65 protein-coding genes, 2 tRNA genes and 1 pseudogene (1 of these 68 cut by a window edge) are annotated in these 52396 nt (G+C 62.3%); 29 read left to right on the top strand and 39 right to left on the bottom strand.

Annotated features, from left to right (window positions below):
* The 4 genes from ACR3FF_RS13175 to ACR3FF_RS13160 all read right to left on the bottom strand — a co-directional run.
* A protein-coding gene (locus tag ACR3FF_RS13175; protein ID WP_458188534.1) for a DUF309 domain-containing protein crosses the window boundary here: on the bottom strand, window positions 1–171 show its beginning. The gene continues 318 nt to the left of window position 1, outside the view; only the first 171 of its 489 coding nucleotides appear in the window; it begins with the start codon at window positions 169–171; the stop codon falls past the left edge of the window.
* Window positions 172–391: 220 nt separating this feature from the next.
* Complete coding sequence (locus ACR3FF_RS13170; RefSeq protein ID WP_458188533.1) at window positions 392–709, bottom strand: DUF7116 family protein; 318 nt, start codon at window positions 707–709, stop codon at window positions 392–394.
* Window positions 710–799: 90 nt separating this feature from the next.
* Window positions 800–1336, bottom strand: a complete 537-nt coding sequence (locus tag ACR3FF_RS13165) for a hypothetical protein (RefSeq protein ID WP_458188532.1) — start codon at window positions 1334–1336, stop codon at window positions 800–802.
* A 42-nt stretch (window positions 1337–1378) separates the two neighbouring features.
* The gene (locus tag ACR3FF_RS13160) at window positions 1379–1618 is read right to left on the bottom strand and encodes a DUF5816 domain-containing protein (protein WP_458188530.1); all 240 of its coding nucleotides are present in this window, start codon (window positions 1616–1618) and stop codon (window positions 1379–1381) included.
* A 130-nt stretch (window positions 1619–1748) separates the two neighbouring features.
* Here ACR3FF_RS13160 and ACR3FF_RS13155 point away from each other — a divergent pair, with 130 nt between their 5' ends.
* On the top strand, window positions 1749–2147 hold the full coding sequence (locus ACR3FF_RS13155) for a universal stress protein (RefSeq protein WP_458188529.1): 399 nt from the start codon (window positions 1749–1751) through the stop codon (window positions 2145–2147).
* Window positions 2148–2186: 39 nt separating this feature from the next.
* Here ACR3FF_RS13155 and ACR3FF_RS13150 read toward each other — a convergent pair whose 3' ends face one another.
* A complete protein-coding gene (locus tag ACR3FF_RS13150; protein WP_458188528.1) occupies window positions 2187–3158 on the bottom strand; it encodes a mechanosensitive ion channel family protein in 972 nt (323 codons plus the stop codon).
* A 150-nt stretch (window positions 3159–3308) separates the two neighbouring features.
* Between ACR3FF_RS13150 and ACR3FF_RS13145 the strand changes: the two genes are divergently transcribed.
* Window positions 3309–4055 (top strand): proteasome assembly chaperone family protein, encoded by a 747-nt coding sequence (locus tag ACR3FF_RS13145; protein WP_458188526.1) that lies wholly within the window; start codon window positions 3309–3311, stop codon window positions 4053–4055.
* 98 nt (window positions 4056–4153) lie between these two features.
* Here the strand turns inward: ACR3FF_RS13145 and ACR3FF_RS13140 are convergent, their stop codons facing one another.
* Both ACR3FF_RS13140 and ACR3FF_RS13135 read right to left on the bottom strand, forming a co-directional pair.
* Window positions 4154–6415 carry a CDC48 family AAA ATPase gene (locus ACR3FF_RS13140; protein ID WP_458188525.1) on the bottom strand — a complete coding sequence of 754 codons (2262 nt, stop codon included), beginning with the start codon at window positions 6413–6415 and terminating at the stop codon, window positions 4154–4156.
* A complete protein-coding gene (locus ACR3FF_RS13135; RefSeq protein ID WP_458188524.1) occupies window positions 6412–6654 on the bottom strand; it encodes a DUF7127 family protein in 243 nt (80 codons plus the stop codon). Before ACR3FF_RS13135 ends, ACR3FF_RS13140 begins: the two co-directional genes overlap by 4 nt.
* Window positions 6655–6804: 150 nt before the next feature.
* Here ACR3FF_RS13135 and ACR3FF_RS13130 point away from each other — a divergent pair, with 150 nt between their 5' ends.
* The gene (locus ACR3FF_RS13130; RefSeq protein ID WP_458188523.1) at window positions 6805–7581 is read left to right on the top strand and encodes an alpha/beta fold hydrolase; all 777 of its coding nucleotides are present in this window, start codon (window positions 6805–6807) and stop codon (window positions 7579–7581) included.
* Window positions 7582–7649: 68 nt separating this feature from the next.
* Here ACR3FF_RS13130 and panB read toward each other — a convergent pair whose 3' ends face one another.
* Window positions 7650–8459, bottom strand: a complete 810-nt coding sequence (panB, locus tag ACR3FF_RS13125) for a 3-methyl-2-oxobutanoate hydroxymethyltransferase (RefSeq protein WP_458188522.1) — start codon at window positions 8457–8459, stop codon at window positions 7650–7652.
* A gap of 103 nt (window positions 8460–8562) precedes the next feature.
* On the opposite strand from panB, the gene ACR3FF_RS13120 reads away from it, so the two are divergent.
* Both ACR3FF_RS13120 and ACR3FF_RS13115 read left to right on the top strand, forming a co-directional pair.
* Window positions 8563–8799 carry a DUF5822 domain-containing protein gene (locus tag ACR3FF_RS13120; RefSeq protein ID WP_458188521.1) on the top strand — a complete coding sequence of 79 codons (237 nt, stop codon included), beginning with the start codon at window positions 8563–8565 and terminating at the stop codon, window positions 8797–8799.
* A 74-nt stretch (window positions 8800–8873) separates the two neighbouring features.
* Window positions 8874–10220 carry a hypothetical protein gene (locus tag ACR3FF_RS13115; RefSeq protein ID WP_458188520.1) on the top strand — a complete coding sequence of 449 codons (1347 nt, stop codon included), beginning with the start codon at window positions 8874–8876 and terminating at the stop codon, window positions 10218–10220.
* Between the two features lie 19 nt (window positions 10221–10239).
* Here the strand turns inward: ACR3FF_RS13115 and ACR3FF_RS13110 are convergent, their stop codons facing one another.
* The 6 genes from ACR3FF_RS13110 to ACR3FF_RS13085 all read right to left on the bottom strand — a co-directional run bounded on the left by ACR3FF_RS13110 (window position 10240) and on the right by ACR3FF_RS13085 (window position 14939).
* The gene (locus ACR3FF_RS13110) at window positions 10240–10755 is read right to left on the bottom strand and encodes an HAD family hydrolase (RefSeq protein ID WP_458188519.1); all 516 of its coding nucleotides are present in this window, start codon (window positions 10753–10755) and stop codon (window positions 10240–10242) included.
* A 42-nt stretch (window positions 10756–10797) separates the two neighbouring features.
* Window positions 10798–11205: a DUF7522 family protein gene (locus tag ACR3FF_RS13105; protein WP_458188518.1), complete on the bottom strand. Its 408-nt coding sequence runs from the start codon at window positions 11203–11205 to the stop codon at window positions 10798–10800.
* Window positions 11206–11246: 41 nt separating this feature from the next.
* Window positions 11247–12371 carry an acyl-CoA dehydrogenase family protein gene (locus tag ACR3FF_RS13100; RefSeq protein ID WP_458188517.1) on the bottom strand — a complete coding sequence of 375 codons (1125 nt, stop codon included), beginning with the start codon at window positions 12369–12371 and terminating at the stop codon, window positions 11247–11249.
* Window positions 12372–12483: 112 nt separating this feature from the next.
* Window positions 12484–12876, bottom strand: a complete 393-nt coding sequence (locus tag ACR3FF_RS13095) for a DUF6790 family protein (protein ID WP_458188516.1) — start codon at window positions 12874–12876, stop codon at window positions 12484–12486.
* 325 nt (window positions 12877–13201) lie between these two features.
* The gene (locus ACR3FF_RS13090; RefSeq protein ID WP_458188515.1) at window positions 13202–14398 is read right to left on the bottom strand and encodes an alanyl-tRNA editing protein; all 1197 of its coding nucleotides are present in this window, start codon (window positions 14396–14398) and stop codon (window positions 13202–13204) included.
* A 31-nt stretch (window positions 14399–14429) separates the two neighbouring features.
* On the bottom strand, window positions 14430–14939 hold the full coding sequence (locus tag ACR3FF_RS13085; protein ID WP_458188514.1) for a helix-turn-helix domain-containing protein: 510 nt from the start codon (window positions 14937–14939) through the stop codon (window positions 14430–14432).
* Window positions 14940–15045: 106 nt separating this feature from the next.
* Here ACR3FF_RS13085 and ACR3FF_RS13080 point away from each other — a divergent pair, with 106 nt between their 5' ends.
* Window positions 15046–15249 (top strand): TOBE domain-containing protein, encoded by a 204-nt coding sequence (locus ACR3FF_RS13080; protein WP_458188513.1) that lies wholly within the window; start codon window positions 15046–15048, stop codon window positions 15247–15249.
* Between the two features lie 40 nt (window positions 15250–15289).
* A complete protein-coding gene (locus ACR3FF_RS13075) occupies window positions 15290–15640 on the top strand; it encodes a VOC family protein (RefSeq protein WP_458188512.1) in 351 nt (116 codons plus the stop codon).
* A gap of 3 nt (window positions 15641–15643) precedes the next feature.
* Here ACR3FF_RS13075 and ACR3FF_RS13070 read toward each other — a convergent pair whose 3' ends face one another.
* Entirely contained in the window at window positions 15644–16069 is a 426-nt protein-coding gene (locus ACR3FF_RS13070) for an FkbM family methyltransferase (RefSeq protein WP_458188511.1), read from the bottom strand.
* The gene (locus ACR3FF_RS13065) at window positions 16066–16275 is read right to left on the bottom strand and encodes a hypothetical protein (protein ID WP_458188510.1); all 210 of its coding nucleotides are present in this window, start codon (window positions 16273–16275) and stop codon (window positions 16066–16068) included. The genes ACR3FF_RS13070 and ACR3FF_RS13065 overlap by 4 nt, the downstream gene beginning before the upstream one ends.
* 159 nt (window positions 16276–16434) lie before the next feature.
* Here ACR3FF_RS13065 and ACR3FF_RS13060 point away from each other — a divergent pair, with 159 nt between their 5' ends.
* Window positions 16435–16836: an acyl-CoA thioesterase gene (locus ACR3FF_RS13060; protein ID WP_458188509.1), complete on the top strand. Its 402-nt coding sequence runs from the start codon at window positions 16435–16437 to the stop codon at window positions 16834–16836.
* Window positions 16837–16855: 19 nt separating this feature from the next.
* On the top strand, window positions 16856–17191 hold the full coding sequence (locus tag ACR3FF_RS13055; protein ID WP_458188508.1) for a DsrE family protein: 336 nt from the start codon (window positions 16856–16858) through the stop codon (window positions 17189–17191).
* A 174-nt stretch (window positions 17192–17365) separates the two neighbouring features.
* Here ACR3FF_RS13055 and ACR3FF_RS13050 read toward each other — a convergent pair.
* Window positions 17366–17450 (bottom strand) — tRNA-Leu (locus ACR3FF_RS13050).
* A gap of 56 nt (window positions 17451–17506) precedes the next feature.
* On the opposite strand from ACR3FF_RS13050, the gene ACR3FF_RS13045 reads away from it, so the two are divergent.
* Both ACR3FF_RS13045 and ACR3FF_RS13040 read left to right on the top strand, forming a co-directional pair.
* Complete coding sequence (locus ACR3FF_RS13045; protein ID WP_458188507.1) at window positions 17507–17731, top strand: hypothetical protein; 225 nt, start codon at window positions 17507–17509, stop codon at window positions 17729–17731.
* 32 nt (window positions 17732–17763) lie between these two features.
* Window positions 17764–18324 (top strand): DUF420 domain-containing protein, encoded by a 561-nt coding sequence (locus ACR3FF_RS13040; protein WP_458188505.1) that lies wholly within the window; start codon window positions 17764–17766, stop codon window positions 18322–18324.
* 79 nt (window positions 18325–18403) lie between these two features.
* Here the strand turns inward: ACR3FF_RS13040 and purF are convergent, their stop codons facing one another.
* The 4 genes from purF to ACR3FF_RS13020 form a co-directional block, all read right to left on the bottom strand.
* Window positions 18404–19867, bottom strand: a complete 1464-nt coding sequence (gene purF, locus ACR3FF_RS13035) for an amidophosphoribosyltransferase (RefSeq protein ID WP_458188504.1) — start codon at window positions 19865–19867, stop codon at window positions 18404–18406.
* 162 nt (window positions 19868–20029) lie between these two features.
* The gene (locus ACR3FF_RS13030) at window positions 20030–20206 is read right to left on the bottom strand and encodes a 50S ribosomal protein L37e (RefSeq protein ID WP_458188502.1); all 177 of its coding nucleotides are present in this window, start codon (window positions 20204–20206) and stop codon (window positions 20030–20032) included.
* Entirely contained in the window at window positions 20203–20385 is a 183-nt protein-coding gene (locus ACR3FF_RS13025; RefSeq protein ID WP_049970133.1) for an LSM domain-containing protein, read from the bottom strand. The genes ACR3FF_RS13030 and ACR3FF_RS13025 overlap by 4 nt, the downstream gene beginning before the upstream one ends.
* Window positions 20386–20454: 69 nt before the next feature.
* Window positions 20455–21522: a M20/M25/M40 family metallo-hydrolase gene (locus ACR3FF_RS13020; protein ID WP_458188501.1), complete on the bottom strand. Its 1068-nt coding sequence runs from the start codon at window positions 21520–21522 to the stop codon at window positions 20455–20457.
* Window positions 21523–21633: 111 nt separating this feature from the next.
* Between ACR3FF_RS13020 and ACR3FF_RS13015 the strand changes: the two genes are divergently transcribed.
* Window positions 21634–21840 (top strand): hypothetical protein, encoded by a 207-nt coding sequence (locus ACR3FF_RS13015; protein WP_458188500.1) that lies wholly within the window; start codon window positions 21634–21636, stop codon window positions 21838–21840.
* Window positions 21841–21882: 42 nt separating this feature from the next.
* Window positions 21883–22836 carry a zinc-dependent metalloprotease gene (locus ACR3FF_RS13010; RefSeq protein WP_458188499.1) on the top strand — a complete coding sequence of 318 codons (954 nt, stop codon included), beginning with the start codon at window positions 21883–21885 and terminating at the stop codon, window positions 22834–22836.
* A 42-nt stretch (window positions 22837–22878) separates the two neighbouring features.
* On the opposite strand, the gene ACR3FF_RS13005 is transcribed toward ACR3FF_RS13010, so the two are convergent.
* Genes ACR3FF_RS13005 through ACR3FF_RS12995 form a run of 3 tightly spaced genes read right to left on the bottom strand, consistent with a single transcriptional unit; the run spans window position 22879 to window position 24073 of the window.
* Complete coding sequence (locus ACR3FF_RS13005) at window positions 22879–23079, bottom strand: hypothetical protein (protein WP_458188498.1); 201 nt, start codon at window positions 23077–23079, stop codon at window positions 22879–22881.
* A complete protein-coding gene (locus ACR3FF_RS13000) occupies window positions 23079–23453 on the bottom strand; it encodes a nuclear transport factor 2 family protein (RefSeq protein WP_458188497.1) in 375 nt (124 codons plus the stop codon). Before ACR3FF_RS13000 ends, ACR3FF_RS13005 begins: the two co-directional genes overlap by 1 nt.
* Window positions 23454–23509: 56 nt before the next feature.
* Window positions 23510–24073 carry a hypothetical protein gene (locus tag ACR3FF_RS12995; RefSeq protein ID WP_458188496.1) on the bottom strand — a complete coding sequence of 188 codons (564 nt, stop codon included), beginning with the start codon at window positions 24071–24073 and terminating at the stop codon, window positions 23510–23512.
* A 77-nt stretch (window positions 24074–24150) separates the two neighbouring features.
* Between ACR3FF_RS12995 and ACR3FF_RS12990 the strand changes: the two genes are divergently transcribed.
* Window positions 24151–25086, top strand: a complete 936-nt coding sequence (locus tag ACR3FF_RS12990) for a DUF8054 domain-containing protein (protein WP_458188495.1) — start codon at window positions 24151–24153, stop codon at window positions 25084–25086.
* 15 nt (window positions 25087–25101) lie between these two features.
* Here ACR3FF_RS12990 and trmB read toward each other — a convergent pair whose 3' ends face one another.
* Window positions 25102–26163 carry an HTH-type sugar sensing transcriptional regulator TrmB gene (gene trmB / locus ACR3FF_RS12985; RefSeq protein WP_458188494.1) on the bottom strand — a complete coding sequence of 354 codons (1062 nt, stop codon included), beginning with the start codon at window positions 26161–26163 and terminating at the stop codon, window positions 25102–25104.
* 311 nt (window positions 26164–26474) lie between these two features.
* Between trmB and ACR3FF_RS12980 the strand changes: the two genes are divergently transcribed.
* Window positions 26475–26816, top strand: a complete 342-nt coding sequence (locus tag ACR3FF_RS12980; protein WP_458188493.1) for a putative quinol monooxygenase — start codon at window positions 26475–26477, stop codon at window positions 26814–26816.
* A gap of 39 nt (window positions 26817–26855) precedes the next feature.
* Here ACR3FF_RS12980 and ACR3FF_RS12975 read toward each other — a convergent pair whose 3' ends face one another.
* The 4 genes from ACR3FF_RS12975 to ACR3FF_RS12960 all read right to left on the bottom strand — a co-directional run bounded on the left by ACR3FF_RS12975 (window position 26856) and on the right by ACR3FF_RS12960 (window position 30506).
* Entirely contained in the window at window positions 26856–27872 is a 1017-nt protein-coding gene (locus tag ACR3FF_RS12975; protein ID WP_458188492.1) for a sodium:calcium antiporter, read from the bottom strand.
* A gap of 69 nt (window positions 27873–27941) precedes the next feature.
* The gene (locus ACR3FF_RS12970) at window positions 27942–28754 is read right to left on the bottom strand and encodes a DNA replication complex subunit Gins51 (protein WP_458188491.1); all 813 of its coding nucleotides are present in this window, start codon (window positions 28752–28754) and stop codon (window positions 27942–27944) included.
* Window positions 28751–29923: a DNA primase small subunit PriS gene (gene priS, locus ACR3FF_RS12965; protein WP_458188490.1), complete on the bottom strand. Its 1173-nt coding sequence runs from the start codon at window positions 29921–29923 to the stop codon at window positions 28751–28753. Before priS ends, ACR3FF_RS12970 begins: the two co-directional genes overlap by 4 nt.
* A 94-nt stretch (window positions 29924–30017) precedes the next feature.
* A complete protein-coding gene (locus ACR3FF_RS12960) occupies window positions 30018–30506 on the bottom strand; it encodes a GNAT family N-acetyltransferase (protein WP_458188489.1) in 489 nt (162 codons plus the stop codon).
* A 104-nt stretch (window positions 30507–30610) separates the two neighbouring features.
* On the opposite strand from ACR3FF_RS12960, the gene ACR3FF_RS12955 reads away from it, so the two are divergent.
* From ACR3FF_RS12955 to ACR3FF_RS12945, 3 genes are all read left to right on the top strand, one after another.
* On the top strand, window positions 30611–31036 hold the full coding sequence (locus ACR3FF_RS12955) for an archease (protein ID WP_458188488.1): 426 nt from the start codon (window positions 30611–30613) through the stop codon (window positions 31034–31036).
* 70 nt (window positions 31037–31106) lie between these two features.
* A complete protein-coding gene (locus tag ACR3FF_RS12950; protein WP_458188487.1) occupies window positions 31107–32564 on the top strand; it encodes an RtcB family protein in 1458 nt (485 codons plus the stop codon).
* Window positions 32565–32693: 129 nt separating this feature from the next.
* Window positions 32694–33167: a hypothetical protein gene (locus tag ACR3FF_RS12945; RefSeq protein WP_458188486.1), complete on the top strand. Its 474-nt coding sequence runs from the start codon at window positions 32694–32696 to the stop codon at window positions 33165–33167.
* A gap of 36 nt (window positions 33168–33203) precedes the next feature.
* Here ACR3FF_RS12945 and ACR3FF_RS12940 read toward each other — a convergent pair whose 3' ends face one another.
* Window positions 33204–33509, bottom strand: a complete 306-nt coding sequence (locus ACR3FF_RS12940) for a DUF7969 family protein (protein ID WP_458188485.1) — start codon at window positions 33507–33509, stop codon at window positions 33204–33206.
* Window positions 33510–33685: 176 nt separating this feature from the next.
* Here ACR3FF_RS12940 and ACR3FF_RS12935 point away from each other — a divergent pair, with 176 nt between their 5' ends.
* Window positions 33686–34537 (top strand): eIF2B alpha/beta/delta subunit family protein, encoded by an 852-nt coding sequence (locus ACR3FF_RS12935; RefSeq protein WP_458188484.1) that lies wholly within the window; start codon window positions 33686–33688, stop codon window positions 34535–34537.
* A 45-nt stretch (window positions 34538–34582) separates the two neighbouring features.
* Here ACR3FF_RS12935 and ACR3FF_RS12930 read toward each other — a convergent pair whose 3' ends face one another.
* Entirely contained in the window at window positions 34583–35731 is a 1149-nt protein-coding gene (locus tag ACR3FF_RS12930) for a Gfo/Idh/MocA family protein (RefSeq protein ID WP_458188483.1), read from the bottom strand.
* Window positions 35732–35895: 164 nt separating this feature from the next.
* Between ACR3FF_RS12930 and ACR3FF_RS12925 the strand changes: the two genes are divergently transcribed.
* Window positions 35896–36327, top strand: a complete 432-nt coding sequence (locus ACR3FF_RS12925; protein ID WP_458188482.1) for an NUDIX hydrolase — start codon at window positions 35896–35898, stop codon at window positions 36325–36327.
* A gap of 10 nt (window positions 36328–36337) precedes the next feature.
* On the opposite strand, the gene ACR3FF_RS12920 is transcribed toward ACR3FF_RS12925, so the two are convergent.
* Window positions 36338–37309 (bottom strand): sugar phosphate isomerase/epimerase family protein, encoded by a 972-nt coding sequence (locus tag ACR3FF_RS12920; RefSeq protein ID WP_458188481.1) that lies wholly within the window; start codon window positions 37307–37309, stop codon window positions 36338–36340.
* Window positions 37310–37416: 107 nt separating this feature from the next.
* Here ACR3FF_RS12920 and ACR3FF_RS12915 point away from each other — a divergent pair.
* A pseudogene (locus ACR3FF_RS12915) lies at window positions 37417–38426 on the top strand (DUF2332 domain-containing protein).
* Here the strand turns inward: ACR3FF_RS12915 and ACR3FF_RS12910 are convergent.
* From ACR3FF_RS12910 to ACR3FF_RS12880, 7 genes are all read right to left on the bottom strand, one after another.
* A complete protein-coding gene (locus ACR3FF_RS12910; RefSeq protein ID WP_458188480.1) occupies window positions 38418–39485 on the bottom strand; it encodes a Gfo/Idh/MocA family protein in 1068 nt (355 codons plus the stop codon). The pseudogene ACR3FF_RS12915 and the gene ACR3FF_RS12910 sit on opposite strands and share 9 nt — an antisense overlap.
* Before the next feature lie 128 nt (window positions 39486–39613).
* Window positions 39614–39817: a DUF8005 family protein gene (locus ACR3FF_RS12905; RefSeq protein ID WP_458188479.1), complete on the bottom strand. Its 204-nt coding sequence runs from the start codon at window positions 39815–39817 to the stop codon at window positions 39614–39616.
* Between the two features lies 1 nt (window position 39818).
* On the bottom strand, window positions 39819–41006 hold the full coding sequence (locus tag ACR3FF_RS12900; RefSeq protein WP_458188478.1) for an ABC transporter ATP-binding protein: 1188 nt from the start codon (window positions 41004–41006) through the stop codon (window positions 39819–39821).
* Window positions 41007–41012: 6 nt separating this feature from the next.
* Window positions 41013–41945 carry a carbohydrate ABC transporter permease gene (locus tag ACR3FF_RS12895; protein WP_458188477.1) on the bottom strand — a complete coding sequence of 311 codons (933 nt, stop codon included), beginning with the start codon at window positions 41943–41945 and terminating at the stop codon, window positions 41013–41015.
* Window positions 41946–42926 (bottom strand): carbohydrate ABC transporter permease, encoded by a 981-nt coding sequence (locus tag ACR3FF_RS12890; RefSeq protein ID WP_458188476.1) that lies wholly within the window; start codon window positions 42924–42926, stop codon window positions 41946–41948.
* A 12-nt stretch (window positions 42927–42938) separates the two neighbouring features.
* Complete coding sequence (locus ACR3FF_RS12885; RefSeq protein ID WP_458188475.1) at window positions 42939–44396, bottom strand: extracellular solute-binding protein; 1458 nt, start codon at window positions 44394–44396, stop codon at window positions 42939–42941.
* 256 nt (window positions 44397–44652) lie between these two features.
* Window positions 44653–45639: an aldo/keto reductase gene (locus tag ACR3FF_RS12880; RefSeq protein ID WP_458188474.1), complete on the bottom strand. Its 987-nt coding sequence runs from the start codon at window positions 45637–45639 to the stop codon at window positions 44653–44655.
* Window positions 45640–46037: 398 nt separating this feature from the next.
* On the opposite strand from ACR3FF_RS12880, the gene ACR3FF_RS12875 reads away from it, so the two are divergent.
* The 8 genes from ACR3FF_RS12875 to ACR3FF_RS12840 all read left to right on the top strand — a co-directional run bounded on the left by ACR3FF_RS12875 (window position 46038) and on the right by ACR3FF_RS12840 (window position 52295).
* A complete protein-coding gene (locus tag ACR3FF_RS12875; RefSeq protein ID WP_458188473.1) occupies window positions 46038–46949 on the top strand; it encodes a DUF106 domain-containing protein in 912 nt (303 codons plus the stop codon).
* A gap of 36 nt (window positions 46950–46985) precedes the next feature.
* On the top strand, window positions 46986–47564 hold the full coding sequence (gene cmk / locus ACR3FF_RS12870) for a (d)CMP kinase (protein ID WP_458188472.1): 579 nt from the start codon (window positions 46986–46988) through the stop codon (window positions 47562–47564).
* A complete protein-coding gene (locus tag ACR3FF_RS12865) occupies window positions 47564–48436 on the top strand; it encodes an RNA-guided pseudouridylation complex pseudouridine synthase subunit Cbf5 (protein ID WP_458188471.1) in 873 nt (290 codons plus the stop codon). Before cmk ends, ACR3FF_RS12865 begins: the two co-directional genes overlap by 1 nt.
* 82 nt (window positions 48437–48518) lie before the next feature.
* Entirely contained in the window at window positions 48519–49577 is a 1059-nt protein-coding gene (locus ACR3FF_RS12860; RefSeq protein WP_458188470.1) for a succinylglutamate desuccinylase/aspartoacylase family protein, read from the top strand.
* 44 nt (window positions 49578–49621) lie between these two features.
* A tRNA-Pro gene (locus ACR3FF_RS12855) sits at window positions 49622–49692 on the top strand.
* Between the two features lie 293 nt (window positions 49693–49985).
* Window positions 49986–50942 carry a glycosyltransferase gene (locus ACR3FF_RS12850; RefSeq protein ID WP_458188469.1) on the top strand — a complete coding sequence of 319 codons (957 nt, stop codon included), beginning with the start codon at window positions 49986–49988 and terminating at the stop codon, window positions 50940–50942.
* A 46-nt stretch (window positions 50943–50988) separates the two neighbouring features.
* A complete protein-coding gene (locus ACR3FF_RS12845) occupies window positions 50989–51966 on the top strand; it encodes a beta-ribofuranosylaminobenzene 5'-phosphate synthase family protein (RefSeq protein WP_458188468.1) in 978 nt (325 codons plus the stop codon).
* Between the two features lie 11 nt (window positions 51967–51977).
* Window positions 51978–52295 carry an RAD55 family ATPase gene (locus tag ACR3FF_RS12840; RefSeq protein WP_458188467.1) on the top strand — a complete coding sequence of 106 codons (318 nt, stop codon included), beginning with the start codon at window positions 51978–51980 and terminating at the stop codon, window positions 52293–52295.
* Window positions 52296–52396 lie beyond the last annotated feature (101 nt).

The following is a 52396-nucleotide window of genomic DNA, read 5'->3' as shown; positions in this document are numbered from 1 at the left end:
GAAACAGTCGTGGCTCTCGTGGAACTCCCCGGAGTTGTAGAGGCGGACGCCGTGAATCGTCGCCCGGCGCAGGGTGCCGTGTTCCCAGAGTTCTTCTTGGGGAAGCCACCCCGCAGGGGTCTGGCCGCTGCGAGGCGGGTCGGCAGTCGGGTCGCGCGTGTGCTCGTCCATCGTGACGAGTGGTGGTTCGTGCTCTCGTGGTTTGTGTCTTCGTGCTCGGACGGAGATCAGACTTCGCGGCCAGTGTCGCGACGACGATGAGACAGACGGAAGAGACCGACGAATCCCCCACCGGAATTTCGTCGAGAGTCGCTTCGAACCCGAGACAGCGACCACGGAACACCGCATCGAAAGAAAGACGATTCGCTTCAGAGGGCCGTACCGGCCGTGTTCATACCGCGACTGTGCAGGGAGGTGCGCGCGCGACCTCGTAGTCTCCGCCTTCTCGAACGGCGATGACCGCCCACTCGTACTCCGGGTTCGACTCTCGTAACCGCCGACTGAGCTGTGCCGCGTTTTCTTCCCAGGTGACGAAACATCGAAGTTCGCCGCGTTTCGGCGCGTCGGCAGAGTCCGTGAGGGCCGTGACGCGTACTTCACGCCACTTCCGTCTGGCCCGGAACTCGTCGCCGTCGTCCAGCACTTCGTAGCCGAGACTGTTGAAAATCGATCTGGCCTCCTTGGCCGGTGGTGTGCTAACAGGGGCCATCCGCTTATCAGTACCACACACCGCATAATAAGTGTTCTTGCAAATATAGGTGGCTGGAGTTTGAGATACTCATTATAGAAATAAATCGAATCAAGAGAGTTTGACCCACGGGTTCGCGTGTTGAGAGGGGAAAGCTTTCACCTCGCCTTCGTGCCGGAGTTCCCTGAGTTGGTCTCGGGCGTGGTCTGAGTCGACGCCGCCGATGGCCGCCGCCGCGTCCAGCAGCATCGTCTCCATCACGCCATCCTCCGTGACCGTCTCGCGGTTCCCGCCCTCGGTCGTCGCCGCATCTGCACCGATGACGCGGAGGTACTCGCGGAGGTCGGTCGTGTCACCGAGTTCGTGGTGCCAGTGTCGCGGGTAGAAACTCACCCGCCCGCCGTCGAGTTCGTAGACGTGGCCGCTCTCCTGCCACGAATCGGCGTCGGTTCGCACCTCCTCGAACGAGGAGCGAAAGGCGTCCATTCCGAACCCGATCGCCTCGAAGTACGATTCCAGTACGTCGCGTTCTACACCCGGTCCGTCGCCGGGATGTCGAGTCTCGACCAGACGCACCGCGTCGTCCAGCGTGAGCGTCCGGATTCTACTCTCCAGGTCTGCCACGAGTTGCTGTTCGATCGAATCCACACTCGCTCTCGGGGGAGCCTACGGGTAAGAATCGTGCCCAACCTATTCGTGGGCCGCGTCCCACTCCGTCGCCTTCCGGAGGTTTCCACACTGGTTACACTCGATACGACCCATCGAATCCATCGCGTTGTCGAGCGTCTCGCAGTTCCCACAGAAGTAGCCGTACCGACGTTCTCTCGCTGGCGTCCGGTAGACGACGAAAAACGGCCCGTTCGACCCGCGTGTTCCTTCGTCCCTGCTGATGTAGACAGTCTCGCCGTCGTCTGTCGTCGTTTCGTCCATCGGCGTTTTCTTGTCACTCCAGCGATTTAGGGATACTGAACGCATCGAAGGAGGAAACCGACCCGGAAATCGAAGCGCGAATCGCGCGTCGATAGTAAGGTTCTCACCCGTGGGGTGCATCCGCCCTCACATGACTCGCGTCCTCGTACCGGTTCGGTACCCGCTATCGAGCCACTCCCGCCGGACGCTCTCCGAAGCCATCGACGTCGCCGAAGAGCGTGACGGTGACCTCACGGTTTTGCACGTTAACCTCTATCATCGCGGGAACGGAACGACACGAACCGACCTGAAGCGTGCCGTCGAGTCGGCGTTCGGCCGTCTGACGATCGCACGATACGTCGTCCGAGACGGCTTTCTCGTCGAAGAGACGATTCTCGAAGAGATAGCAGCGACGAACGCCGACGTGGTCGTCATCGGGCGCAAACAGATGGGCCGGTGGCGGCGTGCGATTCGGCGACTGGTCGACGACCCCGACATCGAGAACTTCCTCCGCGAGAAGGTCGACTGCGAACTCATCTCGGTCGGGTAATCGCAGTCGAACACGAGCAGAGGGGCGGAGAGCGGCTAGTCAGCGGTCGTCGAACTCGACCGGTTGCGGGGTTCGCTCGCCGTCGACGGACACTCGCGCGACGCCGCTGTTGTCGTCGAAGACGAGATGGGAGTGTGGGTAGGCGATTTCGACGTCGGCGTCCTCCAGTTCCGTCCAGATGTGCTCCAGAATCCGCGACCGGACACGCCGTATGTAGTAGGGGTCTTTCACCCAGAACCGAAGGACGAGCAAGACGCCGTGGTCGGCGTAATCTTTGATGTGTGCGACGGGGTCGCTCGGATAGCGCGCGCTCCCAATGCGGATGTCCGGGCCAGTCGAGACGACCTCTGGCGTCTGGCGGGCGGCCCGTTCCATGATGGCCCGTGCTTCCTGTAGGTCACCCTCGTACGTGACGAGGAGTTCGAGCGAGAGCCGAGAGCGCGTATCTTCTGCGGAGTAGTTTATCACGTCGCGTTCGCGCATCGTCGCGTTCGGAATGACGAGGAAGGTGTTTTCGAGCGTGAAAATCTTCGTGTATCGGAGGGTGATGTCCTCGACGTACCCCTGCGTGCCAGTTCCGGGTTTGCCGCTTCCGACGAGTTCGATGAGGTCGCCGATTTCGTATGGCTGGTCGGCCAGCACGAACAGTCCGTTGATGACGCTCCCGACGATGGGGGCGAGGATGAGACCGACCGCCGCAGAGAACACCGTCACCGACACCAGGATGTTCGACGGTTCTAGGCCCAGTCGCGTCACCGCGAACCCGATCGCGACGAATAGGATGGCACCGCGAACACCACGGAGAATCGTCTTCGTCACACTCGGCCGACGGAACCGGCGGGCGACGTGTCGCCCCACGAGGCCGACGACCAACTTCGAGGCGTACCAGCCGAGAATCAAGTACAGCGCGGCGAGAACGACGTCGGTCACCGTGACGCCCGCGACTGGAAAACGACCGACGTCTGCGATGAAGCGGAACACGTCGTCGACGAGACTCCCGAGCGTCGGCATGGCTCACCCCACTCACTCGTTCAAGTAAAACCTCGCTATTTCCGTGGCCGAGGTACGACAGGTGATACGACGAGAAGACCGAACGCCGGGGAAAATCGCCCCCCGGATCCGAGAGTTGAAACTAAGTTCCGACGTTTCGAACACCATCCTATGGCCTCCGAACCACCCACGAAACACGCTACCTTCGAGTTCAGTTACGACGAAAAACCGAGCGAAACCCTCATCGTCGGTCTCTCGGAGTTCGGTCTCGCCGGACTGACTGCGGTCGATTATCTCATCGAACAGTTGGACCTCGAACAGACCGGCCACGTCACCGCCGAGCAACTGCCCGCTATCACACCCTTCGAGAACGGACGCCCACGACACCACACCCGTCTGTTCTCCCGGCCGGACCTCGACGTGACCATCCTCGTCGGCGAACTGTTCGTCCCGGTCTGGGCCGCCGACTCGTTCGCCAGCGCCGTCCTCGACTGGACGGGAGAAAACGGCGTCGAGGAGATCGCCGTCCTCTCCGGCGTCCCGATTCCTCACGGCCCGGAAGAACACCGAGTGTTCTACATCGCTACGGACGATTACCGCGAAAAACGACTCACCGAGTCGGAGATTCCGGGGATGGGTCGGGGGTTCCTCGACGGCGTGAACGCCACGCTCGTCCGACGTGGTATCGACTCGTCACTCGCAACCGGAATTCTGGTCACGCCTGCCCACGCACAGACGCCGGACGTGGAGGCCGCGCTGCGACTCATCGACGCCATCTGTGAGGTATACGGACTCTCGGTCGACACCGGTCCGCTGGAGGCGTTCGGCGAGGAAGTGGGAGAATACTACGCGGAACTCTCGTCGCGGCTGGAGGCGGCCCGAGAATCCGAGCGTCCGGACGACAGAATGTACATGTAAAATTCGATACGGCGGTCGAGTGTCGACAGTTCGGACAACGGCCGGGGCGTCGGCGGGCGCGACGGCACGCGACCGCCGACCGTCAGCCCGTAGCGGTTCTACTGGAACGTTCGCCCGACACCGCGCTCCTGGGAGGGTTCCGCGGAGTCGAAGCGTTCTTCGATCTCGTCGTAGCGTTCACGGGTCTCCTGAGTGACGCTGGGCGTCACTTCGTCGAGGGCGTCTTCGAAGTGGTCCGCCGTGATGCGGACGTTGCCGACGCTCTCACCGATTTCCTCGAGCGAGACGCTCTGGACGAACTCTCGACTCGCGGCCATCGCCGCTTCGCGGCAGACGGCCTCTACGTCAGCACCGACGTACCCTTCCGTCTTCGCGGCCAGTTCGTCGAGGTCGACGTCGTCGGCCAGCGGTTTGTGGCGGGTGTGAACCTCGAAGATGGCCTTCCGAGCGTCCTCGTCGGGGACGGGAACGTGGACGTGCCGGTCGAGTCGCCCAGGGCGCAAGAGCGCCGAGTCGATGAGGTCGGGGCGGTTCGAGGTGGCAACCACGACGACGTCTTCGAGTTCTTCCAACCCGTCGAGTTCGGTCAGCAGCTGCGATACGACGCGCTCGCTGACCTGCGAGCCACCGCCTTCACCGCTCCCGCGCTCGGTGGCGATGGAGTCTATCTCGTCGAAGAACACCACGGTCGGGGCGTTCTCGCGGGCCTTGCTGAACACTTCGCGGACCCCTTTCTCCGATTCACCGACCCACTTCGAGAGGAGTTCGGGACCCTTGATCGAAATGAAGTTGCTGTCGCTCTCGTTGGCGACGGCCTTCGCCATCAGCGTCTTCCCGGTGCCCGGTGGACCGAACATCAGGACGCCTTTCGCGGCCTGCATGTCCAGGGCTTCGAACACTTCGGGGTAGTCGAGAGGCCACTGGATGGTCTCGCGCAGGCGCTCTTTGGTGTCTTCGAGGCCGCCCACGTCCTCCCACGTCACGTCGGGGACTTCGACGAACACCTCGCGGAGCGCGGACGGTTCGATGCCCTTCAGCGCCTCCTTGAAGTCCCGTTCGGTGACCTTCACCGACTCCAGCACGTCGGCCGGAATCTCGTCAGATTCGAGGTCGAGTTCCGGCCGAATGCGACGGAGTGCGATCATCGCCGACTCGCGGGCCAGCGATTCGAGGTCGGCACCGACGAAGCCGTGCGTGTTGTCGGCGTACTCCTCCAGGTCGATGGTATCTGCGAGCGGCATGCCGCGGGTGTGAACCTGCATGATTTCGAGCCGACCGTCGCGGTCGGGCACGCCGATTTCGATTTCGCGGTCGAACCGGCCGCCACGCCGGAGGGCGGGGTCGACGGCGTCCACGCGGTTCGTCGCCGCGATGACCGTCACCTCCCCGCGCTCTTCGAGGCCGTCCATCAGGGAGAGCAACTGGGCGACGACGCGGCGTTCCACGTCACCACCGGCCTCCTCGCGCTTGGGCGCGATGGAGTCCAGTTCGTCGATGAAGATGATGGCGGGGGAGTTTTGCTCTGCCTCCTCGAACACCTCACGGAGCTGTTCTTCGGACTCCCCGTAGTACTTCGACATGATCTCCGGGCCAGAGATGGTCTGGAAGTAGGCGTCGATTTCGTTGGCGACGGCCTTCGCCATCAGCGTCTTCCCGGTGCCCGGTGGCCCGTGGAGGAGCACTCCCTTCGGCGGGTCGATGCCGAGGCGACTGAACAGCTCCGGATGGCGCATCGGGAGCTCTATCATCTCACGAACCTGTTCGAGTTCGCTCTCCAGCCCACCGATGTCCTCGTAGGTCACGTCGGGACGGGCCTCTCCGCCAGCGCCGCCACCGGCCGCAATCTCCTCGGCGGGCCGTTCGCTGATCTGGATTTCGGTGGAGTCGGTGACTACGACCGTCCCGTCGGGGTCCGTGCTGGCGACCTTGAGCGGGATGGACTGTCCGGACCCCATCCCCATCAGGCCGAACCCGAAGGGGATTCCCTGGCCTTGCGTAATCGCCTGTCCGCTCAACTTATCGCGGATGTGCGGGGCGATGTTGCCGCGAATTTGGAGATTCTGCGGGAGGGCGATGGTGACCCGGTTCGCCGGTTTCACGTCGGCCTTCTCGATAGTGACCTTGTCGTCGATGCCGACGCCCGCCTCCTGACGAAGCTTTCCGTCGATGCGGATGATGCCACGGCCCTCGTCCTCGGGATACCCAGGCCAGACACGCGCGACTGCGCGGCCTTGCCCGCGCCCCTCGATGACGATGTAGTCACCGTTCTCGACTTCGAGTTCTTTCATCGAGTGCCGGTCGACTGCCGCGAGTCCGCGACCCGCGTCCTTCTGCTTGAGCGGCTTGACTGTGAGTTTCATCGTCTCACCTCGATAGTGACGACTCCGTTGTTGATAAACGCTTCCGCCTCTCCGTCTGGCAGTTCTAACTCCGTCTGGAACTGCTCACCGTCGCGTTCGACGACGATTATCGCCACGTCGTCGAGCACGTCTATCGAGACGTCGGCCGTACCGAAATCTGCGGCGACGACCTCGCTCCCGTCGTAGCGGTAGCGTCGGGCGATGCTCCCGTCCTGCTGTGATATGCGTTCGACTGACATCTATTCCTAACCTTCGGTTAGTGCTACTAGTATATATTTCTTTCTCTTACCGTAGCGATTACGTCTTGCGATTACCGAATATTGGCTGTAAATGCGGTTCCCGACCGTCCCCGTCCTGAAGTTTATACGCTACGCGGGAGAAAGAGAAGCATGGAGACGGTCACACACCACGACAGGACGACGGCCTACCGCCACGTAGACCGTGGCGGCGAGGGTGAACCCGTGCTGTTTGTCCACGGTAGCGGCGCGACTCACGAACTGTGGAAAGCGCAACTCGCTCGACTCGGCTCGTCGTTTCCCGTCGTCGCACTCGATTTGAGCGGCCACGGCGAGTCCGAAGACGTCGACTCCGACCCCGGCTGGGGGACGCTCTCTGCGTACGCGGACGACGTACTGGCGGTGGCCGAGGAGACCGGTGCCCGCACGCTCGTCGGCAACTCGCTCGGCGGCGCAGTCGTCATGCACCTGGTCCTCGAACGCGATTTCGACCCCGACGCCCTCGTCCTCGTCGGCACCGGCGCGAAACTCTCCGTGCTCGACGACCTGCTCGCGTGGCTCAACGACGATTTCGACCGCGCCGTCGAGTTCCTCCACGAGGGCGACCGGCTCTTTCACGACCCGGATGACCGCTACGTCGAACTCTCGAAGGAAGCGATGTACGAGGTCGGCCAGCGCGTCACGAGTCGTGATTTCCACTCCTGTCACACCTTCGACGTGCGCGACCGGGTGAACGAGATCACCGCCCCGACGCTCGCCGTCGTCGGCGAACACGATATGCTCACGCCGCCGTGGTACCACGAATTTTTGGCCGAGAACGTGCGCGATGGACGGTGTGCCGAAATCGAAGGGGCCGCTCATCTCACGATGCTCGAAACGCCAGAGGCGTTCAATGGAACGCTAACGCAGTTTCTCGCTGACCGGGCGTAGCGGTGTCGTGAGAGAACGACCGAAGCGAACTCCGTCTCGTTTGACGAAGTCGACGTCGAAGCGACGATTCAGTACACGCCGTCGATGTCGTCTTCCACGTGCGAGTGTTCGTCCGCCGGGAACTCGCCCGACTCCACTTCGTGACGGAACGCCGAGACCGCACGTTCCATCTCGCCTTTCACGTCGCCGAACTGCTTCGAAAAACTGGGACTCCAGTCGCCCAGTCCGACTACGTCGTTGATGACGAGCACCTGACCGTCCGTCTCCGGGCCGGCACCGATACCGATGGTCGGAATGTCGAGTTCTTCGGTGATAGTCGCCGCGAGGTTCGCCGGGACGTGTTCGAGGACGAGCGAGAACGCGCCAGCCTCCTCGTGGTCACGGGCCAGTTCGAGCATCTCGTCTGCTGCGTCCTGCGTCGTTCCCTGTCGGGCGTACCCCAGTTGGTTGACGTGCTGTGGCGTCAATCCGAGGTGCGCCATCACCGGAATCCCCACCTGCGAGAGCGTCTCGGTCAACTCGACCGTGTGCGTTCCGCTCTCTATCTTGACGGCATTCGCGCCCTCCTCTTTCAGCATCCGACCCGCGTTCTCGACCGCACTCTTCTCGTCGTAGCCGAAACTGAGAAACGGGAGGTCGGCGACGACGAGCGTCTCGTCGACGCCTCGGACGACTGCACCCGTTCGACTCGCTACCTCGTCTACCGTGACGGGGAGCGTCGAATCGTATCCCAGTACTGTGTTCCCCATACTGTCGCCCACGAGTATGATGTCGATGCCAGCCTCGTCCACGATACTCGCGGTCGGCGCGTCGTACGCCGTCAGCATCGTAATCGGTTCTTCGCCCGCCTTGGCACGGATGTCCCTCACCGTTGGCATACCTCGAACTTCTCGTCCGAGGGCTTAATCTGCCCGGTCGATGATGTATTCACCGGAACCCGACCTGACAACTCTTAAGCCGACTCGGTACTCGCGTTCACCTGTGCCCGAACCAGTCGAGACGTACGAACCCGAGGGAATCGACTACGGGTGGGTGATGCAGGTCACCTTCGTCACGACCATCCTCGTCGGCGCACCCCTCGTCGCACTCCTCTCTGTCGTCGCCGGCGTCTCCCTGCCGACGTGGGCCTCCCGCGTCTCCTTCGCCGTCCGCGTGGGTGCCATCGTCTGGTTCGTCACCGCAGTCGCCGTGTATCTCTACGCCAGAACGCGACGGTGACCGTGGTGGGAACCAAGTGAACCACCGAACGGTCTTCGACAAAGTATTTACCGTATCTCTAACAAGTCTGTGGCATGCGACGAGTTCTCGCTCTCATCGCCTTCCTCCTGTTCGTCCCCGTTATCGGCCCATCGACGGCGAGCCCCCAACCGACGCCAGTCTGTCAGGTCTGTGGGTCTGTCTTTGCCGACGCCGCGGAAGACGGCGGCATCAACGCGACCGTTACGAACAGCACCGTCGTCGTCCAGATCCACGAGAACGGCAGTGCGACGTGGGTCGTTCGAAACCGTTTCTCCGTCGGGGCCGACCGGTTTCGTGAGAATCCCGGTCGGCTGAACCGACTCGCACAGACACTCCTCGACGAACGGTACGGACTTCCGGACGAAGCGACTCTCGTCTCCACGCGCATGGACGGCGACGTCGCAGTCATCACCATCCGCGACGACGATGCCGCGACGCGTCACGCCGGTCTCCTCGTCGTCGATTACCTCCACGATGGCGAGTACGAAACGTGGTACGTCCTCAACGTCGACCGGTTTACGATCCGTGGCCCGGACGGAACCGTCGTGTCGAACGAACCCGAAAGCGGGAGCGTCGACGGTCGAAGTGTGACCTGGTACGGGGAAACCGAACTCGAATCGTACAGTGCGCCAAGCCTCAAAGGCTCTTCCTACGTTGTCTTCGGCGCGGACGATTCGCTGACGACTCAGTTACGAACCACGGGCGCGCTCGCGTTGGCGACACTTCCCATCGTCGTCCGAAGCGTCGAGTCGTTTCTCCTCTGGCAAACCGTGCTGTTTACCGTCGTACTCGGAGGCGTCGTCGGTCTCCTTCGAACATATACGCCCAGCGTCGATGGGAGGCGATTAGCCGCGACCACCGTCGCTCTTGGGGTGGTCGGAACGGTCGCTTTCGGAACTGTCGTTCTCCGGTCCACTCAGTTACACCCGGCGCTCGGCCCCACGCTGTTCGGGGTCGCCGTCGGTCTCGTCGCGTGGGAGACGCGAACACGAGAAACGAGACAAAGGCGGTACAGCGGCGCACGTATCGCTATCGGTGGGCTGGTCTTCGCGTTCGCGGGGACCACTGTGGTGGCGGCCGTGACGAGTGCTCCCAATCCCATCGAAACCGCGTTTCGAGCGACTGCCATCGCATTGCCACTGGCGGCGTTGCTGCCACTCGGTGCGACCCTCGATGCGAATCGGCGGCGTCTCCTCCGGTGGGGTGGGCTCGCGGTCGTCGTGTTCGCCGCGTTCCCGCCCGCTTTCGTGGACTTCAGCGACCCGCCGACGGGACTGGGTGGCGGACTGCTCACCGTGTTCGTGTTCGTCATCGCCGTCCTCCTCCCGCTGGTCGGGACGGTCGTGCTCTTGCTCGGGCAGTCGTTCGCCAGTCCACAGCGGTCGGGCGAGACGAACTGACGCCAGTCCCGCCGACCGCTCAGACGTACTCGAAGGAAAGTCCTGCCCGCTCCGCCGTCAGTTCGTCTCGACGCGAGTCGCCGATGAAGATGGCATCACCGTCCACGCGCAACGCGCGCAGGGTCGCACGCAAGGGTTCGGGATGTGGCTTTCTCGTCGCCATCGAATCGCGTCCCACGACCGCATCAACGTATCCCGTGAGGTCGTGCGTTTCGAGGCTGACGTGGCAGGCCGCCTCGCAGTTCAGCGAGCAGACGCCGACTGGCACGTCGTGCTCCGCGAGTTCGTCGGCGTGTGGAAGGCGCGTCGAGCGTCGTGCACCCTCACACTCGTGTTCAGCGATGACGTCCTCGACCGGGTCGCGGGCATCCGCCTCGTCGGCCAAATCCAGCATCCGCCAGAGGTCGGCGTCGCTTGCGTCTACGCCGTGATTTTCGAGCACGCTCGCAACGTTTCGTGCCACTTCGTTCCAGTCCACGACGAGGTCCACGAGCGTCCCGTCGAGGTCGTACACCACTGCGGAAACGTCTGTCACGACTCGCCGTAAGCAGGCAGGGCGCAAAGGGACTTCGGTCGGTTACGACTCGATAGAGGTCTCGACCGTCTCGACGAGGTCGGTCACGTCGGCGTCGGGGTCGACCGTGAAAAACAGTCCTTCCTGGCCGACGAGCACGCGAACGAGCGTGACGTGGTCCATGAACGTGACGAACGATCGGACGTCACCCGCAGCACGAAACACGTCTTCGAAGAGGTCTTTCTCCATGAAGTCGACGTGGACGTACGAGAGCACCTCGTCGAAGTGGTCTAGCATCTCCCGTTCGTCTGCGTACAGCGAGAGCGTCGTATCGTCTGCGTACAGCGTCTTGAACTCCTCGGTGTCGTACTCGACGCAGAGGTGTACCGCGTCGTCTGTCGTGTCTCGAAGCGCGGCCACCGCCGCGTCCGCGTCGAACGCGACGAGCGACGAGGAGTCCGAGATGGTCATCGCCTCATTCATCTTTCGGATTTGTTATAAAACTACTGGGCTCAATCGAGGAGGTTTCGGGCGATGACCTTCTTCTGAATCTCCGACGTGCCTTCGTAGATGGTCGTTATCTTCGAATCGCGGTAGAACCGCTCCACGTCGAAGTCGGTGGTGTACCCGTAGCCGCCGTGAATCTGTACCGCTTCGTTGGTGATGTCCACTGCCGACTCGCTGGCGAAGTACTTCGCCATGCTCGCCGCCATCTGGTGGTCTTCCCCGGCGTCTGCGAGTCGGGCGGCGTCCCGCGTCAACAGTCGCGACGCCTGGAGTTTCGTCTGCATGTCGGCCAGTTTGTGCCTGACAGTCTGGATGTCGCCGATCGGTTTGCCGAACTGTTCGCGTTCCCCCGCGTAGTCGACGGCCTGGTCGAGCGCCGCCTGCGAGAGACCGACCGCCTGACTGGCGATGCCGATACGTCCGCCCGTCAGGATGTGGAAGGCCACAGAGAGCCCCCGTCCTTCCTCGGTGAGCCGGTTCGCTGCTGGAATCCGCACGTCGTCGAAGATGAGACTGGTCGTGTCGCTCGCCCGCAGGCCGAGTTTGTCCTCTTTCTTCCCGACTTCGACGCCCGCATCCTTGGGGACGACGAACTGCGTGATGCTCCGGGGGTCGTCGCGGTCGGTCTTGGCGAAGAGGACAATAACGTCGGCGCGCTTGCCGTTCGTTATCCACTGTTTTTTCCCGTTGATGACGTACTCGTCGCCCTCCCGACGGGCCTCGGTGGACATCTCGGCGGGATTCGACCCGGCCTCCGGTTCCGAGAGCGCGAACGCCCCGACGGGGCGGCCCTCGGCCATCTTCGGAAGCCACCGTTCTTTCTGCTCGTCGTCGCCGAACTCCGCGATACACGACGTTGCGAGGCAGTGAACCGACAGCGCAGTTGCCACGGAGAGCGCACCGTAGGCGACCTGTTCGTTGACGACGCTGTAGGTCAGACTGCCCACGTCGAGGCCGCCGTACTCTTCGGGCACCGTCATGCTCGTCATGTCGAGTTCGGCGAGACCGTCCCAGACGTCCTCGGGGAACTCCTGTTTCTCGTCGCACTCCGCCGCAGTCGGGCGAATCTCCTCGACGGCGAACTCCCGAGCCACGTCTCGAATGGCCTGCTGTTCCGAAGAGAGGTTCATGTGCCGTCTTCGAGTGCCGGAGGAAAAAGATACTCGTTCTGCGTCTGCGCGTCGTCCGGGAGAAACTGAACGAGTGAGAGATGTGGGAATGGAGACGACGAAATTCGTCGACTCAAAGATTATAAAGGACCATCAGCGTGAGCAGGACGAGGGGCGTCAGAATATCTGTTGAGAGGATAGGACCAGCGTTTCCAGGACTCCGATTTTCCGTCGCTCGAATCTCTTTTACGTGGCCGAAGGCAGCACCGAGCATGAACACGGAGATGCCGATCGCCATCGTAAGCCAGAACCCACCGCGGAACCAGAGACAGAGAACGCCCAGCACCCCTAATGCGAGATTAGCGAACGCGACTTCCCTCTGAAACGGGTTGCCCGCCGGCCAGCCGGTGAACGCGGCAATCCGTCGGGTCTGAAATAATGACCGAGAAAGGCCCAAAACCCCTGTAGACCAACGACCACCACTAAGAACGCGAGGAAGAAGGCCTCCACGGGTGGGACGTTCCACAGGAGAATCTGAGCGACTCCAGCGAGGATGACCCCCGCGGGAAAGACGAGCGGGACGTAATCGCCCGCCGTTCGTTCAGTGGTTGGTACTCCGACGGTCGACGATTCGGTTTCGTGCGTAGTTGCTCGTTCCCCTCGAGCCAGGTCTCCCCCCGTCTAGGTCACGCGACCGGGACTCTCGAAAATTACGCCGGGCAATTAAATAAATATGATCGAAAAACCACTGTTCAGGCCTCTGACACCCTCTGCAGGGCATTATCGGTACGAGGGTTCACTGGAAGGTGGTCGGAGCGAAATTCGGCGAAACCTCGCGTCTGCTGCCTTCGTTACTCGCGCAGAAACCGAACCACGTCCTCCGGGCCCGCCGACAGCCCACCGCCCTGTGCGAACGTCGGACTCCCGCCACCGCCGCCCCCGAACTCGGCGGTTACGCCGTCTACCACGTCGCCCGCTTCGACGTCGCCGTCCGTTCCGACGACGAGGAAGGTCGCGCCGTCCTCGCCGGTGAGGACGACCACGTCTGCCACGTCGCCTGCGAGTTCCCTGACACGGTCTGCGAGTTCGTTCGGACCGACGCCGTCGATGGTGCCGACCAGCCACTCGTGGCCGTTTCGGGTTATCGTCTCGTCCGCGAGGTCTTCGAGTTTCGCGCCGACGAGTTGCGATTTCGCATCCTGTAGTTCGGATTCGAGGGTTGCCAGTTCGTCCGTGAGGCGCATGACCTCGTCTGGCAGGTCCGCGACGCTCGTCCCCGCGACTCGCGCCGCGTCGAGTGCGGCGCGTTTCTCGTCGGTTCGCACCCGGATGGCCGGCGGGCCGACTGCGAACTCGACCCGCGTCAGCCCCTCGCCGGGGTTCGACCGGTCGAGGAGGGTCACGGGGCCGATTTCGCGGGTGTTCTCGACGTGGGTCCCACCGCAGGCCGCGGTGTCCCATCCCTCCACTTCGACGACGCGAACCGTATCCGAATCGCTCAACACGCCCTCTTCGGTCTTCGTGTTGAACGCGATTTCTCCGCGCTCCAGCGCCTCCGATTTCGGCACCTGTTCCCACGAGACCGGTAGCGAATCCCAGACCGCGCGGTTCGTCAGGCGTTCGAGTTCGACGAGGACGTCGTCGTCGATGTCGGTCGACGTCTGGAAGTCGACGCGAACTTTCCCCTCGCCGATGTCGAATCCTCCGTAGCCGAGGTCGTCCAACACTCTGCGGCCCGCACCGTACAGCACGTGGCTCGCGGTGTGCGCTCGCATGCAGTAGGTTCGGAACTGTTCGTCTATCTGTCCGACGACGGTGTCGCCGACGTCGAAATTCGGCGTTGGCCCGTCCTGTAGCGTGTGGACGACCTCGCCGTCGCGTTCCTGTACGTCGGCGACGGGGATGTTTCCGAGCGTTCCTCTGTCTGCTGGTTGGCCGCCGTTCTCGGCGTAGAAGTACGTCTCTGAGAGCACCACGTCACGACCATCGAGCGCCGAGATGGTCGCGTCGAAACTCGTCCGATAGGGGTCTGCTGGCGCGCGAGTCATACCCGTTCTCCGAAACGGGCGGACAAAAACGCTACGCCGACTCGGACAGCGTCACGTCGAGGTGGTCTTCCAGCGATTCGATGACCGACCCGCCGACGCCCGCGCGATTCGCCCGGTTCTGTTCGACGGCGAGGAGGTGTTTCTCCTGGATGCCGAGTTCGTCGGCGAGTTCCCCGCGCTGGAGGCCGGCCTCCTGACGCGCTTCGACCACGCGGTCGCCGTAGTTCGAGACGAGATACGGCAGCGGGTCGTCGTCGTAGTTCGTTCCCTCCTCTTCCCAGTGGCTGGCGTCGCCTTTGCGGGCGTCGTCTAACTTCGCCGTGTGCTGTGCGGCCCGGCGCTTTCGATTCTGCTCGCTCGGCTCTTCGGGTTCTCGTCGTTCTGTCTTCGCCGCGTCGTTGTGGCTCGCACAGCTCTGACAGACCTCCAACTGTGCGCCAGCGACGCTCGCCTCGGTCAGCGAGTCGGTGGCTTTCCCACAGAGTTCACAGGAACCGCCACCGCTGCTGCCGGACGAGTTCCCGGTCGAGTATTTTGCCATACACCTGTTAGGGAGGGGCCACATTTCAATATCGCGTTTGTCCCTCGGAGCAAAGGTTGCCCGAACGTTTTTCGGTTCTGTCGCCGTCTTCGCGCAGGGGGAAGCTATGTTAAGTGCACGAAATCGACTCAGTGGCGAGGTCGTCGCCGTCGAAACCGGCGACGTGACGGCCGAAGTGTCCATCGACGTGGACGGCGAGACGGTCACCGCAGTCGTCACCCGCGAATCGGCCGAGAACCTGGAAATCGAGGAGGGGATGGAGCTAACCGCGGTCGTCAAAGCGACCGACGTGATGGTTCGGTCGGAGTAGGACGGGAATCCTTTTTTCACCGCGCGCCGTCATCGCCGGTATGCGTGGAATCGTCTTTTTCGCCAGTGAATCCCGTGAGCGAACCGTCTCGTTCTACACCGGCCGTCTCGGCGCGGAGGTGTGGCTCGAACAGCCAGACTGCACCATCCTCCAGTTCGACAACCTGCTCTTTGGCTTCTGTGAGCGCGACGCGGCGGACACCGACGGCATCCTCACGTTCGTCACGGACGACCGCGAGGGCGTCGACGCCCTGTACGACGAGTTGGCCGACTGTGCACGCGAACGACCGGCGGAGAATCCGCGCTACGACATCTACCACTTCTTCGCGGACGACCCCGAGGGACGCGCCGTCGAGGTGCAGACGTTCGACCACGAGATAGCGCCGGTCTGAACCTCACTCCGGAACGGCTTTCCGAGTCGTCGTCAGGACAACCAGGTCGTCGTGGAAGCCAGCGGTACCTTCGTCTACGATCTCGTAGCCGAGGCGTTCCAACGCTGCTCTGACTTCCTCGGGCGGGGAGCCGAGATGGTCGTGCGTTTCGACGATGATGACTCTCGGGTCGATCTCCAGCGAGCGAAGGATGTCCAGTTCCGCACCTTCACAGTCCAATTCCAGCACGTCACACTCCGGAATCGTATCCGGGGACCGACGCTCGCCGTCGGCTTCGCCCCACAGTTCCTCCCCCACAAACTCGCCTACCGCGGCGTGTTCGAGCGTCACGAGGTCGGCGACGCGGTTGACTTCGACTGTCCGTTCGATGATTTTGAGCATCTTCGACGTGGGTTCGAACGTCGTGACCTCGCCCTCGAAGTGTGTCATCCGTGCGGCAACCACCGTCGAGACACCCCTCCACCACCGACTACGACGACGCTGTCGCTGGGGCGAACGAACCGACGAAGCGAACGAATCGAGGCGTGTTCGTGGTCGGGATGGTTGTCACGGCCCTCTTCCGGCTCGACGGACGGGACAGCGACACCGTTCATCAGCCTCGTGCGAACGTCCGGCTCTTTCGTAGCGTCTACCATTGGCGAAAAATAGGTGGTTCGGATAAAGTATTTTCGCATCGATGACAGGATTTGTGACGCGGAGACAGGGATGGACCACCACGAGGTGACCCGACCGACCGTTCGTCGTTTCTACTCCGAATCGACAGACGGATTACCCCGCTTCAGGCTACCGTTTCCATGGACGAATTTTCCCACACGACCGACGTCGAGGTGCGCTACCGCGACCTCGACACGATGAGACACGTCAACAACGCCGTCTACGCGACGTACCTCGAACAGGCGCGAATCGACTACTTCCGGGACGTCGTGGGTGGCTCGATGGACGAAATCGAGGGCGTCCTCGCGCATCTCGAAATCGACTTTCGCCAGTCGATTACCACGGCAGACGAGGTGACCGTCGCCACCCGCGTCCCCGAACTTGGCGAGTCGAGCATCCCGATGGACCACGAGATTCGCGTCGGCGACGACGTGGCCGCCACCGCCGACGTCGTCCAGGTCGCGTTCGACGCGGACGAAGGCGAACCGTGTCCGATTCCGCCTGCGTGGCGCGACCGCATCGCGACGCACGAGGGGTTCTAACGCCCACCACTATCCTCACATGAACACAGTCTTTCACGTCTCGACGCCCGACGCCGCCGAACTCACCGTCCCGAAGGTCGAGAACCTGCTCGCAGACGAGACGCTCGACCTGGAGTCGGTCGCCGTCCTCTTCGATTCCGGGGAGGCCATCGCCACGCTGGAACGTGACTCCGACGTCACCGCGGACGTTCGGACTCTCATCAGCCGAAACGTCGAGTACAAGGTGTGTAGCAACGCGATACGAAACCCGGCGGTGGACGAGTCGAATCTCGTGAGCGGTGTTGAAGTGGTCTCGTCTGGTGTCGGCGAACTGACCCGTCTCCAGGCGCGAGACTACGCCTACATCCGACTCTGAGATACCCATCTCCGGCCCCAAGGTTCGGTTTTTCGTCCAAAAATATTCGCCAGCCTCGGCTGGTCGGTGTAGCGTCAGTAGAATTGTGCGTGGGTGATGTCCTCGAAGGGCACCACCTGCATCGTGTTCGGCGGTGATACCGCCTCACGGTCCGCGGCGAAGCCGCGTGTGCGATGCGTGGGACCGGATTTGAACCGGCGGACCCCTACGGGACAGCGCCCTCAACGCTGCGCCGTTGGCCTAGCTTGGCTACCCACGCCCGCTGGGTCTTTCTGCACTCAATCGTTGATGGTGACTCGATAAAAGGCCTTTCATTTGACTCGGAAGCGAGAGGGGTTCGCACGTATCTATCAACCGACTACCGGTAACGTAATTATCGTCGACGACGATACGGAAACCGTGCCGCTCCACCGCTTCGTGAACCGGATTCGGAACACTCGCATCGACTACGTCTGTCCCGACTGTGCCCGAGCCTACGACCTGCCGTACGGAGCCTGTCCGATGTGTGATAGTGAGCGCTTGCATCGAATCGTGAAGTAACTGGTATCCCGACGGAGTACGAACCCCGACCCATGGAATCTTCAGTTCGAAACAACGTTCCGGCGTTGACCGCGCTCTTGACCGTCGTTTCGCTCGCACTGGTGTTCGGCGCGGTACTCGGTGTCGTCCCCAGACGCTCGATTCCGCGGGCACCCGAAACGGTAATCGCAGCAATTCCCCACGTCAACGCCGTCATCAGCGTCGTCGCGATAGCCGTCATCGGGAGCGCGTGGCGCGAGATTCGGCGCGGGAACGTCGCCCGCCACCGTGCCGGGATGATAGCTGGTTTGCTGTTGTTCGTTTCCTTCCTCGGCCTCTATCTCTACCGCGTGGCGCTCGAAGGAGCCACCGAGTTCCCCGGCCCGGAGGTCGTCTACCAGTTCGTCTACCTGCCGGTGCTGGCGATTCACATGCTCCTCGCCATCGTCTGTATCCCGTTGCTCTACTACGTCCTGTTGCTGGCACTCTCGCATCCCGTGAGCGTGCTTCCGAGTACGAGCCATCCCCGCGTGGGGAAGATTGCGGCCTCGCTGTGGCTGGTGTCGTTCTCGCTCGGCACGGTCGTCTACGCGCTGTTGTACGTGGTCTACTGACCGGCGATTCGCTGTCGCGTTCGAACCCCCCGAAACGACGTGCCCTTCGCCCCCCACGGCGTGACTGTGATGGGATTTCTCAGTCGCTCGCACCCTCGATGACGGGGCGTGTCACGTCGCGGTCGGTCTCCTCGCTTTCGATGTCGTAGGGGTACTCGCCGGTCACACAGCCCAGACAGAGGTCGCTTCGGTCAGAACCGAGTGCGTCGGCGATGGCGTCCTTCGAGAGGTAGGCGAGGCTGTCAGCCGCGATGGCGTCTCGAATCTCCTCGACGGACTTGTCGGAGGCGATGAGTTCCTCGCGGGTCGCCATGTTGATACCCATGTAGCACGGCGCGACGATGGGTGGTGCACCGATTCGCATGTGGACTTCCTCGGCACCACAGTCTTTGAGCAGTTGGACGAGCTGGGTCGAAGTCGTCCCCCGGACGATGCTGTCGTCGATTATCATCACCGTCTTCCCCTCGACGGTGGATTTGATGGGGTTGAGTTTGAGCCGCACCGCGCGTTCGCGCTCGTCCTGCGTCGGCATGATGAATGTCCGCCCGACGTAGCGATTCTTCATCATCCCCTCCGCGAACTCCACGTCGGACCCATCCTCCTGTGCCGCCTCCGCGTATCCGGACGCGAACGCGCGCCCGGAGTCGGGCACGGGCATCACGACGTCGGTTTCGATGCCGCTTTCCTCCCAGAGTTGCCGCCCGAGTTCGCGCCGCACCTCGTAGACGAGGTTGCCGTCGATGACGCTGTCGGGCCGCGCGAAGTAGACGTGTTCGAAAAAGCAGTGGGCGGTCTGTTCGCGCTCGACGAGTTGGTAGGTGTCGAACCCTTCGCCGTCGGGCTGGAGGACGACCAGTTCGCCGGGGCGAACGTCACGGACGAGTTCGCCGTCGATGGTGTCGATGGCCGCCGACTCGCTGGCGATGACGTAGCCGTCCTCAACCTCCCCGATGACGAGCGGTCGATTCCCTTCCGGGTCGCGTACCCCGAGGACGGTGTCGTCGTGCATGATGGCGAGCGAGTACGACCCGTGGATACGGTTCATCGTCCGCTTGACCGCGCGGATGAGGTCTTCTTCGAGCAGGTTGCGCGCGAGGTCGTGGGCGATGACCTCGGTGTCGCCGTCAGACGTGAAGGCGTGGCCGAGCGCGGCGAGTTCGTCCCGAATCCCCTCCGAGTTGACGAGGTTCCCGTTATGCGAGAGCGCGAGCGACCCGCTCTTGAACGAGACGGTAAAGGGCTGTGCACAACTCTCGTCGACGCTCCCGGCGGTCGGATACCGAACGTGTCCGATTCCGGTGCTTCCGGCGAGACCGTCGACGTCGTCCTCGCCGAAGGCGTCACCGACGAGACCCATCTCGACGTGACTGTGCTGTTGAAATCCGTCGTGCGTGACGATACCTGCCGACTCCTGTCCGCGATGCTGGAGGGCATACAACGAGTAGTAGAGGGGGCGTGCCGCGTCACGGCCCGCCAGTGACGCGCCGACGACGCCACACTTCTCGGTTGGCTTCCCGAAGTTCCCGTCCCGGCCACCTGACATAGGCGACAATAGTGCGGGCCGATAGTAAAAACTCTCGTTATCGTGCTGTATTCGAGTCGTTCGTTTTGAGGATTATGCACATTCGTGTAACGTTGTCCGATACGCGACAGCTACCGCTCGTCGGTCGGTGTCTGTAAGAGCGAGAATATCCGCAGCAGGCGGTTAGTTGTCGCCCGCTTTGCTCTGCCACTCGTAATCGCGTCGTTTGCTCGACTTGCCGAAGCCGCACGACGAACAGACCTTCTTTCGAGTGTGGTAGGACTTCTCGCCACAGCGACGGCACTTCACGTGTGTCGTCTTGTTCTTCTTGCCCTGGCTCGGGGTTCCTGCACCAGTCATGGATTAATCGAAACGACGTTATCGCCGCGTATAATGGTTGTGTCTTCGTCTTCGATGACGAGGTTCATGTGCTGGTCGTAGCCCGTGAGCGTGCCGGTGTACTCTTCGCCACCTTTCAACTGCACGGTCACCACGGAGTTTAGCGACGCTTCGAGAACGTCGAGTGGTCGTCCGCTCATATCATCAAACCCAGTGTTTGCATTCTTAAACGTACCGGAACGAGAATCGCATCCCCCTTCGACCCCGAATCAGAGGTCGACTGCGAACCCGTCGCTGCCGCTCGACTGGACTGCGAACTCGGCCAGGAGGTCCGCTGCCGCCTCTAAGTCGGCCGTGTCGATGACTTCGACCGGCGTGTGCATGTACCGGTTCGGCAGTCCGACGTTGAGCGATGGGATGCCACCACGTGCCGTAAAGAAGGCGTCCGCGTCAGTTCCGGTGCGAATCCCCGACGCCTGCAGTTGAATCGGAATGTCGGCGTCACGGGCCGCCATTCGCACTGCGGAGACGACCTCGGGATGGTTCGTGCTGCCGCGCGCGACGACGGGGCCGCCGCCGAGGGCGATGTCGACGTCCTTGAATCGCGTTTCGCCCGTCACGTCGGGACTGTCCATCGCGTGGGTCACGTCGATAGCCACAATGGCGTCGGGCGCGAGGTCGAACCCGACCATCTTCGCACCCTGCAAGCCGACCTCCTCCTGGACCGTACTCACGGCGTACACCGTGGCGTCCACGTCGCGTTCCGCCGCGCGTCGGAGCGCCTCGGCCGCGACCCACGTGCCGACGCGGTTGTCGATACCCGGCCCGGCCAGCCGCGTCCCGTGGAGGTCTTCGACGCTCGGGGAGAAGACGATGGGGTCGCCCACGTCCACGAGTTCTGCGGCTTCGGCCTCGTCTTTCGCCCCGATATCGACGTGCTGTTCGACGATGTCCTCGAACTCGTCGTCCTCGGTGTCGCGCAAGTGAATCGCGCGTTGACCGATGACACCCCGAACGACGCCGTCCTCGGAGTGTATCTCGACGTGTTGGCCCTTCGAGACGGTGCGGTCAGAGCCGCCGATCCGGTCGATGCGGACGAAGCCGTCGTCGTCGATGCCGGCGACGATGAACCCTATCTGGTCGGCGTGACCCGCAAAAGCGAGTTCGGGGTCGTCACCGTCGACGACGGCGACGGCGTTGCCGTACTCGTCGGTTCGTACTTCGTCGGCGAACTCGGAGACGTACTCTACCCACACACGTTGGCCTGCGACTTCGAATCCCGAGGGGCTCGGCGTGGTGAGCAGGGTGTCTAAAAACTCACGTCGGCTCTCGTTCATACCGGTGAAGGGGAGACGACGCGTCTTCAACCTCTCGAATATAGCCATTTAATGTAATATATATTATATTTATCCCGAACCGATAAGGCTGAGACCACCGATGGGGAGAGTATGGGGGTTTTCGAACTACACCTACACGAACCGAATCTCACGCTCAACGTGGGCGAAACGACGTCGGAGTCGCCAGAGCCGTCGCTCGAGTGGGGTCGAACCGACGGTGGCGAGGAGAAACCGCCGATTACGGCGAAACTCGGCCCGGTGTTGGTCCTTCTCGCAGTCATCGTTCTGGCGGTGCTCAGAAACAGACGCCGAGAGTGAGACGGCAGAAGCATTTTGTCGCCTCGAACCCAACGGGGAATCGTGAATCTCTATCGTAGCGTTCGGGCCGTCACCGGTGCGACCGGTTCCGGCCCCATCGATTGGGGCGCGGTCGCAGAAGCCGCGAAATCCGCGACAGAACCGGGCTCTATCGACCTCTCGCCAGCAGAGCAATCGGGGTACGCGACCGACGTGCGTGACGCCCGCACTCGCGTACGAGAGGTATCTGGCGTCTCGTTCGACGTGCCGGACACCGTCGAAATCCAGAATCGCCACCACTGGATAGACGCGAACATAACGACGTTTCGGCGCGTGATGGAACCCATCGAAGAACACGGACCGACGGTGTTACCCGGCGTCGCCCGCGTTCTGAACACGGGGTCGATGTCGGTGATGCTCGCGGTCCTCGGCAACAACGTCCTCGGACAGTACGACCCGCTCTTGCTCGCGGAAGGTGACGACCACGCGCTGTACTTCGTCCACCCCAACATCGTACGAATCGCGGGGAAGTTGGACGTGGACTTCGACCGATTCCGCAGGTGGATCGCCTTCCACGAGGTGACCCACGCCGCGGAGTTCGGTGCGGCCCCGTGGCTCTCTGATCACCTCGAATCGCAGATGGAGAAGGGCGTCGAAGCACTGGCCCACGGCGAGGTCGACCGCGAGGCGTTCCGCGAACTCGACGCCGCGATGACCTCCGTAGAGGGATACGCCGAACTGCTCATGGACGAGGCGTTCGACGACGAGTACGAAGACCTCCGGCGGAAAATCGAAGCCCGGCGGAAGGGGATGAACCCGCTGTCCAAACTCGTCCGGCGACTGCTCGGTCTCGGTTTGAAACGAAGACAGTACGAGCGCGGAAAGGAGTTCTTCGAGTACGTCGTCGACGCAACCGACATCGAAACCGCGACCCGCGTGTGGGAGTCACCGGAGAACCTCCCCGACAGCGAGGAACTCGACCACCCAGAGCGGTGGTTGGCGCGAGTGAGGGCGTGAGTCGACGCACGGACACGGACAGTTCACCCGACCACCGATTTCTCAGGGCGCTATCCAGCCGAGATACCACACCAGCAGACCACCGACGACGAGTCCACTCAGCACAGCCACCACCATCTCGACCACACTGGCATCGCCGTAGAGGGCGATGAGGCCGCCGGAAGCACCGACCAGGAGGACGAGCGCGGCTTTCAGACGATTCATCGCGTCGGTGCGTTCTTCGCGAGATATCGGTCCGACCATCAGAGTTCCCGTGTGACGCTGACGTGCATGCCGGTGAAAACCCATTCGTCTTCGGTCCGTTCGAGGACGCCACTCCACCGCGTATCGAAGGAGCGCCGTTCGCCCGTCCGGGTGTCCGTCCACGCGAGTCGGACGTCGTCGGTAAATCGGGCGAACTCGTTCCCCGTGACCACCTGCAATCGTTTGCTCTCGACGCTCCAGTCGGCGGTCGTCTCCGTCTGCTCGTGTAATCCGTCCGCGATGGCGTCGTACCCCGAAAGACGCTCGCTGATGCCGAACTTCACGATATCGTCTCGGCTGGCGAAAAACGGTTGCAGAGGGTCTCCCCGCCGGAGCGCATCGTAGTAGTCGTGTACCGTGTCCTCGGCATCCATGCAGGATGGGTGCGGGCGGGACGTGCATAAACCCCGACGAGATGGGGTCGGTGACGTTACTGGAACCCCTGTCCGACCTCGTCCTCGTCGATGAGGTCGTCCAGTTCCGAACTCAGCAGTTTCTCCGCCTCTTCGAAGGTGTCCGAGAGGTCGTCGACCGACTTCGGGCGGTCGTAGTTGTCGAAATCCATCGGCCCGAACGCCGGGCTCTCTACGGCCTCCATCACGTCGTCGAAGAGGTCGGCGGGCGAGGTCGGCGCGTCGGCGTGTGCCTTGATGGTCTCTTCGAGACGTTTCGCCCGCGCTTTGGCTTCTTTCTTGTCTGGTGGTGCCTGTTCGGGGTGACGAACGGCGAATCGACCACCGCGGAACTTCTCTTCGGGGAGGTAGCTTCCGATTTCGTCGTCCAGCTTTCGAGCGAGTTGCGTGCCGACGCCTCTCACCTCGTAGGGATTTTTCGCGTACGTCTTCAGGTGGTAGAGTCCCGCTCTCGGGTGGGCGAGATACAGATCCTCGCCGACGCCACCTGCTCGCGTACCCCCGGCGGCCCGCCATCCCCGAGGGTCGACGTCGTGGTCGATAACGTCCTGGAGGATGTCCTGCCAGTCTCGAACCCGCATAGGTACACCGTAACACGCCGAGGAGATTAACGTATCGCTTCTCCAGACCGGACTCATCCGACCTCGACGAAACTCGGATGGCGGTCGTACTCTCCGTCGCCCGCCTTCGAGTAGTCTCACCGGTGAGCGGTCTCGTCGACGACTCTCGTCGTCGTCTCGTGGCGTTGGAACGCCGCGAACCGGTTCGTCTCGCCCGAACACTCAAACTGGTCGCCGCCCAACACCCACCAATGCTCGACCGTCTCCGAAAGCCCGAGTACACGGGAGAAAACCGGTGTTGGCCCTGCACCGCGCTGAACGCCGCGTTACTGTTGTTCGCGTGTGTGGGCGTTACTCGATATCTCCCCACGAAACGCGCCCGCCGACTCGCGGTCGCCTCGGCACTCGGACTCGTCGGCGGTGTCACGATCGGTCTCCGCGGGTATCTCGTCCCCGGAACGCCGCAGTTCGCACCGTCGTTTTCCGACCTGTTTTTCGAATCACACCGACAGTCCGAACCCGGCACGCTGGCGGGCGACGCCGAAGACGCTGGCGAACGCGTGGTCGAATCGCTCCTCGATGCGGGAATCGTTCTCACAGTCGGCGACTCCCTCCACCTCGACGAACGATTCCGAACCGATTGGCGCGCCGAGATGGTTCGCGTTCGAGACCACGACCTCGCACAGGCAGTTGGCGAGTCGTCGCCCCGCCCCGTCGACGTCGAACTCGTCGAGGGTGGCGACTGGGTCGTCGTCTCGACCGGGGATCCCGAAAGCGAACAGTGGCTCACGCGACCCGTCGCACTCGCCGAGGTCGCGGCGGTCCGGGTGCTCGCAGAGCGCGGCCTCGACCCGGACGTTCGTGTCCAGTCGGGGAGTGCGCTCCGGGCGTTCCTCCAGAAGTGTCCGGATTGCGGTGTAGAACTCGAAGAAACGACGGCCGACCGTTGCTGTGGCAGTGGGACGAGTCCGATGTCTCCTCCCGACGAGGTGCTGGCCTGCCCGGCGTGCGACAAGCGCGTCTTTACGTTTTGACACTCGGTGGCGGGTTCACCGTTCGTAGGCCGGTGGTTCGTCCGTTCCGATTCGAATCTCGTGGGCTTCGATGTCTTCGAGTGCGGCGACCTGCCCGCCGACCGTGACGGTGCCGTCCTCGGTCTCGACCGACATTCCTGCGACGCGCTCGCCGCCTTCGAAGGAGAAGCCGACGACTCTTCCCCGGACGACTCGCTCGATCCCGCTCTCGATGTCGCGGCCCTTGATGGTCGCGTAGAACTCGCCGTCGAGCCCCTGAATCTCTTTCACACAGCGTCGAATGGAGGCGTACCGCCGGGGGAAGGTTCGGTCGGTCCCGTCGGCGAAGAGAGTGCGTTCGGCGGTGGTCCAGAGCACGGTGCCGAAGAAGCCGGAGACGAGAAAGCCCAGCGCCGAGCGGTTGAAGATGACGCCGTAGCGGTCGCGATCGTCGCGCAGGGCGTCCTGGGTGGCGTACATCGAGTACTCGCCGTCCGCGACTGCGATGACGGGCGTGGTGATGCCCCGGCGGGCGCGGGCGGTCGTGGCAACGCTCTCGTAGGCGAACTCCTCCGGTCCGGGTGCTTCGGAGGCGGGCGTGACGAGCAGTTCCGTACTCACGCCGGCGTCGATGGCGGTTGCGAGTTCGTCCTCGAACCGTTCGAGCAGGTCGGGCGTCAGCGACAGCGCGAGTTCGTACTCTGCGACGTCGATGACGTCTTCGAGGTAGCGCAGGATAGTCGAACGCGATTTCACCAGAGAGACGGCTTCGGTGTCCCGCGCCGGGGCGGTGTACCGCGCTTCGAGGTTGGTTATCATGTCGTCGAGCGACGACTGCACGTCGGAGAACGCTTCCTCGGGGTCGATGGCGATGACCTTCATCGGTCGGGATTCGCGGAGTTCGACGAGGCCTCGGTCGCTCAAACTCCGGACCGTGTCGTACACCCGCGGTTGCGGGATGTCGGTGTGCTCTGCGATTTCGCTCGCAGTCAGCCGCCCGTGTTCGAGCACTGTGAGATAGGCGTCGATTTCGTACTCCCCGAGATTGAACCGTTCTCCGACTCGTTCGAGTGTCAGATAGAGGTCGTCGGAGCTCATTATAACCTGCAAATTGGTGGGGGACTATAGAACCCACCTTTTCGCACCAACCGATTGCTATCGTTCGCAAGCGCTTCGCTCTTTCGAACGACTACACTCCTCGCTCACGGTCGGTGGGACAGCCTCCGGCGGTCGTGTCGCCTGCTGCTTTTCCGAGTCGTGTCGCTGGCCCGTCGCTTCGTTACCGGTCGATTACGAACCCTTCCGGACTCGTCGGTACGTCGCGTGAAATGTGGTTCTCCAGGCTGTTTTCAGCACCCTCGACGGAGTAGTCGTAATGTTGATAGTCCACACAGGCATTCCTATCAGATATGTTGATAGTCCACACGAGCATCCCCATCAAATCCGAGTATCGGGCGAAAGCAATCAAGGCAGCCGAATCACTCGCGGGACAGTCACGAAACGAGGATGGGACGGTTCGCTACCGAGCGATGGTCGATGTCGAGAATCCGAACGTACTCCGGTTCTTCGAGCAGTACGAGGACGTCGTGGCACTGGAGGCACACGTCGAGACGGACCACTATCGCAAGTTCGAGAACGAACTCCCGAAACTGGTCAATGGAGAACTCGAAACGATTCGGGTTCGGGTCGATGATTCCGAGACGATTCGTTTCGACGTGGACGAACTACGGCACGAATCACGAGCGGAGTAGTTCGACACTGGAGCGTTCTACCGGTCGATTCCGTCCAACTCACGCTCCAGGGACGAGACGCGTCACGCCGACCGTCTCCAACACCATCCACGCGATGAACAGCAGGTAGACGACGAGCAGTATCCACGCTTCGACCGTCGTGAGTTGTAGTTCGGTTCGGAGGATACCGAAGACGACGACGGTGGCGAGCGTGAGAAAGCCCATCATCGGGACGGCGACGGCAAAATCGATAGGGGCGGAACCGGCGACGAGGACGCCCGCCGGGACCGCGATGAGCAGGTCGAACGTGTTGCTCCCGAGCACGTTTGCGAGGCTGGTGACCCCCTCTTTCTGACGTGCGGCCCGGACGCTCACGAGCGTATCCGGAAGGCTGGTTCCGGCGGCGACGACGGTCAGCCCCCAGAGGAAACTCGGCGTCCCGAAGATGTCGCCGAACCCGAGCGCCGACTCGATGAGCCCTTCGACCGCCACCGCGATGAGGACGAGACTGGCGAGCAGAGTGGCCCAGTCGCGGAGCGGTTGCACGTCGTCGGGTGTCTCGCCCGCGTCGTAGTCTTGCGTATCCTGGTACTGTGTGAAGATGTACACGCCGTAGAACGCGACGGGGATGAGCGCGAGCTGCCGCGTGACGGTTCCGCCGAGGCGCACGTCGGGGACGGGATGGTAGATGACCGCCAGCGCGAAGGTGATGGTGAGCACCGAGACGGCGATCATGTAGAACTGCGCCTCTTTGTACACGACCGCCCGGTCTGCCTCCACGCCGTCGGCGAAGATTCCGGAGAGTGCCGGGATGACCAGCAGATTGAAGATGGCCGACCCGATGATGACGCTGACGCCTAAATCGTACGAACCGGTACGGACGGTCGCGATGACCGTACTCGACAGTTCCGGGAAACTCGACCCGACGGCGACGACGATGGCTCCACGGACGATAGCAGGTAAGCCGTAGTACAGCGAGAGACGCTTGCTCGCTCGCTCTAACATATCGCTTCCTTTCCAGACGACGACCGTGCTCCCGAGCGCGAGCACGACGAACCACGCGAGGCCGTTCGGCATCGTTCGTACGTTCTCCTCGACGGTGTTTAAAAGCGAACGGTCGTCGAGACGAATATCACCGTCGCGGTCTCACTCTAGTTTCTCCGCCGCGTCTCGCTCGATGAGCGGCGCTGCGTTCTCGGCGGGGAGCGTCACCACGTCTTCGCTCGCGAGGTCGTACTCCCGTTCGTCCACGCCGAAAATCTCTCCCACGTCGCGGGTGATCCGAACCATCGTTCGCTCGTCCGAGAGTGCCGGTTCGGGGGTCTCCTGGGGTGCAGGCTCCTCGTCGGGTGTCGCCCCCTCGTCCGGAATCGATTCGCCGTTGTCGGTCGATTCCGGACGGTCCGGTGCGTTCTCAGAGTCCGTGTCGATTGGCTCGGAATCCCCGGCAACCGCCGCTGCTTCGGCGGTGGGTCGGTCTGCCTCTTCGGACGCCGAGTCGCCAGCAGTTGTCTCCTCTTCGGCCGCGTCGTCCGGAGTCGATTCCTCGGCGTTTGCTTCCGTATCGGATTCGGTCCCCGAAAGGACGTCGAGCACGGTGGATTTGTTCGACTCGATACGCTCGACGAGGTCGGTAAACAGCGTCTGTTCTTCGGTGGTCAGTCCCTCTTCGTCGGCCGGAATTCCGGCCGCCGAGAGGCTCGCACGCTTGACGACTTTGCCCACGCGCCGTTCGTAAATCGCCTCGACGACTTCTTCCGCCGTCTGTATTTCGTCGGTCAGTCGGTTGACTTCGACGGAGTCGAACGGGTCGTCTGCCCGTTCGGCGGCCCGCTCGCGCTCCTCGCGAAGGTCACGGATGTACGCACCGACGTCTGCGTAGAAAGACTCCCGCAGATGTTGCAGGCTATCTTTCGAGCGCTCCTTGCTCTGGACGCTGCGGAGTTCGTCGAGGTTCATTCTTTCCCTTTTTCTGCCCGGTCACGCACCATAAGGAAGATGGCAACGTATTCGGGAATCGATACATCACCTGCAGGGAGCGTAAAGCTTTCGCCACCGAGTTCGACGTGCGCCGGTTCTTTCAGTCCCACTGTCACTTCGTGTCTCGTGAACGTCTCCGGTATCGCGTCGACGAGCGGGTCAAAATCGTCGAGTTCGTCGCGTGAAATCCGACGGACCTCCAGTCCACTGCCACCGTGGAGACTCCCCGGAAATCGGATGAGACGGTGGGTGTCGGTCGTCACCGGTTCGTCTACCGCCGCACTCTCCGAGGCGAACACGTCCTCGGCGACGATGCGCGCGAGTTGGTAGAACGCCGGATGCACGTCCACGTTTCCGGCCGCTATCTCTCGGCGGTTGTTCTTCGCGGCGTTGTACGCTCCCGTCGCCTTCCCGGTACCGATGCCGTCGAACTTCTGGAGACGTTCGAGCGCGTCCGCTTCGTCCATCGCCACGAGTTCGTCCACGAACGCACAGAGTCGTGCGTGGACGCGCCCACCCCAGCCACCCTCGGTCGGGAGGCTCCGTTTGTGGGTCGGGTTCTTGAGGCCGAGTCCGGCGACCGCTTCGGCTTCGACGAGCGAGTCGAACGCCACATCCCTCGCCCGCACGTAATCGACGATTTCCCGGCGTGCTTCCCGGTCTAGGTGCTGGACGCCGTCGTCCCGAACGTGGACATGATACCCCCGCCCGCCGGAGAAGACGACGGTCGTGTCTTCGAAGTCGAAATCCCTGTCGAGCAGGTCCAGCAAATCGAGCAGTTCGGCCTTACAGCGCGCGAGCATCTCGGCGTAGGTCGTCTCGTCGGTGACGCCGGGGAGGTGGTCGGCGTCGAGGTCGAAGACGAGGTCTGCGCTCTGCCACGCTTTCGCCTCCATTGTGTTCGCACCAGGGTCGCGGTAGCGGCCAGCGGAGAAGTAGACGTGGCGCGGACGCTCGCGCTGGAGAAACCCACCGAGGTCACCGAGGTCGAGCAGGGAGTTGTGCCGAACCATCGTCGTCCCCGGCCCGGTCGTCCACGGGATGTAGCCCCACTCTCGCTCCTCCGCACCCGGCGGGAGCGTCGGGTTCACCGACCGGTAGTGGTCACGGAACCGGCCACGGAGATACGCTCGCGTCCGCTCTTTCATCGTCAGTAGGTGAGTGGGCGAACGATTAAAGCGTTGTTTCTTCGATTCAAGTGCTCGTTTCTTCGGGATAATGGCGCTACTGCGCGGCGAAGCCTTACCCGCGCATGAAATCCGAGAGTCGCTTCGCGATGCTCTCTTCTTCGCCCAATCGGAGATAGTACGCGTCGCCTGCGTCCTCGTAGTAGTTGTCGATTCGGCGAACGACTTCGAAGCCGAGGTGGCGGTAGAAATGGAGTGCGTTTTCGTTCGTCGTTCGAGCGTGGCATGTCACGGAGTCGTGGTTGTCGGCGACCTTCGCGACCAACCGCTGGCCGAACCCTTGCCCCCGGAAATCGGTATCGACAGCGAGAAAGAGGATGTATCCGTCGCGCCGCACTGCTGCGAAGCCGATGAGACGCTCACCGTCGTCTTCCTCGGTGACGTAGCAGTAGACGGTCGAGCGACGGTAGGCGTCCGTGAAAAAGCCCCGTCGCTGTTTCAGCACGTCCTCTCGTTGCCGGATATTCTCCTTCAACGTCCACGCCTCCTCGACGTAGCGATTGTCGCCCGGCGGAACGATTCGCGTGTCGATATTTACGCTCACTGGCAGTGAGTAGCAGACAGTTCAATATAATTCCACCGGCATAGGGACAGATTGACACGGACGAAGTGGTAAGCCTGATACCCGTCGCGGGCGACCTTCGGACGATGAACTTCGCACTACGCGAGCACACCGCCGACGTCGCGGTCGAAGCCACGGCGAACTCGCTCTCTGCCGTGTTCGCCGCCGTCGCCGACGGCATGGCCGCTGCGATGTGTGACGAGATACCCGACAGCGGAGAGCGATTCGACCTCACGGTGTCCGCCGAGGGTCGAGAGGCGCTGCTGTTCGACTACCTCGACGAACTCATCTACCAGCGCGACGTGCGCGGCGTGCTCCCGGTGGAAAACGAAGTCACCGTCCACGAACCGAATGTCCACGACGCCGACGGCGAGTGGACGCTGGCGGGAACCGCTCGAGGCGTGCCCCTCGCGGGACTCGGGGCACGGGAGATCAAGGCCGTGACCTACTCCGAGATGGCCGTCGAGGAGACGCCCGAGGGGTGGCGCGCCTACGTGGTTTTCGACGTGTAAACCGCTCACGTCGCCTTCGGCCGAAACCGAACTCCGAAACGTCTTCGGAGTACGCGCCGTACGTTCGAGTATGAACACGTACACCGCCGGAGACATCACGCTCGAAGAGGTTCGGGAGCACGTCTGGGAGATTCCACGGGAAGACGGGATGGGGACGCCCGCGCGGGTGCTCGCCAGCGAGAAACTGCTCGACCAGATTGCAGACGACAAGACGCTCCAGCAGTTGCGGAACGCGACCCACCTGCCGGGCGTGCAAAAACACGCGCTCTGTATGCCCGACGGCCATCAGGGGTACGGATTCCCGGTGGGTGGTGTCGCCGGAATCGATGCCGAGGAGGGCTGTATCTCGCCGGGAGCGGTCGGCTACGACATCAACTGCGGCGTCAGGATGATGCGGACGAACCTCATCTACGACGACCTCCGAGGACGGGAAGCGGAACTCGTGGACGCGCTGTTCGCCAACATCCCGTCGGGACTCGGCGGCGGTGGGGTCGTCAAGGGGGACATCGACGACGTAAACGACATCCTCGACAGGGGGATGGCGTGGGCGCTGGACGAGGGGTACGCCGTCGAAGCCGACCTCGCCCACTGCGAAGACGAGGGCGTTCGCGCGGAGAGCGACCCCTCGAAGATATCCCAGAAGGCGAAAGACCGCGGGAAAAATCAGATAGGGAGCCTGGGGAGTGGCAACCACTTCCTCGAAGTCCAGCGCGTGACCGACGTGTTCCGCGAGGACGTGGCGGATGCGTACGGGCTCGCAGAAGAGCAGATCGTCGTGCTCATCCACTGTGGGAGCCGCGGACTGGGCCATCAGGTCTGTACCGACTACCTGCGGAAGATAGAGAAAACCCACTCCGGACTACTGTCGAAACTTCCCGACAAGGAACTCGCCGCCGCGCCCGCCGGGAGCCAACTCGCGGACGACTACTACCAGGCGATGGGGGCGGCCATCAACTTCGCGTGGGTGAACCGCCAACTCATCATGCACCGAACGCGGCAGGTGTTCGAGCGCGTGTTCGGGCGGTCGTGGCGCGAGATGGAGATGGATCTGCTGTACGACGTGGCACACAACATCGCCAAGAAGGAGACACACGAGGTCGACGGCGAAAAGAGAGAACTGTATGTCCACCGGAAGGGTGCGACGCGAGCGTTTCCCGCAGGGCACCCCGAGGTGCCCGGCGCGTACCTTGACGTCGGCCAGCCCATCATCATCCCCGGAAGCATGGGTGCGGGGAGCTACGTGCTCCGCGGTGGCGAGGAGTCGATGAACCTCAGTTTCGGGTCGACTGCCCACGGCGCGGGCCGCGTCATGAGTCGGACTCAGGCGAAAAAGGACTACTGGGGCGGCGACGTGCAAAACGACCTCGAACAGGAACACATCTACGTCAAAGCCCAGAGCGGCGCGACCGTCGCGGAGGAAGCGCCCGGCGTCTACAAGGACGTGGACGAAGTGGTGGAAGTCTCCGACGCGCTGGGCATCGGTGACAAGGTAGCCCGAACCTACCCCGTCTGCAACATCAAGGGGTGAACGAATTAGTAAAATTTTCTTTTTTACTAATCACAATCTTTTGATACCATAGCGTCGTACCGGACGTATGCAACGACGAGCGGTGCTGGGCATACTCGCCACTGCCGCTACCGGGGGGGTCTCGGTAGTGTGCTGAATATCGCTTCGCGGAGGTCGTTTTCCATCGACAGCGACCCGGTACCCGACGGGCTCCCGGCGACGGTAACTGCGGACCTCCTCGCGACGGAGACGGCAAAACAGCTACCGCGCATTCGAGTTCGGTTCGAGTGTACGGCCGACGAAGCGCGGACGTTCCGATTCGGTTATCCTGACCCCTTCGCGGACACCACGAGCGTGGTAGACGACGGCGCGAAACTCCTCCTCCAGTACGAGGCGACATCGGACGACAGACGGTCTGGCTGCTGGAAAACCCGGAATCTGGCCGGTCAGGACGCGGTCGAATACCGGACGCTCGCGCCCGGCGAGCGAACGCACGTCGAGTGGTCGGTGCTGAATCACGCGAAGAATGAGGCGTGTTTCCCGGACGGTCGGTATCGCTTCGAGGACCAGTACGGCGTGGGCGGTGAGACGTACGCGTGGGGATTTCTGTTCAAGGTGCGGTGAAGCGGGAAAGCGACGGTCCCACTCGGACCGTCTCCACTACGTTCTGAAATCGAAGTTCGGTACGTCCTCGGGTCTGAGCGGCACGTGCGGGTCGAGTTCGTCGCCGCCGTCGAACTTCACGAAGTTCAGATAGTACAGTTCACCGCATCCCTCACCGTCGGTCTCTTTCGCACCGCAGACGATTTCGACGCCGTCTGCGTCCTCGAACGCCTCGTAGGCAGGGGCGTACTCCCAGCCGTCCAGCGGGTGGGCGGTCACCGACTTGTCTGCGAGGCGGGCGTCGCGTTCCAACGTTGCAATCGCGCCGCAGTGGGGACAGTAGTAGCGAACGGGAACGGTCATGAGTGGCGATTGGCGTTCGACGTACGTAAACGGAACGTTGATTCTCGTTACCTGGTGATTTCGAAAGCCAGTGTCGGAGGACGACCGCGCGTGCCGTTGGCCCTCTGAGTCGGTTCCGTCATCTCCGGAATCGGAAACCCAGAACAATCATGTGTCCCGACGGACTCCGTTAGCGCATGATAGACGAGACAGTCGAGGAGATACAGGAGATGCAGACACACAGCTCCTCGACAGTCGCGGTCAAAGCCGCGCGGGCACTGGAAGACCTTCTGGAACGGGATTTCGAGACGGTCGAGGAGTTCGAACGCGCACTCGACCACAACAGCAATGCCCTCCGACGGGCCAATCCCTCCCACGCCTCGCTCGTCACGACACAGCGCGCCATCGTGACGATGGTCACCGAGGCAGAAAACGAGTCGGTCGAGGCGGCCAAAGAACGGACGAGAGAGGCCATCGACAGCGTCGTCGAACAGGTCGTCACCGCCAAGCGCCGGGCCGCCGAGAACGCCGCGCCGCTGTTCGAAGACGGCCTGACGTTCATGACCCACGATTACTCCTCGACTGTGCTGGAGGCGGTCGAACACGCCGTCGCGGACGGCGCGTACCTCGACGTGTACGTGCTGGAGGCTCGCCCGCGCTACCTCGGTCGGAAGACCGCCCGCGTGCTCGGTGAAATCGACAACGTGGACGTGACACTCATCGTGGACAGCGCCTCGGGCCACTACCTGCCGGAGTGTGACCGCGTGTTCACCGGCATGGACTGCATCGTAGACGAGACGCTCTACAACCGCGTCGGAACCTTCCCCCTCGTCACCACCGCGAACGAGGTCAGCGTCCCCGTGACGACCATCGGTTCCAGCGCGAAAATCGTCGGCGAAGCGTTCCGCTTCGAGAACGACTTTCGCTCCGGGAGTGAAGTGATTCGAGAACCCGCCGAGGGCTTTTCCGTGGCGAATCCGGCCTACGACGCGACGCCGACCCGCCTCCTCGATTCCGTCGTGACGGACGAGGGGACGTGGGAGTACTGAACTCTCGGTACCGCCCGACTTCTCGCCGACCGACCTGACACTGCTCTACTCGACCGCGACCCACTCACCGCGCTCGTCGCTCTTCTCGATGGCGTCCAACACGCGCTGAACCGCCAACCCATCCGCGAAGTTCGGGTGATACTCGCTTCCTGCTCCGTCGGTTTCACCGCCTCCGTCCCGAGGCGTCTCTGACGCCTCGTCGTCGACCGCCGAGAGGAACTCGTAGTTCTCGTGGACGAAGGTGTGCTCCCAGCCGATGACGTGTCCCGGCGGCCACCAGTGGTCGATGTAGGGGTCCGATTCGTCGGTCACGAGCACCGTCTCGTAGCCGCGGTCGTCGCCCCGCAGGACTTCGAGTTCGTTGAGGCGTTCGAGCGAGAACTTCAGGCTCCCCTCCGACCCGTGAATCTCGATGGAGTGGTCGTTCTTGTGCCCCGTGGCCAACCGCGACGCTTCGAAGGTTCCCATCACACCACCCTCCAACTCGGCCTGCGCGGAGTAGGCGTCGTCTACCGTGACCGGTCGAGTCTCGTCTTCGTCGGGGACCGGGCGCTCGTCGACGAACGTTTCGAGGTGACCCGAGACGCGCTCTACGTCGCCCACGAGGAATCGCGCGAGGTCGATGGTGTGCGCCCCGAGGTCGCCGAGCGCGCCACTGCCCGCCAGTTCCTCGTCGTTACGCCACGACCACGGCGCGTCGGGGTCGACCAGCCAGTCTTGCAGGTAACGCCCGCGGAAGTGGTGTATCTCACCGAGCACGCCGTCGTCGATGAGCCCCTTCGCGTACTGGATGGCCGGGATGAACCGGTAGTTGAACGCGGTCGCGGTGGGGACGCCCGCCGATTCTGCGGCGTCGGCCATGCGCTCTGCATCCTCCACCGTGGCCGCGAGTGGCTTCTCACAGAGCACCGGGACGCCTGCGTCGAGCGCGGCGATGGAGGGTTCCGCGTGCACGAAGTTCGGTCCGAGATTGTAGAAGACGTCCACCTCGTCCACGACCTCCTCCCAGTCCGTGCTCGTCTCGGCGAATCCGAGACGGTCTGCCGCCTCCGCGAGCGCCTCTTCGTCTCGCCCGACGAGGACGTGACGTTCGACGTCCGGTGCGTCGGGGAAGAACATCGGGAGGCGCGCCAGTGCGTTCGCATGGGCGTTGCCCATGAATCGATAGCCGAGAACGCCGACTTTCAGCGTCATAACTGGTTTTGGATTCTTCGGGAAGGGGCTTAGTGTTTCATGGCCCGCTACGTGACCAGTTCTTTCGAGAATACGTTTTGCGAAGGAGGGTTCGAGATATCTTCTATGGCTTTCGTCACCACTCCGGTATATTTATCAAATGAATTCGATTATTCACAGAATCCATGTCCGAAGATCACATCCGGGTCTCCACTCGGGGTTTAATCCGCCGCGATGATGAGATCCTCGTCGCGCGAGACCGTGATCCCGCTGAGGGCAGCCCCTTCCACTACCTTCTCGGTGGGGGCGTCGAGTTCGGCGAGCACAGCGAAGCCGCCCTCCACCGGGAGTTCGAGGAGGAACTCGACGTCTCCCTAACGAACGTGGCACACCTCGAAACCTACGAAGCAGTGTTCACATTCGACGGCCAGCGAGAACACGAAGTCTGGCGCGTCTACGAGGCAGACATCGTCGAATCGTGGCCCGACAAGGAGGATTCGTTTCCGGGCTACGAACCGGAGTTCGACGAAGAATTCGAGTGTGTCTGGAAATCGCCGTCCGTATTCACCGAGGGAGACGAAATCCTGTATCCCGAACGGCTTCTGGCTGATCTGTAAGTCGCGCTCGCTACTCGGCCCAGTAGGCTTCTCCGGGCGAGGTTCTGAACACTGCGCGCTGTAGCAGTTCGACCGCTTTCTCCAGCCCCTCGCGCGAACTGGTCAACGAATCCTCGTGCTCGATGGAGAGAGCGCCATCGTAGTCGATCATCCGGAGCGCGCTGACGACGTCTTTCCAGTGCTCCTCCCCGTGACCGTAGCCGACCGACCGGAAGAGCCACGAACGATTGGCCTCCTCGGTGTACGGCGTCGTGTCGAGCACGCCTTTGTACCGCGACTGTGACTCGTAGACTTTCGTGTCTTTGGCGTGGAAGTGGTGGATGGCGTCGTGCTCACCGAGGAACCGGATCGCCTCGGGAACGTCGATACCCTGCCAGTAGAGGTGGCTCGGGTCGAAGTTAGCGCCGATACGCTCGTTGGTCGCGTTCCGCAGTTCCAGCATCCCTGCAGGTTCGTGGACGAGCATGTTCGGGTGCATCTCGATGGCGACGTCGACGCCGTGGTCGGCGGCGTGCTCCGCCACGTCGCGCCAGTACGGGATGGCGACCTCCTCCCACTGGTACTCCAGCGCGTCGGCGTGCTCCGAGGGCCACGGAGCGGTGATCCAGTTGGGCACCTCCTCGTTCGGGCCGCCGCCCGGCAGGCCCGAGAAGCACGTGACCGCGTCGATGTCGAGTTGGTCGGCCAGTTCGATTGCCTCGCGGAGTTCGGTATCGGCCTCCTCGGCCTCTTCCTCGTCCGGGTGGAGTGGGTTGTTGTGGGTCGCCAGCGCGCTAATACGCATATCGTACTCGTCGATCAGGGCGCGGAGGTCGTTCTGTGCGTCCTCGTCGTCGAGATACTCCTCTCGTGACAGATGGTCTTCGCCGGGATAGCCACCACAGCCGATCTCGACCGCGTCGACGCCGATACCGTCGAGATAGTCGAGGGCGTCTTCGAGCGACTCGTCACCGAGCGGAACCGTGAGAACACCGATGTCCATGTTGGGAACGATTACTGCATTCGGGAATAAAATTTCGGCACCAAAGGTTACGCTATCCAGAAATCCATCCGATAACGTTTACGCTTCCTGAAAACTCATCCGATAATATGACTCTCTCGGAACGATTCGAGGACTTCGCCGAGTGGTGTGTCGGAACGTCGCCACTGTACGAGCGCATCTCACACGGCGTCGCATCCGACCCTACGCTTCTCGCACTCGCCGAAGAAGTCCCATCGAAGCGGTCTCATCCACACATTTTGCTCGCGGCAGTCCACTCGCGTCTCCTCGCAGGAACTGACCACGCACTGGCCGACTACTATCCGACCGTCTCCGACGACCGCGAAGACGGCGACCGCTTCCTGCGTTTCGTGACTTCTGCACGGAGTACGAAGACGACCTCTTGCCCATCCTGCACAGCCGCAGAACGCAGACGAGCGCAGTCCGGCGCTGTACCGCGCTCTTTCCTGCGTTCACGCACGTCTCTCGCGAAGTCGGTGGTAAACCTCTCGCTCTCGTCGAACTCGGGCCGAGCGTAGGTCTCAACCTCTGCTGGGACTACTACGCCTACGCCTACGATTACGGTGACGCTGGCCGGTACGGAACCAGCGAATGTGTCCTCGACTCGGAGGTCAGAGGTGAGCAGTCGCCACCCCTTCAGAACGAGTTTCCTCCCGTCGCGTCCCGCGTCGGCATCGATCTGAATCCACTCGACGTGCGCGACGAGAGCGACGTCAGGTGGCTCCGCTCGTGTGGCCCGAACACACCGACCGCCACCATCTTTCGGGAGGCCGCCTCCGTCGCCCGACAGCACCCACCGGAACTCCGCCAGGGAGACGCGGTCGAGCGACTGCCGGACGTACTACAGGAGATACCGACCGACGTCCCGGTCTGCGTCTTCGACACGCAGATGCGCTATCAACTCCCTGAGTCGGTACAGGAACATCTCCAAGGACGGATCGAAGACGCTGCAGAAGACCGGACGCTTCACTGGCTCTCGGGTCACCAGGCAGCCCCGGAGTGGGACAACGCGCTCACGCTCGACTGGTTCGACGGCGACGAGTCTCGGCGGCTCGCGGCCTACGAACCGCACGGAAAATGGATCCAGTGGCTACTGTAACTGCACTGCCGCATCCTGTTCCGCAGAACGATAGATCGCGTCGATGACGCGCTGGACCGACAGCGCCTGGTCGACGGTGTTCATGTTCGGTGTGACACCCTCTCTAACCGCTTCGAAGAACACGCGCTGTTCGGCTTTGTGGGCGTCTTCCTGGCGTGTCCGGACGTCGTTGTTGGAGAAGTGGTCCGCACCGACCATGTCCGTCTCGAAGATGGTGAGCGAGTCGTCGCGTTTGTCGAAGCGCGCTCCGGCGTTCGTTCCGCGGATGAAATACTCCTCGCTCGACTCGCGGTTCGCCGCCCACGCGACTTCGAGTGCGATGGTCTTGCCACCGGCACACCGGATGAACGCGCTCACGGAGTCGTCGACCGTGAACGGCCCGGACTCGGTGTCCTCGCCCCACATCTCGAGGTACGTGTAGTCATCTCGACCGCCGAACTGCGACCGAACCTCACCGCTCACTTCGACGACGTCCGGAAAGTCGTGGAAGTGGAGTGCGAGGTCGATAGCGTGGACCCCGATGTCGATGAGTGCGCCACCACCGGCCACGTCGCGATTGGTGAACCACGACCCCCGTCCCGGAATCCCTCGACGGCGGATGTAGTTGGCCTCGACGTGGCGCGTCTCGCCGAACCGACCTTCGTCCTGATAGCCTTTGACGACTTCGACGGGATTACGAAAGCGATTGTGGAAGCCGACCATACAGAAGCCCTCGGAGTTGCGGGCCGCCTCCGCGATTCGCTCCGCGCTCTCCAACGAGTGGGCGAGCGGCTTTTCGAGTAGCACGTCGAGTCCCGCGTCCAGAGCACTGACCGCGTACTCCTCGTGGAACTTGTTCGGCGTGGTGACGATGACGCAGTCGATGTCGGACTTATACAGTTCCTCGTAGCTCTCGAACGAACGGGTGTCGTACTTCTCGGCGAAGCGCGCTCGTGCATCGGGGTTGATATCGACCCCGCCCACGACCTCGTGGCGTAAATCAGCTATCCTATCCGCGTGATAATGTCCAATATTCCCGAGACCGACGAACCCAACTCGAACCGGCTCACTGGCGCTCATAGTTAGCGCTCACCTGTGAGACGGAGTTATTCTTTTCCCTTCGTCGTCCCGGCTCACCACTACTGGTATGTTCACATCGGCTACGTGAAACCAAACGGACAGGACTCGAGTAGTCGCCGGGAGTCACGTCAGTACAGTTGTTGTTTCTTTTCTTCGCGTTCGTGCTCCCGTTCTTCCTCCGCCTTTCGCGCTCGTCGGTTGGCGAGCAGTGTTCGGATACCGGGCAGTATCTTGTTCTTCAAATCCAGCGCGAACGAGACGATGCCGTACGCCCAGAAGAAAAACAGGAGCGTCCCGGCCCCGAAGTAGAACAGCCCGAGTTCCGTCGCCATCTCAGTCGTCTCCCTCCGCTTCGGTGCCCGTGGCTTCGGCCTCGACCGGTGCGAACTCCAGTCCGTGGACGATGGCCTCTCCCGTCTGACTGTCGAAGAGGTGGATGCGCTCTCTGTCGAGGACGACCTCCACGCTCTGATCGATGTCGATGTCCTTGTCGGGGCTGACGCTCATCAACAGCTGGTGGGCGTCGTCCGCTTCGGCTTCCATCCCCGCCGCTTCGCTTTCACCCGTGAGGATGTAGACGAAAATCTCGTCGCCCATCGGTTCGAGCACGTCCGTCGTCGCGTCGATACGGTGGGTCGGATTCGACACCTTGTCGGAATCCTCGACGAGATAGACGTCTTCGGGACGGACGCCGAGCGTAACCTCGTCACCCTCGGTGACGCCGGTGAGTTGACCGGGGTCGAACTCCACGTGGTAGTCGGGCATCTCCAGCCCGTTCGAATCGACGGTGCCCTCCACGAAGTTCATGCTCGGCGACCCAATGAACCCGGCGACGAACAGGTTCGTCGGCTCGTTGTAACACTCGAGCGGTGCGGCGAACTGCTGGAGTTCGCCCTGGTTGATGACCGCGATGCGACTCGACATGGTCATCGCTTCCGCCTGGTCGTGGGTGACGTAGACGATGGTCGCGTCGAGTTCCTTGTGGAGTCGCTGGAGTTCAGTACGCATGTGGACGCGCAGTTTGGCGTCCAGGTTCGCCAGCGGCTCGTCCATCAGGAACACCTCGGGTTCGCGGACGATGGCGCGGGCGATGGCGACGCGCTGGCGCTGGCCGCCGGACATCTCGTCCGGCATCCGATCCATCATCCCTTCGAGTTGGACGACCTCCGCGGCGCGGTCGACGCGGCGGTCGATCTCGTCCTTGTCATAATCGCGGAGTCGCAACCCGAAGCTGATGTTGTCGTACACGTCCATGTGCGGGAACAGCGCGATGTTCTGGAACACCATCGCTATCCCGCGGTCTTTCGGTGGGAGGTTCGTCACCTCACGTCCGGCGATCGATATCGTCCCCTCCGTCGGCATCGTCAGCCCGGCGATGGTCTCCAACGTCGTGGATTTTCCACACCCCGACGGTCCGACCAGCGTGACGAACTCACCGTCCTCGATGGTGAGATTCATGTCTTCGACTGCCGTTACATCCTGGTACCGTTTCGTGACGTGTTCTAAGTTGACTTCACCCATTTTGTATCACTCCTTCAGTGCTCCAGCCGTGAGTCCGCTGACGATCTTCTCCTGTGCGACGACCACGAGGATAGCGATGGGCAGAACGCCCACGATACTCGCTGCTGCCATCAGGTTGTAGAACTGGGCGTACTGACCCTGATATCCCAGAATGCCCCAGAGAAGTGGGGCCCAGTTCTCCGGCTTCCCGTTCGTCATCAGGAACGAGAAGAAGAACTCGTTGTACACCGAGATAAAGGTTAGCACGCCTGCCGTCGCCACGCCCGGCGCGGACAGCGGCATGATGACGCGGAACAGCGCGCCCAGCCGCGTCGTTCCCTCGATTCGTGCGGCGTCTTCCAGACCGTCCGGAATCTGGCCGTAGAACGTCGTCAGGATGAATATCGACAGCGGCATGAACAGCGCGCTGAACGGCAGTACCATCGCACCCGGCGTGTTGTACAGCATCGGACTGCTGAGACCGAGCACCTCGACGTTACCGGTGAACAACCGGAACAGCGGCAGCAAGAACGCCGCTGGCGGGAAGTACGAGATGGCGAGGATGAGCAACATCAACGCCCCTCGGCCGGGGAAACTCAGCCGTCCGAAGACGTACCCCGCGAGACTGGCCAGAATCAACACGATGGCAGTCGTGATGAGCGCCAGCACGAAACTGTTGAACATGAAGATGTGGAACGGTAACTGCTCGAAGATGGTCACGAACGCCTCGGGGTTGAACCCTTTCGGCAGGAACCAGATGTTCGAGATGGCCTCCCGTGGCGTCAGTGCGAGCACCAACAGCCAGTAGAAGGGAAACAGCGTGGTAAACAGGAAGAAGATGGTCACCACGTAGAACATCGCCTGATAGGTCCGTTCAGGATTCTGTATCGATCCCTGTACCCAGCGCTGGAACGGGCCACCCTCCGCTTCGGACTGCGTCGTCTGGTCTGCTTGCGCCATCTAGAATCCCCCCTGTGCGCTGTCGCGGAACTTGAAGATGTACACCGACACCACGATTCCGATGATGGCCGCCGTGACGAACGCGATGGCCGCCGCAGTGCCGAAGCGTCGTGTGCTGAACGTCGTGACGACCAGACAGGAAAGCGAGGGCACCGTCGTACAACTAGACACCGTCTCAATGAGGCCGAAAATGCGCATCGCCGCGATGGTTCGGAACAGCATGGCGACCATCACCGTCGGGAACACGAGTGGCAGCGTTATCATCTTGAACTGCTGCCACTTCGACGCGCCCGCGACCCTCGCTACGTCGTAGAGACTTCGGTCGATGCTCTGGAGCCCCGCGAGGATGAGCAGGGCCATGAACGCCGTCGTTTTCCACACGTCTGCGACGACGATGATGCCGAGCGCAGAGCTGCTTTTGACCAGCGGCGTAGTCGTCAACCCTATCATCCCCATGAGTTCGGCACCGAACCCGATGCCCGGCTGGAACATCAGGTAGAAGATCATCCCCTGGATGACAATGGGTACCGCCCACGGAATGATGATGGCGACACGAACCCAGCGCCGGCCACGGAAGTCTTGATCGAGTACGAGCGCCTGCCCAAACCCGATGACCGTCTCGATGGCGACGCTGACGATAGTGAAGATGAACGTCACGACGAGCGCACTCTTGAACGGCTGACTGAAGTCGATGAACGGCTGTGGCAGCGCCACGGTGTCCAACTTCCCCGTCAGGAGGGCGGCGTAGTTCTGTAATCCGACGAACTCGCCGACCTGTGACGCACCGCGGAGGCTGTCGGCGCGAAGGGACATCTGGAACGTGCTGAGGAGCGGCCAGAACGCGATGATACCGAGCAGCAACAGCGCTGGTAGCAACAGCAGGTAGGCAAACTGCGTCTCGCTCAGATTTTCCATCCACCGAACGGTACCGGCGTACACCCCGGACTTCTGCTCTTCTCTACGTGCTTGTTCTGTTGACATTCTTGTCACACCCTACTTGTTGTAGTCCTCGATCTCCTTGATCTGACTGTTCAGCGACGACATCGCCTGCTTGGGAGCCGCCTCTCCCGAGTACGCCGAGTGAACGCTCTGTGCGATCTTCCCGGACTGCTGTGGCCAGACGACCGAGACGGGACGCGGTAGGGCGTTTTGACCAGCGATCTTCAGCGTATCGACGTACCGACCCATGACTGGGATGTTCTTCGCCCGTTTAGTCTCGAGAACCCCTGGTTCCGGCGGAATCCAGCCGATGGTCTCGAACAACTTGAGTTTGAAACTCTGTTTGGTCATCGCCTCGAGCGCCTGCACCGCCTTGTCCTTCTTGTTGCTGTTCGGATTGATAGCGACGTTCCAACCGCCGAGCGCCGAGGCGATACCGCCGAGTCCTTTCCCGTCGGCTTCGCCCTCCTTGACGCCGTACGGTATCGGCATCACGCCGAGGTCTTTGCCGAAGACTTTCTTTTCGCCGTTGATGAGGATGGAGTACGGCCAGTTGCGGTGCATGACCGCATTCCCGCTACTGAACGGCGCACGCGAGGTCTCTTCCGTCCAACTTAACACCGCTCGTGGCGCGATGTTGCCTGCGTAGTCGCTCAGGGTGTTCGGAGCACTGTTTCCGTGGATAAACGTCCGAATCATCTTCACCGAGTCGATGACGTTCTTCGAATCCAGCGTGACGGGACGTTTCCCGACCGGCCCGAGCAGGTTGTCGATACTGCCGAAGTACGTCCCCCCCCAGCTGGTGATGAACTCGTTGAAGTCACAGCAGGACAGCCCTTCGTAGATGCTCGACTGGAAGGTGAATCCGTACTGCATGTTGTTGTCCTTTTTCACCTTCTTCGTCACCTTCGAGAATTTCTTCCACGAAATCCCCTCGGTCGCCCAGTTCTCCTTGTCGGGACTGAACCCGGACTTCTTCACGAGATCCTTTCGGTACTGTATCGTCCCGAAGTCGGAGAACAGCGGAATAGCGTAGAGGTCACCGTTGTTCGACTTGCCGGTGATGACGCTTCCCTGGAAGTAATCGTTGTTGACCTTATCCTGCGCTTCCTTTGACATGTGCTCGCTGAGATTCAACAACTGACGGCGAGCGATGAAGGGAATTGCCCAGCCACTGTCCACGAGCAACATATCGGGTTCCGATAAGTTGGCGGACAGCCAACGCTGGTACTGTGACTGCCTCGCACCAGTGTTCTCGTTCCCTGCGAGAACCTCGAGCTTGATGTTTTCGTCCAGTCCGGCCTCGTGGAGCGCCTTTTCGATAGTATCTTTGTTCGTTTGGATGTCGTCGTCGGCTGCCCACTGGATGACGTTCGGATTACCCGATTGTCCCCTGCTGGTGCATCCAGCGAGACCTGCTGTCGTTCCAGATGCACCGACAGCTTTCACGAACTTCCGTCGTGAAACGCCATCTTGCCGACACCGACTGTCGCTCTCGCTAGCACCCACCATGCCCTGAGACCACGTAGCAAATGCATTTATAACTTTGGTGCGATTGACTACTTTCGTTGTATCTTTTTCTGAACACGAACTACCACACTCGTGTAAATTAAGTACAAGGTGTGTAAAACGATTTGTGGCCGATTGGAATCACTTTTTTCGAACTCAAGCGAAATATATCGGATTAACCACCATTACGGATGGAACCGTTCCCTCCGCCAGACAGCAAACAGAATCGACGGACTGGACCGACGTGATTGGATTCTCGTCAGACATCCGCTATCTCGCGCGACCAGACCGGCGATTTTGGTGATTCGAGTCGCTTCAGTTCCTCGTCTGAGAGCGAGACGTCGAGCGACGCGACGTTCTCCTCCAGGTGGTCGATGGTGCGCGGGCCGATGATAGGTGAGTCGACCACCGGTTTATGGAGTAACCACGCCAGACTGACCTGTGCGGGTGTGACCCCCTTCGTCTCGGCGATGGCGCGTACCTCGCCCAACACGGCCCAATTGTCGTCGGTGAACCGCGCTTCGGTGTGCTCGTCTTCGGTCGCTCTACCGTCGGTCGGTTCCTCACCGCGGTCGTACTTGCCCGTCAGGAACCCGCCAGCGAGCGGCGACCACGGGATGACGCCGATGTCCTCTCGCTCGCAGACGGGCAGTACGTTCTGCTCTTCGTGGCGGTCGACGAGATTGTACTCCGGTTGCATGCAGGTAAACCGCTCGTAGTCCCGAAGGTCGCTCTCGTAGAGCGCCCTGGTGAACTGCCAGGCTGCCATCGTGCTCGCGCCGATGTAGCGAACCTTCCCCGTCTCGACGAGGTAATCGAGCGCGGAGAGCGTCTCCTCGATGGAGGTCGACTCGTCCCAGCGGTGAATCTGGTAGAGGTCGATGTAGTCGGTTCCGAGGCGATCGAGACTCGCTTCCACCTGGTCTAAAATGTGCTTTCTGGAGAGTCCCTGTCCATTCGGGTGGTCGCCCATCTGGCCGTACACCTTCGTGGCGACGACGAGTTCGTCACGGTTGCGCCCTTCGATGACCTCGCCGACTATCTCCTCGCTCTCGCCGCGCGAGTAGACGTTCGCCGTATCGAGGAAGTTGATGCCCATGTCGAGCGCCCGGTCGATGAGTTCGAGACTCGCCTCCTCGTCGTTCATCATCCACGGTTGGTCGCTCCCGAAGTTCATACAGCCCAGACAGAGCCGCGAAACTTCGAGGCCGGTACCGCCGAGTTTGGTGTACTCCATCTCCGTCATGGTTCGTTCGTTGGTTTGTCGGACATCCGGTATAGGGTTAGGGGCAGTTCCGGGGTACAGCCGAAGACAGAACGGTGCGACCTCGTGGGCAAAACAGGGACGTCCCCGAACTCCGGTCACACGACTCCCGAAGACGATGCGGTTTGTCTGCGTTCCGAGAAATTCCGCATCTCACAGCACAGTCCCCATTCTACAGTACAGTCCCTATTCTATCGTATTGTCTTTCGCGTCACACGCGGGCAAAATCTGTCCCGAAAGGCGCATCTACGAACGACGAGACGAGAGACGGCGTCACGACCACGAGTGTATCCGACCGGTTTCGACGGTTCGCGCTTCCATCTCGTGGCGCTCGTGTGGATGCCGAAGGTTGATTAACGGCGGATTCCAAACCCGTGGTAATGGCACGGACAGCGCAGAAGGTAGAGTCGCTCATCGCCGAGGACGCGGCGATGGCCGACGCCCTGTCGGTCGTGTACGAGCGCACCGACGAGGGGTCGAAGGAAATCGACTGGGGTGACGTGAGCGACGAACTCACCAGCGGTCAGTGGGGCCGTTTGATAGAGAAGGGCATCCTCGTCGACGGCGACGAGGGCTTCGAACTCGCCGACGCCGACGCAGTCGAGAGTGGACTGAACGGGACGAGCGAGACCGCCTCGTCCACGACCACCACGACGACCGACGTAGACGACGTGGAAGGGACGACGTGGTCGAAGTGGGACAAACTCGCGGCGGTGGCGAGCGTCGGTCTGTTCGCGGGTTACTCCATCGCCTCGGTTCGCAACGTCATCGGGCAGACGCTGAACGTCGTGCTCGGCCCCGTCCAGGAGATGCTCCCGTTCTACGTCGTCATCATGATTCTCGCCATGCTGACGGGGCTCTACTCGACGCTCTTGCAGGACAACCTGATGAACATGGAGAAGATGAGCGTCTATCAACAGCGGATGAAAGACATCCAGCAGCGCCAGAAGGAGGCCAAAGAGCGCGGTGACGAGCAGGCCATGGAGCGCATCCGCGAAGAGCAGATGGAGGCGATGGGCGACCAGGCGGGCATGTTCAAAGAGCAGTTCCGCCCGATGGTGTGGACGATGTTTCTCACCATTCCCGTCTTCCTCTGGATGTACTGGATGATAAAGGAGAACGGCGACATCATTACGCCCCAGAAAGTCATCATGCCGCTCGCCGGGGAAAGCGGATGGCAAGGTGGCGTCATCGGCCCGATGCAGGCGTGGATCGTCTGGTATTTCCTCTGTTCGATGGCGTTCACGCAGCTCATCCGCAAGGCGCTGAACATCCAGACGACGCCGACGTAACAAAACCTCTTTCTTCGTCCTCGTTCGAGAGCAGATATGCTACTGACAGTCTCCGGCCCGCCGGGGAGTGGGAAGAGTACGACCGCCGAGGGACTCGCCGAGACATTCGGATTGGAACACGTGAGCGGCGGCGACATCTTCCGCGAACTCGCCGCGGAGCGTGACCTGACGCCCCTCGAATTCAACAAACTCGCCGAGGAGGACGAGCAAATCGACCGTGACCTGGACAGACGACTCCGGGAGATCGCCGTCGAACGCGACGACCTCGTGCTCGAATCCCGTCTCGCGGGGTGGCTCGCTGGCGACCACGCCGACTTTCGCATCTGGCTCGACGCACCGCTCGACGTTCGCGCCGCCAGAATCGCCGACCGCGAGGGGAAATCCGTCGACCAGGCCGGAACCGAAACCCGCGCCCGGGCGGGCAGCGAGGCCCAACGCTACGAGGAGTACTACGGTATCGACATCGGCGACCTCGGCATCTACGACCTCAGCATCAACACGGCGCGGTGGAATCCCGACGACGTTCTCGACATGCTGACGACCGCCATCGAGGACTACGACCCCGAGGCGGACGAGGGCAAGTACCCGATTACCGGCGTCTCCTACGACTTCTGATGACCCTCCGCGGCCCACCAGACGACCGCTCGCCCGCCGACCTCCTCGAGTTCGGCGTCGTCAATCTCGACAAGCCCCCCGGCCCCTCGGCCCACCAGGTCGCGGCGTGGGTCCGTGACCTCTGTACGGTCGACCAGGCGGCCCACGCCGGAACGCTCGACCCCAAAGTCACGGGCTGTCTGCCCGTCCTGACCGGCACGGCGACACGCCTCTCGCAGGTCTTCCTCGAAGGAGCGAAAGAGTACGTCGCCGTGCTCGAACTGCACGACGAACCTCCTGCCGACATCGAGGCTATCGCGAGCGAGTTCGAAGCACCGCTGTATCAGAAACCGCCCAGAAAGAGCGCCGTCTCGCGCCGACTCCGCGTGCGTGAGATATACGACCTCGACGTGCTGGAGGTGCGCGAGAGGCAGGCACTCCTTCGGATTCGCTGCGAGAGTGGTACCTACGTCCGAAAGCTCTGTCACGACCTCGGCCTCGCGCTCGGGACGGGCGCACATATGGGCCACCTGCGCCGAACCGCGACCGACCCCTTCGACGACACCGACCTCGTGACGCTCCACGACCTCTCGGACGCGCTGGCCCACCTGGACGAAGAGGGCGATGACGACTGGTTACGCGAGGTCGTCCATCCGGCGGAACGCGCGTTGTCACACCTCCCGAGCGTGACCATCGCCCCGAGTGCCGCAGAAGAAGTCGCGCACGGCGCGCAGGTGTACGCACCCGGCGTCATCGACGCGGACGAAACGGACGAGGACGAACTCGTCGCCTGCTTCACGCCGAACGGCGCGGCGGTCTGTCTCGGCAGGATGGTCGGCGATGCGGAGGCGGAGCGGGGAGAAGTGGTGGAGTTGGAGCGCGTACTGGTCTGATTCGAATGTCGAATCTCCCACGCCGATTTCCCACCACTGCCGCTACGCACCATTTTTTACCACCCGCCGAACACCTCCCGGTATGCAAGTCGACACCGCAGAATCGACGCCCGGCGAACTCACCACCGGGTGGCTGGACGTCACCGACCTCCCGACAGGAACGCCCGAACGGCTCCCCGTTCTCGTCGCCGAGGGCGAAGAAGATGGCCCGACGCTCTGGATTACGGCGTCGATTCACGGCAACGAGGTAACCGCCATGGCCACCGCACAGGACGTGATGAAAGAGAACCTCGAATCCGAGATACGGGGTACCGTGGTCTGTCTCCCGAACCTCAACCCGGCGGGGCTTCGTCGGACGAATCGCGCGTCCTACTACCACGGCGACGACCCGAACCGCTACTTCCCCGACCCCGATGCCGATAGCTCGCGCCCGCCGCGCGTGCAGGAGCTCATCGACGGGCGAATCTACGACGCGTTCGAGGAGTCGGCGGACGCACTGGTCGACCTGCACACCGCACAGGTCGGTTCGATTCCGTTCGTCATCCGGGACAGGGTCCTCTTCGGCGAACAGCGTGATGAAGAGCAAGCCAACCAGCTCGCGGAAGAACTCGGACGCCTCGTGGACGCCTACGACTTCCCGGTCGTCAACGAGTACGCCGCAGCGGAGTACGTCGAACAGAACCTCCAGCGTTCGACCGCGGGTGCGGCACTGAACAACGCCGGGATTCCGGCCTTCACGGTCGAACTCGGCGGGTTCGAAGTGGTCGAAGAAGACACCCGGGCGAGGGGCGTGACGGGGCTGTTGAACGTCATGCGCGAACTCGACATGCTTCCCGGGGACCCGGACCCGACGGGACTCGAATCGCCCGTGGAGTTCCCCGTCAAACGCGCCGTCCACCCCCACACCGACACGCCGGGAATCGTTCGCCACCGCGTCGAGGCGGGGGACACCGTCGAGGAAGGCGACGTCGTCGCGGACATCGTGACGCCCCACGGCGAAAAGAAATCGACGGTCGAAAGCGACCACGACGGCTACGTCATCGGCAGGTATCACGGCGTCGCGGCGTACGAAAACGACCCGCTCGCCAGTCTGGCAGTGCGCGACGACGGCGACCTCGTCGTCCCGCGAGACCAGGAGTGAAACGAAGGGCTTAACTCAGGGACTCGCCTCTCTGGAAACGTCGCGGGACCGTGGGGTAGTGGTATCCTCTGCGGATGGGGTCCGTAGGACCCGAGTTCGACTCTCGGCGGTCCCATTTTTCGGTGGAAGTACGAACAGCGAGCGACGTCGTCTTTCGGTAGTCCCATTCTTCGATGAGAGGCCGAAAGACGAGCGAAGCGTGTCTGTCGGAGTTCCACGATTTTGCGGCGTGCACCGAACCAGCGCGAGAATCTCGTCTGGAAGATTGCGGTGACGGTCCCGTCTCGTGGCATCACGACGCGATACGGGCAGGTGTGTGACGCCGACTGCATCTCGTCTCACCGCTCAGTTTGTGGCCGAACTCACAAAATCCAAATATACTTGCCACGGGACGGTAGACATTCTTCCATGAGCCAGACCGTCGCCGTCGCACATTATCCGGAGGGTGCGGGTCACGCAACCCGGATGCTCGCGGTGGCACAGGCACTGGAAGGGCCGGAAACCGGGGTCGTTCTCGCAGGGGGTGGCCCGGGGTCGCGGTTCATCGAGCACAACGGGTACGAGGTGTACCGTCCAGCGACGGTCGACTACATCGGCGATTATCAGGGCGGATCGCTGTTCGACGTGGTGACACAGAGCGTTCCCAACAGCGTGAGACGGGTCTCCGATTTCGTCCGGTGGCTTCGCCGAGAGGATCCCGACGCCCTCGTCACCGACGACATGTTCGCCGCGATGGCGGCCCAGTGTACCGCAACTCCACTGTACGTCCTCACGCACAACGCCGCCTCCTACTACGACGCCGCCATCGAACAGGGGTTCACGTGGCTCCTCAACCGCTACCAGCTCTCGGTTGCTCGCGCGTTTCTCTTCCCCGCCGTCTGGCCGCCGGACCGGGGCGACCCACCCGGAGTCGTTCACGTTCCTCCGATTGCACTCGAACCCAACGGCGAGACAGCGCCGGACGACATCGGCGTCCTCGTCGTCCCGAGCACCTACTCGACGAACTTCGACGAACTCGCCACGGCGCTCCGGCGAGAGGGCCACGACGTCACGCTCGTCGGCGACGACGACTGGGAGTGTGCCGCGTCGCTCCTCCCGTGGATACGGGCCGCCGACGTGGTGGTCTGTTCCGGTTACTCGACGGTGATGGAGGCAGCCGTAGCCGGGACACCCTGCGTCATCTACCCCTTCACCGACGAACAACACGGCGTCTCGCGGGTAATCGAGCGCCGAGGATTACGCGGGTTTCAGGTCGAACACTCGATTCCTCACGTCGCGCGCGCAGTGGACCACCCACCTGAGTCTCCGAACTACGAGAACGGTGTCGAACGGGTGGCGGAGTTCGTCCTCGACAACCTGAGCTAATTGCCACTGCCGAAACCACCTTTCTTCCCCTCCTCGAACCACGGGTATGGCACGGGTGACGGTCGGGGCGCGACTCCACTTCGGCTTCCAGAACCTCTCGCTCGCTCACGAGCGACTGTACGGGGGACTCGGAGTCGCACTCGAATCGCCGACCGTCTCGGTCGAAGCGCATACCGCAGACGAGGTACTGTGTGACGACCCCCGAACCCGCGAATATGCTCGCTGTGCGACCGGCGTGCTCGGCGTACCCGGAGCCGACGTTCGAGTCCACGAACGGCTTCCGAGCCACGTCGGCCTCGGCAGCGGGACGCAACTCGCGCTCGCCGTTCTCGCGGCGGTGGCACGGGCACACGACCGGCGGCCGAACGTCCGCGAGAATGCACCCGCACTCGACAGGGGTGGACGAAGCGGTATCGGCGTCTCGACGTTCGAACGCGGCGGTTTCGTGGTCGACGCAGGACACCCCACCGAACGGTTCACGACCGACCGCCCCGCTCGCGGCGAGTGGTCGGTTCCGACGGTCGTCGCCCGTCACGACGTTCCCGACGACTGGCGGTTCGTCGTCGCGCTTCCGGACGCAGAACCGGGGCGAAACGGCGACGACGAAGACGCGAGTATGCGCGCCGTCGTCGAACGCGCGGACCCCGCCATCGCCGACGAGATCTCCGCAGTGCTTCTCAGGCGCGTTCTCCCGGCCATCGCGGGCGACGACCCGGAAGCGTTCGGAAGTGCGGTCGCCGAAATCGGCCGACTCAACGGCGCGTGGTACGCCGACGAGCAGGGAGGCGTCTACCGTCCGCCGGTTGGCGAACTCGTGACGGCGATGGAGGCGTCTCCGGCTATCTTCGGAGCGGGGCAATCCTCGTGGGGGCCTGCGGTGTACGGCGTGACGACGCGAACGTACGCCGACTCGGCCGTCGAGTCGGCGGAGACGGCCCTCGAATCGGCGGGCGTCGGAGGGGACGTGCGGGTCGCCCGCCCGCGTAACCGGGGTGCGAGCGAAAACGGTAAGGAGCAGGATTGAGAGAAGTTGACATGAACCGAATCCCTTTTGGCGTCTCGCAGTTCGACTCGCTCATCGGTGGGGGGTCGCCGCCAGGGAGCGTCGTTCTGTTGGCGGGCGACGCAGGGGCGGGGGCGCGCGAGTTCGCCTACACCAGCACCACGATAAACGCCCTCGGGCACGCCGATACCGACCTGTTCGAATTCCACTACGGGTCGGTCGACTCGCGAGCGTCGCTCCCGGACGAGATTCACTACGTCTCGTTTACCGCCAGCGAATCGGAGATATACGAGGAGATTACCCACACCATCGACGAGGTGTTGGTCGCCCCCGCATTCGTATTCGGTTAAGACGTAAAACCAGCATACAGTGCTGCATTCACCTCCTCAAGAAGCGTCTGGCGTGACGGAGCTGGTTGTCTCGCCTCTCGATACCACGTGTTCGGGAGATT

Source organism: Haladaptatus ordinarius, from assembly GCF_054177595.1.
Note: the sequence above shows the minus strand (reverse complement) of the source record. Positions and strands in the feature narration are given on the sequence as shown.

What these genes read in the sequence shown, in the direction of transcription:
- panB (WP_458188522.1), bottom strand. Translation starts at nt 8,459, where the DNA reads ATGCCAACGGTGAGGGACATCCGTGCCAAGGCGGGCGAAGAACCGATT.
- ACR3FF_RS13170 (WP_458188533.1), bottom strand. Translation starts at nt 709, where the DNA reads ATGGCCCCTGTTAGCACACCACCGGCCAAGGAGGCCAGATCGATTTTC.
- ACR3FF_RS13030 (WP_458188502.1), bottom strand. Translation starts at nt 20,206, where the DNA reads ATGACTGGTGCAGGAACCCCGAGCCAGGGCAAGAAGAACAAGACGACA.
- ACR3FF_RS13040 (WP_458188505.1), top strand. Translation starts at nt 17,764, where the DNA reads ATGGAATCTTCAGTTCGAAACAACGTTCCGGCGTTGACCGCGCTCTTG.
- ACR3FF_RS13080 (WP_458188513.1), top strand. Translation starts at nt 15,046, where the DNA reads ATGTTAAGTGCACGAAATCGACTCAGTGGCGAGGTCGTCGCCGTCGAA.
- ACR3FF_RS13070 (WP_458188511.1), bottom strand. Translation starts at nt 16,069, where the DNA reads ATGACACACTTCGAGGGCGAGGTCACGACGTTCGAACCCACGTCGAAG.
- ACR3FF_RS13090 (WP_458188515.1), bottom strand. Translation starts at nt 14,398, where the DNA reads ATGACTCGCGCGCCAGCAGACCCCTATCGGACGAGTTTCGACGCGACC.
- ACR3FF_RS12950 (WP_458188487.1), top strand. Translation starts at nt 31,107, where the DNA reads ATGAACACGTACACCGCCGGAGACATCACGCTCGAAGAGGTTCGGGAG.
- ACR3FF_RS13105 (WP_458188518.1), bottom strand. Translation starts at nt 11,205, where the DNA reads ATGACCATCTCGGACTCCTCGTCGCTCGTCGCGTTCGACGCGGACGCG.
- ACR3FF_RS12910 (WP_458188480.1), bottom strand. Translation starts at nt 39,485, where the DNA reads ATGAGCGCCAGTGAGCCGGTTCGAGTTGGGTTCGTCGGTCTCGGGAAT.
- ACR3FF_RS12920 (WP_458188481.1), bottom strand. Translation starts at nt 37,309, where the DNA reads ATGGACATCGGTGTTCTCACGGTTCCGCTCGGTGACGAGTCGCTCGAA.
- ACR3FF_RS13000 (WP_458188497.1), bottom strand. Translation starts at nt 23,453, where the DNA reads ATGGATGCCGAGGACACGGTACACGACTACTACGATGCGCTCCGGCGG.
- ACR3FF_RS12905 (WP_458188479.1), bottom strand. Translation starts at nt 39,817, where the DNA reads ATGGCGACGGAACTCGGGCTGTTCTACTTCGGGGCCGGGACGCTCCTG.
- ACR3FF_RS12955 (WP_458188488.1), top strand. Translation starts at nt 30,611, where the DNA reads ATGAACTTCGCACTACGCGAGCACACCGCCGACGTCGCGGTCGAAGCC.
- ACR3FF_RS13155 (WP_458188529.1), top strand. Translation starts at nt 1,749, where the DNA reads ATGACTCGCGTCCTCGTACCGGTTCGGTACCCGCTATCGAGCCACTCC.
- ACR3FF_RS12900 (WP_458188478.1), bottom strand. Translation starts at nt 41,006, where the DNA reads ATGGGTGAAGTCAACTTAGAACACGTCACGAAACGGTACCAGGATGTA.
- ACR3FF_RS12895 (WP_458188477.1), bottom strand. Translation starts at nt 41,945, where the DNA reads ATGGCGCAAGCAGACCAGACGACGCAGTCCGAAGCGGAGGGTGGCCCG.
- ACR3FF_RS13075 (WP_458188512.1), top strand. Translation starts at nt 15,290, where the DNA reads ATGCGTGGAATCGTCTTTTTCGCCAGTGAATCCCGTGAGCGAACCGTC.
- ACR3FF_RS12930 (WP_458188483.1), bottom strand. Translation starts at nt 35,731, where the DNA reads ATGACGCTGAAAGTCGGCGTTCTCGGCTATCGATTCATGGGCAACGCC.
- ACR3FF_RS12850 (WP_458188469.1), top strand. Translation starts at nt 49,986, where the DNA reads ATGAGCCAGACCGTCGCCGTCGCACATTATCCGGAGGGTGCGGGTCAC.
- ACR3FF_RS12885 (WP_458188475.1), bottom strand. Translation starts at nt 44,396, where the DNA reads ATGGTGGGTGCTAGCGAGAGCGACAGTCGGTGTCGGCAAGATGGCGTT.
- ACR3FF_RS13085 (WP_458188514.1), bottom strand. Translation starts at nt 14,939, where the DNA reads ATGGCAAAATACTCGACCGGGAACTCGTCCGGCAGCAGCGGTGGCGGT.
- ACR3FF_RS13115 (WP_458188520.1), top strand. Translation starts at nt 8,874, where the DNA reads ATGCGACGAGTTCTCGCTCTCATCGCCTTCCTCCTGTTCGTCCCCGTT.
- ACR3FF_RS12860 (WP_458188470.1), top strand. Translation starts at nt 48,519, where the DNA reads ATGCAAGTCGACACCGCAGAATCGACGCCCGGCGAACTCACCACCGGG.
- ACR3FF_RS12980 (WP_458188493.1), top strand. Translation starts at nt 26,475, where the DNA reads ATGTTGATAGTCCACACGAGCATCCCCATCAAATCCGAGTATCGGGCG.
- ACR3FF_RS13015 (WP_458188500.1), top strand. Translation starts at nt 21,634, where the DNA reads ATGGGGGTTTTCGAACTACACCTACACGAACCGAATCTCACGCTCAAC.
- ACR3FF_RS12995 (WP_458188496.1), bottom strand. Translation starts at nt 24,073, where the DNA reads ATGCGGGTTCGAGACTGGCAGGACATCCTCCAGGACGTTATCGACCAC.
- ACR3FF_RS12990 (WP_458188495.1), top strand. Translation starts at nt 24,151, where the DNA reads ATGGCGGTCGTACTCTCCGTCGCCCGCCTTCGAGTAGTCTCACCGGTG.
- ACR3FF_RS12875 (WP_458188473.1), top strand. Translation starts at nt 46,038, where the DNA reads ATGGCACGGACAGCGCAGAAGGTAGAGTCGCTCATCGCCGAGGACGCG.
- ACR3FF_RS13100 (WP_458188517.1), bottom strand. Translation starts at nt 12,371, where the DNA reads ATGAACCTCTCTTCGGAACAGCAGGCCATTCGAGACGTGGCTCGGGAG.
- ACR3FF_RS13025 (WP_049970133.1), bottom strand. Translation starts at nt 20,385, where the DNA reads ATGAGCGGACGACCACTCGACGTTCTCGAAGCGTCGCTAAACTCCGTG.
- ACR3FF_RS12940 (WP_458188485.1), bottom strand. Translation starts at nt 33,509, where the DNA reads ATGACCGTTCCCGTTCGCTACTACTGTCCCCACTGCGGCGCGATTGCA.
- ACR3FF_RS12865 (WP_458188471.1), top strand. Translation starts at nt 47,564, where the DNA reads ATGACCCTCCGCGGCCCACCAGACGACCGCTCGCCCGCCGACCTCCTC.
- ACR3FF_RS12975 (WP_458188492.1), bottom strand. Translation starts at nt 27,872, where the DNA reads ATGCCGAACGGCCTCGCGTGGTTCGTCGTGCTCGCGCTCGGGAGCACG.
- purF (WP_458188504.1), bottom strand. Translation starts at nt 19,867, where the DNA reads ATGTCAGGTGGCCGGGACGGGAACTTCGGGAAGCCAACCGAGAAGTGT.
- priS (WP_458188490.1), bottom strand. Translation starts at nt 29,923, where the DNA reads ATGAAAGAGCGGACGCGAGCGTATCTCCGTGGCCGGTTCCGTGACCAC.
- ACR3FF_RS13140 (WP_458188525.1), bottom strand. Translation starts at nt 6,415, where the DNA reads ATGAAACTCACAGTCAAGCCGCTCAAGCAGAAGGACGCGGGTCGCGGA.
- ACR3FF_RS13055 (WP_458188508.1), top strand. Translation starts at nt 16,856, where the DNA reads ATGAACACAGTCTTTCACGTCTCGACGCCCGACGCCGCCGAACTCACC.
- cmk (WP_458188472.1), top strand. Translation starts at nt 46,986, where the DNA reads ATGCTACTGACAGTCTCCGGCCCGCCGGGGAGTGGGAAGAGTACGACC.
- ACR3FF_RS13150 (WP_458188528.1), bottom strand. Translation starts at nt 3,158, where the DNA reads ATGCCGACGCTCGGGAGTCTCGTCGACGACGTGTTCCGCTTCATCGCA.
- ACR3FF_RS12845 (WP_458188468.1), top strand. Translation starts at nt 50,989, where the DNA reads ATGGCACGGGTGACGGTCGGGGCGCGACTCCACTTCGGCTTCCAGAAC.
- ACR3FF_RS12925 (WP_458188482.1), top strand. Translation starts at nt 35,896, where the DNA reads ATGTCCGAAGATCACATCCGGGTCTCCACTCGGGGTTTAATCCGCCGC.
- ACR3FF_RS13160 (WP_458188530.1), bottom strand. Translation starts at nt 1,618, where the DNA reads ATGGACGAAACGACGACAGACGACGGCGAGACTGTCTACATCAGCAGG.
- ACR3FF_RS13005 (WP_458188498.1), bottom strand. Translation starts at nt 23,079, where the DNA reads ATGGTCGGACCGATATCTCGCGAAGAACGCACCGACGCGATGAATCGT.
- ACR3FF_RS13060 (WP_458188509.1), top strand. Translation starts at nt 16,435, where the DNA reads ATGGACGAATTTTCCCACACGACCGACGTCGAGGTGCGCTACCGCGAC.
- ACR3FF_RS13065 (WP_458188510.1), bottom strand. Translation starts at nt 16,275, where the DNA reads ATGGTAGACGCTACGAAAGAGCCGGACGTTCGCACGAGGCTGATGAAC.
- ACR3FF_RS13145 (WP_458188526.1), top strand. Translation starts at nt 3,309, where the DNA reads ATGGCCTCCGAACCACCCACGAAACACGCTACCTTCGAGTTCAGTTAC.
- ACR3FF_RS13020 (WP_458188501.1), bottom strand. Translation starts at nt 21,522, where the DNA reads ATGAACGAGAGCCGACGTGAGTTTTTAGACACCCTGCTCACCACGCCG.
- ACR3FF_RS13135 (WP_458188524.1), bottom strand. Translation starts at nt 6,654, where the DNA reads ATGTCAGTCGAACGCATATCACAGCAGGACGGGAGCATCGCCCGACGC.
- ACR3FF_RS12880 (WP_458188474.1), bottom strand. Translation starts at nt 45,639, where the DNA reads ATGACGGAGATGGAGTACACCAAACTCGGCGGTACCGGCCTCGAAGTT.
- ACR3FF_RS12890 (WP_458188476.1), bottom strand. Translation starts at nt 42,926, where the DNA reads ATGTCAACAGAACAAGCACGTAGAGAAGAGCAGAAGTCCGGGGTGTAC.
- ACR3FF_RS12970 (WP_458188491.1), bottom strand. Translation starts at nt 28,754, where the DNA reads ATGAACCTCGACGAACTCCGCAGCGTCCAGAGCAAGGAGCGCTCGAAA.
- ACR3FF_RS12935 (WP_458188484.1), top strand. Translation starts at nt 33,686, where the DNA reads ATGATAGACGAGACAGTCGAGGAGATACAGGAGATGCAGACACACAGC.
- ACR3FF_RS12840 (WP_458188467.1), top strand. Translation starts at nt 51,978, where the DNA reads ATGAACCGAATCCCTTTTGGCGTCTCGCAGTTCGACTCGCTCATCGGT.
- trmB (WP_458188494.1), bottom strand. Translation starts at nt 26,163, where the DNA reads ATGAGCTCCGACGACCTCTATCTGACACTCGAACGAGTCGGAGAACGG.
- ACR3FF_RS13130 (WP_458188523.1), top strand. Translation starts at nt 6,805, where the DNA reads ATGGAGACGGTCACACACCACGACAGGACGACGGCCTACCGCCACGTA.